51 protein-coding genes (1 of these 51 running past the window's edge) are annotated in these 57,671 nt (G+C 41.0%); 10 read left to right on the forward strand and 41 right to left on the reverse strand.

Annotated elements, in window-relative coordinates; all coding sequences use genetic code 11:
* Window positions 1-167: 167 nt before the first annotated feature.
* The gene (locus DXB39_RS08015) at window positions 168-572 is read right to left on the reverse strand and encodes a hypothetical protein (protein ID WP_022243589.1); all 405 of its coding nucleotides are present in this window, start codon (window positions 570-572) and stop codon (window positions 168-170) included.
* 15 nt (window positions 573-587) lie between these two features.
* Window positions 588-1,574 (reverse strand): helix-turn-helix transcriptional regulator, encoded by a 987-nt coding sequence (locus DXB39_RS08020; RefSeq protein WP_117841662.1) that lies wholly within the window; start codon window positions 1,572-1,574, stop codon window positions 588-590.
* 249 nt (window positions 1,575-1,823) lie between these two features.
* Between DXB39_RS08020 and DXB39_RS08025 the strand changes: the two genes are divergently transcribed.
* The 5 genes from DXB39_RS08025 to DXB39_RS08045 all read left to right on the forward strand — a co-directional run bounded on the left by DXB39_RS08025 (window position 1,824) and on the right by DXB39_RS08045 (window position 6,374).
* Window positions 1,824-3,272, forward strand: coding sequence for an NAD(P)/FAD-dependent oxidoreductase (locus DXB39_RS08025; RefSeq protein ID WP_117841661.1), 1,449 nt, complete (start codon window positions 1,824-1,826; stop codon window positions 3,270-3,272).
* Window positions 3,269-4,582, forward strand: a complete 1,314-nt coding sequence (locus DXB39_RS08030) for an NAD(P)/FAD-dependent oxidoreductase (RefSeq protein ID WP_117841660.1) — start codon at window positions 3,269-3,271, stop codon at window positions 4,580-4,582. The genes DXB39_RS08025 and DXB39_RS08030 overlap by 4 nt, the downstream gene beginning before the upstream one ends.
* Before the next feature lie 4 nt (window positions 4,583-4,586).
* Window positions 4,587-4,955, forward strand: coding sequence for a DUF1667 domain-containing protein (locus DXB39_RS08035; RefSeq protein ID WP_117696644.1), 369 nt, complete (start codon window positions 4,587-4,589; stop codon window positions 4,953-4,955).
* Window positions 4,956-5,168: 213 nt separating this feature from the next.
* On the forward strand, window positions 5,169-5,735 hold the full coding sequence (locus DXB39_RS08040; RefSeq protein WP_117841659.1) for a glycerol-3-phosphate responsive antiterminator: 567 nt from the start codon (window positions 5,169-5,171) through the stop codon (window positions 5,733-5,735).
* A gap of 57 nt (window positions 5,736-5,792) precedes the next feature.
* The gene (locus tag DXB39_RS08045) at window positions 5,793-6,374 is read left to right on the forward strand and encodes a sugar O-acetyltransferase (RefSeq protein WP_117841658.1); all 582 of its coding nucleotides are present in this window, start codon (window positions 5,793-5,795) and stop codon (window positions 6,372-6,374) included.
* A 50-nt stretch (window positions 6,375-6,424) separates the two neighbouring features.
* Here the strand turns inward: DXB39_RS08045 and DXB39_RS08050 are convergent, their stop codons facing one another.
* Entirely contained in the window at window positions 6,425-8,188 is a 1,764-nt protein-coding gene (locus DXB39_RS08050; RefSeq protein WP_117841657.1) for a glycoside hydrolase family 13 protein, read from the reverse strand.
* 126 nt (window positions 8,189-8,314) lie between these two features.
* Here DXB39_RS08050 and DXB39_RS08055 point away from each other — a divergent pair, with 126 nt between their 5' ends.
* The 4 genes from DXB39_RS08055 to DXB39_RS08070 all read left to right on the forward strand — a co-directional run bounded on the left by DXB39_RS08055 (window position 8,315) and on the right by DXB39_RS08070 (window position 12,136).
* Entirely contained in the window at window positions 8,315-8,881 is a 567-nt protein-coding gene (locus tag DXB39_RS08055; RefSeq protein ID WP_117841656.1) for a glycerol-3-phosphate responsive antiterminator, read from the forward strand.
* A gap of 195 nt (window positions 8,882-9,076) precedes the next feature.
* On the forward strand, window positions 9,077-9,553 hold the full coding sequence (locus DXB39_RS08060) for a MarR family winged helix-turn-helix transcriptional regulator (protein ID WP_158565980.1): 477 nt from the start codon (window positions 9,077-9,079) through the stop codon (window positions 9,551-9,553).
* Complete coding sequence (locus DXB39_RS08065) at window positions 9,546-10,757, forward strand: iron-containing alcohol dehydrogenase (protein ID WP_117841654.1); 1,212 nt, start codon at window positions 9,546-9,548, stop codon at window positions 10,755-10,757. Before DXB39_RS08060 ends, DXB39_RS08065 begins: the two co-directional genes overlap by 8 nt.
* A complete protein-coding gene (locus DXB39_RS08070) occupies window positions 10,757-12,136 on the forward strand; it encodes an aldehyde dehydrogenase (protein WP_117841653.1) in 1,380 nt (459 codons plus the stop codon). The genes DXB39_RS08065 and DXB39_RS08070 overlap by 1 nt, the downstream gene beginning before the upstream one ends.
* 163 nt (window positions 12,137-12,299) lie before the next feature.
* Here the strand turns inward: DXB39_RS08070 and DXB39_RS08075 are convergent, their stop codons facing one another.
* The 12 genes from DXB39_RS08075 to DXB39_RS08130 all read right to left on the reverse strand — a co-directional run bounded on the left by DXB39_RS08075 (window position 12,300) and on the right by DXB39_RS08130 (window position 23,062).
* Window positions 12,300-13,097 (reverse strand): hypothetical protein, encoded by a 798-nt coding sequence (locus DXB39_RS08075; RefSeq protein ID WP_117841652.1) that lies wholly within the window; start codon window positions 13,095-13,097, stop codon window positions 12,300-12,302.
* Between the two features lie 595 nt (window positions 13,098-13,692).
* The gene (rpsI, locus tag DXB39_RS08080; protein ID WP_022242745.1) at window positions 13,693-14,085 is read right to left on the reverse strand and encodes a 30S ribosomal protein S9; all 393 of its coding nucleotides are present in this window, start codon (window positions 14,083-14,085) and stop codon (window positions 13,693-13,695) included.
* 16 nt (window positions 14,086-14,101) lie between these two features.
* On the reverse strand, window positions 14,102-14,530 hold the full coding sequence (gene rplM / locus DXB39_RS08085) for a 50S ribosomal protein L13 (RefSeq protein WP_022242744.1): 429 nt from the start codon (window positions 14,528-14,530) through the stop codon (window positions 14,102-14,104).
* A gap of 234 nt (window positions 14,531-14,764) precedes the next feature.
* A complete protein-coding gene (gene truA / locus DXB39_RS08090) occupies window positions 14,765-15,502 on the reverse strand; it encodes a tRNA pseudouridine(38-40) synthase TruA (protein ID WP_117841674.1) in 738 nt (245 codons plus the stop codon).
* 71 nt (window positions 15,503-15,573) lie between these two features.
* The gene (locus DXB39_RS08095) at window positions 15,574-16,428 is read right to left on the reverse strand and encodes an energy-coupling factor transporter transmembrane component T family protein (RefSeq protein ID WP_117841651.1); all 855 of its coding nucleotides are present in this window, start codon (window positions 16,426-16,428) and stop codon (window positions 15,574-15,576) included.
* Window positions 16,422-17,291, reverse strand: coding sequence for an energy-coupling factor transporter ATPase (locus DXB39_RS08100; protein ID WP_022242741.1), 870 nt, complete (start codon window positions 17,289-17,291; stop codon window positions 16,422-16,424). Before DXB39_RS08100 ends, DXB39_RS08095 begins: the two co-directional genes overlap by 7 nt.
* Window positions 17,279-18,136, reverse strand: a complete 858-nt coding sequence (locus DXB39_RS08105) for an energy-coupling factor transporter ATPase (protein ID WP_117841650.1) — start codon at window positions 18,134-18,136, stop codon at window positions 17,279-17,281. Before DXB39_RS08105 ends, DXB39_RS08100 begins: the two co-directional genes overlap by 13 nt.
* An 11-nt stretch (window positions 18,137-18,147) precedes the next feature.
* The gene (locus DXB39_RS08110; protein WP_022242739.1) at window positions 18,148-18,645 is read right to left on the reverse strand and encodes a tRNA (cytidine(34)-2'-O)-methyltransferase; all 498 of its coding nucleotides are present in this window, start codon (window positions 18,643-18,645) and stop codon (window positions 18,148-18,150) included.
* Window positions 18,632-19,813, reverse strand: a complete 1,182-nt coding sequence (locus DXB39_RS08115) for an aminotransferase class I/II-fold pyridoxal phosphate-dependent enzyme (protein WP_117841649.1) — start codon at window positions 19,811-19,813, stop codon at window positions 18,632-18,634. Before DXB39_RS08115 ends, DXB39_RS08110 begins: the two co-directional genes overlap by 14 nt.
* Window positions 19,810-20,292 carry an Lrp/AsnC family transcriptional regulator gene (locus tag DXB39_RS08120; protein ID WP_117841648.1) on the reverse strand — a complete coding sequence of 161 codons (483 nt, stop codon included), beginning with the start codon at window positions 20,290-20,292 and terminating at the stop codon, window positions 19,810-19,812. The genes DXB39_RS08115 and DXB39_RS08120 overlap by 4 nt, the downstream gene beginning before the upstream one ends.
* Before the next feature lie 31 nt (window positions 20,293-20,323).
* Entirely contained in the window at window positions 20,324-21,310 is a 987-nt protein-coding gene (locus DXB39_RS08125; protein WP_117841647.1) for an AIR synthase family protein, read from the reverse strand.
* Between the two features lie 117 nt (window positions 21,311-21,427).
* A complete protein-coding gene (locus DXB39_RS08130) occupies window positions 21,428-23,062 on the reverse strand; it encodes a VanW family protein (RefSeq protein WP_117696605.1) in 1,635 nt (544 codons plus the stop codon).
* A gap of 352 nt (window positions 23,063-23,414) precedes the next feature.
* Here DXB39_RS08130 and DXB39_RS08135 point away from each other — a divergent pair, with 352 nt between their 5' ends.
* Window positions 23,415-24,008 (forward strand): hypothetical protein, encoded by a 594-nt coding sequence (locus tag DXB39_RS08135; RefSeq protein ID WP_117841646.1) that lies wholly within the window; start codon window positions 23,415-23,417, stop codon window positions 24,006-24,008.
* Here DXB39_RS08135 and DXB39_RS08140 read toward each other — a convergent pair.
* From DXB39_RS08140 to DXB39_RS08265, 26 genes are all read right to left on the reverse strand, one after another.
* Complete coding sequence (locus tag DXB39_RS08140) at window positions 24,005-24,724, reverse strand: 3'-5' exonuclease (RefSeq protein WP_117841645.1); 720 nt, start codon at window positions 24,722-24,724, stop codon at window positions 24,005-24,007. The two genes, DXB39_RS08135 and DXB39_RS08140, sit on opposite strands and share 4 nt — an antisense overlap.
* On the reverse strand, window positions 24,721-25,353 hold the full coding sequence (gene nth, locus DXB39_RS08145; protein ID WP_117841644.1) for an endonuclease III: 633 nt from the start codon (window positions 25,351-25,353) through the stop codon (window positions 24,721-24,723). The genes DXB39_RS08140 and nth overlap by 4 nt, the downstream gene beginning before the upstream one ends.
* Window positions 25,350-27,044 (reverse strand): B12-binding domain-containing radical SAM protein, encoded by a 1,695-nt coding sequence (locus DXB39_RS08150; RefSeq protein WP_117841643.1) that lies wholly within the window; start codon window positions 27,042-27,044, stop codon window positions 25,350-25,352. Before DXB39_RS08150 ends, nth begins: the two co-directional genes overlap by 4 nt.
* A gap of 20 nt (window positions 27,045-27,064) precedes the next feature.
* Window positions 27,065-28,552: an ASKHA domain-containing protein gene (locus DXB39_RS08155; RefSeq protein ID WP_117841642.1), complete on the reverse strand. Its 1,488-nt coding sequence runs from the start codon at window positions 28,550-28,552 to the stop codon at window positions 27,065-27,067.
* 132 nt (window positions 28,553-28,684) lie between these two features.
* On the reverse strand, window positions 28,685-29,260 hold the full coding sequence (locus DXB39_RS08160; RefSeq protein WP_022242983.1) for a manganese efflux pump: 576 nt from the start codon (window positions 29,258-29,260) through the stop codon (window positions 28,685-28,687).
* Window positions 29,261-29,293: 33 nt separating this feature from the next.
* On the reverse strand, window positions 29,294-31,504 hold the full coding sequence (locus DXB39_RS08165) for a hypothetical protein (protein ID WP_117841641.1): 2,211 nt from the start codon (window positions 31,502-31,504) through the stop codon (window positions 29,294-29,296).
* Window positions 31,505-31,525: 21 nt separating this feature from the next.
* Window positions 31,526-33,610, reverse strand: coding sequence for an efflux RND transporter permease subunit (locus DXB39_RS08170; protein ID WP_117841673.1), 2,085 nt, complete (start codon window positions 33,608-33,610; stop codon window positions 31,526-31,528).
* Window positions 33,611-33,765: 155 nt separating this feature from the next.
* Window positions 33,766-34,332 carry a TetR/AcrR family transcriptional regulator C-terminal domain-containing protein gene (locus DXB39_RS08175; protein WP_022242980.1) on the reverse strand — a complete coding sequence of 189 codons (567 nt, stop codon included), beginning with the start codon at window positions 34,330-34,332 and terminating at the stop codon, window positions 33,766-33,768.
* Window positions 34,333-34,364: 32 nt separating this feature from the next.
* A complete protein-coding gene (locus DXB39_RS08180; protein WP_117841640.1) occupies window positions 34,365-35,417 on the reverse strand; it encodes an HD-GYP domain-containing protein in 1,053 nt (350 codons plus the stop codon).
* A 74-nt stretch (window positions 35,418-35,491) separates the two neighbouring features.
* Entirely contained in the window at window positions 35,492-35,722 is a 231-nt protein-coding gene (locus DXB39_RS08185; RefSeq protein ID WP_022242978.1) for a hypothetical protein, read from the reverse strand.
* A 31-nt stretch (window positions 35,723-35,753) separates the two neighbouring features.
* On the reverse strand, window positions 35,754-36,350 hold the full coding sequence (locus tag DXB39_RS08190) for an HdeD family acid-resistance protein (protein ID WP_117841639.1): 597 nt from the start codon (window positions 36,348-36,350) through the stop codon (window positions 35,754-35,756).
* Window positions 36,351-36,397: 47 nt separating this feature from the next.
* Window positions 36,398-36,877 (reverse strand): Cys-tRNA(Pro) deacylase, encoded by a 480-nt coding sequence (ybaK, locus tag DXB39_RS08195; protein ID WP_117841638.1) that lies wholly within the window; start codon window positions 36,875-36,877, stop codon window positions 36,398-36,400.
* An 86-nt stretch (window positions 36,878-36,963) separates the two neighbouring features.
* A complete protein-coding gene (locus DXB39_RS08200) occupies window positions 36,964-38,124 on the reverse strand; it encodes an ATP-binding protein (RefSeq protein WP_117841637.1) in 1,161 nt (386 codons plus the stop codon).
* A 39-nt stretch (window positions 38,125-38,163) separates the two neighbouring features.
* Window positions 38,164-39,489 carry an MATE family efflux transporter gene (locus DXB39_RS08205; protein WP_117841636.1) on the reverse strand — a complete coding sequence of 442 codons (1,326 nt, stop codon included), beginning with the start codon at window positions 39,487-39,489 and terminating at the stop codon, window positions 38,164-38,166.
* A 439-nt stretch (window positions 39,490-39,928) separates the two neighbouring features.
* Window positions 39,929-41,125, reverse strand: coding sequence for a cation:proton antiporter (locus DXB39_RS08210; RefSeq protein ID WP_117841635.1), 1,197 nt, complete (start codon window positions 41,123-41,125; stop codon window positions 39,929-39,931).
* Between the two features lie 419 nt (window positions 41,126-41,544).
* Window positions 41,545-42,321 carry a glutamate racemase gene (gene murI, locus DXB39_RS08215; RefSeq protein ID WP_117841634.1) on the reverse strand — a complete coding sequence of 259 codons (777 nt, stop codon included), beginning with the start codon at window positions 42,319-42,321 and terminating at the stop codon, window positions 41,545-41,547.
* An 87-nt stretch (window positions 42,322-42,408) separates the two neighbouring features.
* Window positions 42,409-42,633, reverse strand: a complete 225-nt coding sequence (locus DXB39_RS08220) for a hypothetical protein (RefSeq protein ID WP_022242971.1) — start codon at window positions 42,631-42,633, stop codon at window positions 42,409-42,411.
* A 136-nt stretch (window positions 42,634-42,769) separates the two neighbouring features.
* Window positions 42,770-43,591 carry a rhamnulose-1-phosphate aldolase gene (rhaD, locus tag DXB39_RS08225; protein ID WP_117841633.1) on the reverse strand — a complete coding sequence of 274 codons (822 nt, stop codon included), beginning with the start codon at window positions 43,589-43,591 and terminating at the stop codon, window positions 42,770-42,772.
* A 68-nt stretch (window positions 43,592-43,659) separates the two neighbouring features.
* Window positions 43,660-44,910: an L-rhamnose isomerase gene (locus DXB39_RS08230; protein ID WP_117841632.1), complete on the reverse strand. Its 1,251-nt coding sequence runs from the start codon at window positions 44,908-44,910 to the stop codon at window positions 43,660-43,662.
* 18 nt (window positions 44,911-44,928) lie between these two features.
* Window positions 44,929-46,332: a rhamnulokinase gene (rhaB, locus tag DXB39_RS08235; protein ID WP_117841631.1), complete on the reverse strand. Its 1,404-nt coding sequence runs from the start codon at window positions 46,330-46,332 to the stop codon at window positions 44,929-44,931.
* 102 nt (window positions 46,333-46,434) lie between these two features.
* Complete coding sequence (locus DXB39_RS08240) at window positions 46,435-47,418, reverse strand: AraC family transcriptional regulator (RefSeq protein ID WP_117841630.1); 984 nt, start codon at window positions 47,416-47,418, stop codon at window positions 46,435-46,437.
* Window positions 47,360-49,063 (reverse strand): class C sortase, encoded by a 1,704-nt coding sequence (locus DXB39_RS08245; protein ID WP_117841629.1) that lies wholly within the window; start codon window positions 49,061-49,063, stop codon window positions 47,360-47,362. The genes DXB39_RS08240 and DXB39_RS08245 overlap by 59 nt, the downstream gene beginning before the upstream one ends.
* 20 nt (window positions 49,064-49,083) lie before the next feature.
* Window positions 49,084-50,742: an isopeptide-forming domain-containing fimbrial protein gene (locus DXB39_RS08250; protein ID WP_117841628.1), complete on the reverse strand. Its 1,659-nt coding sequence runs from the start codon at window positions 50,740-50,742 to the stop codon at window positions 49,084-49,086.
* A gap of 149 nt (window positions 50,743-50,891) precedes the next feature.
* Window positions 50,892-53,711 carry a prealbumin-like fold domain-containing protein gene (locus tag DXB39_RS08255; RefSeq protein ID WP_117841627.1) on the reverse strand — a complete coding sequence of 940 codons (2,820 nt, stop codon included), beginning with the start codon at window positions 53,709-53,711 and terminating at the stop codon, window positions 50,892-50,894.
* A 35-nt stretch (window positions 53,712-53,746) separates the two neighbouring features.
* Window positions 53,747-55,486, reverse strand: coding sequence for a methyl-accepting chemotaxis protein (locus DXB39_RS08260; protein WP_022242963.1), 1,740 nt, complete (start codon window positions 55,484-55,486; stop codon window positions 53,747-53,749).
* A gap of 13 nt (window positions 55,487-55,499) precedes the next feature.
* Window positions 55,500-57,671: the 3' portion of an alpha-L-rhamnosidase gene (locus tag DXB39_RS08265; protein WP_117841626.1), read on the reverse strand. It continues 369 nt past the right edge of the window; only the last 2,172 of its 2,541 coding nucleotides appear in the window; the start codon falls outside the window, past its right edge — the gene reads right to left on this strand; its stop codon occupies window positions 55,500-55,502.

Below are 57,671 nucleotides of genomic sequence, written 5' to 3' on the forward strand. Positions count from 1 at the left end.
AGATGGATAAATCTTTTACAGAATGGGATTAGCCATCAACACGTTTTGTCCTATAACCCCAGAAATAGACTTTATTTTAAAAACAGCCTGTGATTTTCATGATACATCATGAAAATCACAGGCTGTTTCTGTTTTACAAATATAACCCAAAATCAAAGCAGTACTGCTTACTTTCTTTCTCCGTCTAAGAAACGCATCTCGCCCTCTTCCCCTTCTTCCGGTTTTGAAAAACCAATCATTCTGGCCTTTTCTCCATTTAAAAGACGCAGGCACTGTGGACAAAGTGTTCCAAAGGAAACCGGCTGTCCGCACCGGGAACAATAATTCGACATAATACCTGCTTTATCCTTTTCTTTATATTCAATTCTTCCCTCTTTAATCCACTGCTTTACCATCCGTACCGGAATATCAAAATACTCTGCCACCTGATATTCATTTACATCATTGTTTCGTACAAATTCCCTCACTTTATCAAAAAGAAGCAGTTCCTCACAGGCATAACAGTATTCCCTGTCTGACAAAGGCGGCAATGCCTTTCTGCACATCTTACAATACTTAACTTCTGTCTCCATTTTTCCCATCACCTGCTAACTGTATTTATTCTGTATCCTCTGAAGATATGTCACATATTTTTCTCTCATCTCTGCCGGCTCGATAATCTCAACCTTTTCTCCAAGGCCACAAAGCCAGCCGTAAAACTGTCCGCTGACTGCCACATGAAGTCTTGCTCTAAAATGCATATCATCTGCTTTTCTGACATTTACTTCCTGCCCAAACCGGTCGATCACCACGCCAATCATATCATTTTCACAAAGCAGTGTCACCGTTTCTTCCTCACCGGCAAACATACCAAAAGTTTTCTTTGAATAAGATGCAATATCAAAGGTTTCAAACTGCTTAAGACCTTCCCGCTTCTTTCTGGTCAGTGAAATCTTAAGCATCTTATCCACGCGGAAATGCTTGATAATCTTATCTTCCTCATCATATGCTATAAGATAATAATTCTCATCATCCCAGGAAAGCACCAGCGGACTCACCTCGTAAAATGCTCCGTCCCGTCGAAGCTCCATTTCTTTTTCGATATTCCACGAAAAATACTGGAAACGGATTTTTACATCTCCGGAAATTCCGTTGTAAATCATATCAATGTTATAATAAATATTCTCATTAATGGTCTTATTCCGGTTGGTTACCACTACCTGACGCTGAAGCTGTTTTGCCTCATAGACGCTGACCAGCTTCTCCAACTTATGTATCAGCTCTCTTGATTTCTTCTGTGTAATGAACTTCGATGACTGCACCGCATCCACCAAAAGTTTCAATTCTGCCAGTTCAAAATCACGGCTTCCGATATAATATCCGCCTCGGTACTCCTGTTCCCTTAAAATATCCACACCAAAGTCCTGCAGCATCTCCAAATCCCGATAAATACTTTTGCGTTCTGCCGAAATACCTTTCTGATTCAGATATGCTATAATATCCCTCATCCTGACAGCATGCTTCTCATCCGTCTGTTCATACAGCAGTTCTAATATATATAATATTTTCAGTTTCTGATGCTCTGTTTTTCCCATAGTTCTAGTATAGCATAGGGCAAAACTTTGTGATACCTGTTTTTCAAATTTTCTGACATTTTCTCGTCACTCGCCTAAATTATGTTTTTCATTTTACTGTAAAAAAGGAATTGCCACCCATTCCAATTCATGTTATAATATGCATAAATAAAGATTGAATTACCAAGAGACGAGAGCAAGGTAAAGAAGAGCGAGAGCATCGCTTTTATTTATCTTGCTTTTTTTGTTGCCAGCAGAAAGGAGTTTTATATGTACGATATTGCAGTTATTGGTGCCGGAGTCACCGGCTGTGCCATTGCCAGAGAGTTATCCCGCTATCAGGCAGGCATCTGTGTCATTGAACGGGAAGAGGATGTCTGCTGCGGAACCTCCAAAGCCAACAGTGCCATTATCCACGCCGGATTTGACGCAAAACCGGGCACACTGAAAGCAAAGCTTAATGTAGAAGGAAATGCCATGATGGATACTCTCTCTAAGGATCTGGACATTCCTTTTGTACGAAACGGTTCTCTGGTGGTCTGCACCGATGAACAGGATGCCAGCGAATTGGAACGTCTTTTGGAACAGGGGAAAGAAAACGGAGTCAAAGACTTACGCATTCTTGGCCGCGAAGCCTTACACACCATGGAACCAAATTTAGACGACCATGTCACAAGTGCTCTCTACGCACCCACAGGTGGTATCGTCTGTCCGTTTCATATGACAATTGCCTTCGCAGAAAATGCCGTTGCAAATGGCGTTGAATTCTTTTTAAATACTGCTGTAACTTCTATCACCAGCCTAGAAGATGGATACCTGATTTCCACTGATAAGCAGGATATCACCGCAAAAACTGTTATCAACGCTGCCGGTGTATATGCAGATGTTTTTCACAATATGGTAAGCAGCAAAAAACTTCACATTACCGCCCGGAAAGGCGAATACCAGCTTCTTGATAAATCTGCCGGAGCTCATGTATCCCATACGATTTTCCAGCTACCGGGTAAAATGGGAAAAGGTGTCCTGGTTACTCCTACGGTTCACGGCAATCTTCTCGTTGGTCCGACCGCAGAGGATACCGATAACAAAGAAGGTATCAATACCACCAGAGAAGGACTTGCTTCTCTTTCCGAAAAAGCCTCCCACAGCGTTAAGAATCTTCCGATGCGTCAGGTCATTACTTCTTTTGCAGGACTTCGTGCCCATGAAGATAATGGTGACTTTATCATTGGCGAAGCAGCTGATGCTCCCGGCTTTTTTGATGCCGCTGGTATCGAATCTCCAGGACTTTCCTCTGCACCAGCCATTGGTGTCATGATGGCCAGACTGGTGCAGGATAAGATGCATTTAACCGAAAAAGAAAATTTCATTGCCACCCGCAAAGGAATTTTAAGACCAGAAAAGCTTTCTTTAGAAGAAAGAAATGAACTTATTAAAAAGCAGCCTGCCTATGGAAACATTATCTGCCGCTGTGAAATGATTTCAGAAGGAGAAATTCTCGATGCTATTCACCGCCCGCTGGGTGCCCGCTCTTTAGATGCCATCAAGCGTCGTACCAGAGCAGGCATGGGACGCTGTCAGGCAGGCTTTTGTTCCCCGCGTACCATGGAAATTCTTTCCAGAGAAGTTCCTATGGAAATGACGGACATCAGCAAATGTGGTGGCTCATCGCAGTTTGTCTATGGATATAACAAAGAGATTCAGGAGGAAATGCCATGAAATCATATGATTTAGTAATCGTTGGTGGCGGTCCTGCAGGACTTGCAGCCGCTGTATCCGCAAAAGAAAATGGAATAAATGATATTCTGATTATTGAACGTGACAAAGAGCTTGGCGGCATTTTAAACCAGTGTATCCACAACGGGTTCGGACTTCATACCTTTAAGGAAGAGCTGACCGGGCCGGAATATGCTTTCCGCTTTATTGAAAAAGTACTCGCTCTTGGCATCTCTTACAAATTAAACACTATGGTAATGGATATCTCCCATAAGAAAAAAATAACTGCCATGAACCGGAAAGATGGCATGTTTGAGATTCAGGCAAAAGCAATTATCCTTGCCATGGGCTGCAGGGAGCGAAGCCGTGGTGCCCTTAATATTCCGGGCTATCGTCCGGCAGGTATCTACTCCGCCGGAACGGCACAGCGTCTTGTCAATATGGAAGGCTATATGCCGGGCAGAGAAGTCGTTATCTTAGGCTCCGGTGATATCGGTCTGATTATGGCACGCCGCATGACCTTAGAGGGTGCCAAAGTAAAAGTTGTAGCAGAACTGATGCCTTATTCCGGTGGTCTCAAGCGTAATATTGTTCAATGTCTGAATGACTTTGATATTCCGTTGAAATTAAGCCATACCGTTATTGATATTGAAGGAAAAGAACGTGTCACCGGTGTTACCATTGCAGAAGTCGGCTCCGATGGAAGGCCAATTGCCGGTACAGAAGAATATTATTCCTGCGATACGCTCCTCTTATCCTGTGGTCTGATTCCAGAAAATGAATTAAGCCGCAGTGCCGGTGTCACTTTAAATCCGGTCACCTCCGGTCCTGTTGTAAATGACAGCTTAGAAACCAGTATTTCCGGTGTTTTTGCCTGTGGAAATGTCCTGCATGTCCATGACCTGGTGGATTATGTTTCTGAAGAAGCCGGTATCGCCGGAGCGAATGCTGCACATTATATTTTATCCGGCAACACTGCTGATGCATGTAATACCAGCAGCCAGCATTCCGATGCATCCGTTTCCGAATGCAGCCAGCCATCTGTCGAAATTATTCCAACCGGTGGTGTCCGCTATACCGTTCCAAAATACATCCGGCCGGAGGCTATGGCAGACAAAGTTACTGTCCGGTTCCGCGTGGGACAAATTTATAAAAACTGCGGAATTGCCACTTACTTCGGCAAAGAACGTATCAGCTTCCGGAAACGTCCGGTTATGGCTCCGGGCGAGATGGAATCCGTTGTCCTTACCAGAGAACAACTTACCAACTGCCCCGGTTTAGAGCAGATTACCATTTGTATAGAGGAGGCGTAAGAGGATGGAAAAACGTGAATTAACCTGTATCGGCTGCCCTTTAGGCTGCTCCATTACCGTAACCATGGAAAATGCAGAAATTCTTGATGTTACCGGCAACACCTGCAAACGCGGCGATGCTTATGCCCGTAAGGAAGTTACCCATCCAACCAGAATTGTAACTTCTACCGTCCGGGTATCCGGTGGCACGATTCCGATGGTGTCCTGCAAAACCAAAGAGGATATCCCAAAAGAAAAGATTTTTGCAATTATCAATGCTCTCTGTGGCATCACTGTTCCTGCACCGGTCTCTATCGGAGATATTCTGGTTCAGGACGTTGCAGGCACCGGCGTGGATATTGTTGCCACAAAAAATGTTCCTGCAAAATTATAATCTCATTGTTATCAAATGATTCACATCATTCTGATAAATATTTATTCCAGGGGAATAACTGTTTTGGTGCGCCAGTATCTGATTGAGGGGTCAGATGCTGGCGTATCTGTTTGTTTTTCTTTATGATTTTATAGTTTTCCTTTATCATTTCCGGAAATGACGGTATAATATTTATAAATACGAAAATACGATGCGTAGAAAGGCGGTTTTACTATGCTTTCAAATTGTAAAGATGCTATAGATAATTCTCCGATTATTGCAGCCATCAAGGATATGGCAGGATTGAAAAAATGTCTCACCTGCGATAGTCAGGTTATTTTTATCCTGTTTGGAGACATCTGCAATATTGCAGATATTGTAGATAAGGTCAAAGCTGCAGGGAAAACGGCTATGGTACATATCGATTTAATCAATGGCCTGTCCGGAAAAGAGATTGCTGTGGATTTCATCCGCAAATACACCCACGCCGATGGAATTATCACTACAAAACCAGTCCTTATCAAACGAGCCAGGGAATTAGAGCTTTCCACGATTCTGCGATTCTTCGTCATTGATTCCATGGCTTATGACAGCATTGAAAAGCAGCTTCGTTCTGTAAAACCGGATTATATTGAAATCCTGCCGGCACTGATGCCTAAGGTTGTATCCCGCATATGCCGGCTTTCAAAAGTTCCGGTTATTACCGGCGGACTCATTTCCGATAAAGAAGATGTAGTTTCCATGCTGAATGCCGGAGCAGTCTGCATCTCATCTACGAATCCGGATGTGTGGTTTTTGTAATATGATTTTCAATTAATTTTATACAATTTCTATTTATAACGAATCAGGAGGTTTCCTATGACAGAATCAGAAAAAATGAAGCTGGGACTTTGGTATGATGCCAATTATGACCAGGAATTATCAGAAGAACGTGAGAAAGCCGAAGATTTATATTTCACTTTCAACCATACTGCACCAAAGGAAAAGGAGCTGCGGGAAGATATTCTTAAAAAACTGCTTCCAAAAATGGGGGAACGTGTTACCATTCTCTCCCCATTTTATACCGATTATGGTTATAACTGTAACATTGGCTCTGATTGCTTTATCAATCACAATGCCTATCTGATGGACTGTGCTCCAATCACTCTTGGCAGCCACTGTTTTATCGGTCCAAACTGCGGCATGTATACAGCCGTTCATGCTACCATTGCCGAAGAGCGCAATCTTGGGCTGGAAAAGGCGCTTCCGATTACTATTGGCGATAACGTCTGGTTGGGCGGTGATGTCACCATTCTTCCAGGTGTCACCATTGGTGGAAATACCATTATCGGTGCCGGAAGCGTCGTCACAAAGGACATTCCTTCCAATGTCGTTGCCGCCGGTAATCCATGCCGTGTTCTCCGTCCGATTACAGAGGCCGACCGCATTGCAAAGAAATAATGCATTTCATTATAATTACTTCTTTCTTCAAAATATTCTTCCTTTTTAAGCTACCTTCTTATTCTTCTTATCAACACACCATTTGACAAAAGTGTGGAATCAATGTAGTGGCGAGCAAGCAGGATTTCTCCCTGCTGTTCCACTTCAACATCTTCTTCACAGCAGTTGATGATTACCTCCACATAACAATCCGGAAAATCCACTTTCCGGAACTGGATAACACGCTTGTACTTGGCATAATCATTTGGGAAATGGAAATTGCGGCTTTTTAAAAGTGGTTCCTGCCTGCGCAGGTGAATCAATGTTGCAATAATTTTGCTGCGCTCAGCATATTTTCCAGCCTCAATATCCTTCCAAGGCATACAACGTCTGCAATCCGGATCATAGCTTCCCTCCATTGCAATTTCTGTTCCATAGTAAATGCAAGGACTGCCCGGCATTGCAAATAATACTGCAATCTGTGCAAAATACTCATCCAGATTTTTCACATCCGAGCGGAGCCGCTTTGTATCATGAGAATCCAGAAGATTGAAAAGCACATCATTGGTCTGCTGCATATAGCTTGTATAGCAGCGGTTAATCGTATACTCAAAATCCTCATTGGTCAGGCTTTTATCTATCCAGAAATCCTTAATACTTTGTCCCAGTGGATAATTCATAACGGCATCAAATTCATCCCCGCGAAGCCACGGAAGTGCATTGTGCCAGATTTCTCCTAAAATATAAATGTCCGGGTTAATTTCCTTTACTCTGGCATGCAGCTCCTTACAGAATCGATGAGATACCTCATTTGCCACATCCAGACGGATTCCGTCAATACCATAATGCTCCACCCAGTTTGCACAGATGTCTACAAAATATTTTCTGACCTCCGGATTATTGGTATTGATTTTCGGCATTCCATCATAAAAGGCAAAGGTATAAATCTGTTTTTTCTTTGCTGCCTTTCCTTTCCGGTCAAACGGCCATTCATTAATCATAAACCAGTCATAATATTCTGACTCCGGACCCTTTTCCAGAACATCCTGCCATGGTGCAAAATAATATCCGCAATGATTAAACACGCCATCTAACATTACACGGATGCCACGTTTATGTGCTTCTTCCACCAGATGAATCAATGTCTCTTCATCTCCGAACCGTGGGTCTATCTTTGTATAATCCGTCGTATCATACTTATGGTTGGATGGTGACTCATTGATTGGTGTCAGGTATAATCCATTGATTCCAAGATTCTGCAGGTAATCCAGCTTACTTGTGATTCCAGCCAGATCTCCGCCAAAACATTCCTCATTTTTTACTCTGCCATGCTCACGCCACGGCACTACATCCTCCGGGTCAATAGAATGGTCTCCATTACAGAAACGGTCCGGGAAAATCTGATACCATACGGTATCATTTACCCAGGCAGGTGTCCGTGGCACATCGCACGGATTCATCCACGGAAATACAAAACACTGGCGGCTTCTGCCTTCCAGATGCATCTGCTCATCACTGACAAATCCATCCTCAAAATAGAACCAGCTTTCATTTTCTGTCTGTAACTTAAAATAATATTTCAGACGTTTATACTCCGGTCGGACGGTTGTTGTCCACCAAATCTGATTTTTCAGACGCTTCTTATAAATGATTGCCTCTTCCGTTCCATCCCAATGCTCTCCGCCACCTAAGATACCAGCAGCAAATGGGTCTCCTGATATGATGGATACCGATTGCACATCATATCCCGTCTTAATATTAATAATTAACTCATCTTCATTCAACGGATAACAATAATTGTCACTCGCCTGATGATAAACTGCATTAAAATCCATTTGTTTCCTCTTTCTCTTTGCGATGTATTTGTCTTTAAATTATAACATATTTCTTTTCATTTCTCTTTATCATTTTTTTCAAATACAGGTATAATAGTTACAAAGATTCAGAAAGGCGGTTATATTATGCTTTCCAACTGTAGAGACGCTATGGATAATTCACCGATTATTGCGGCGATTAAAGATATGACAGGATTAGAAAAATGTCTGACCTGTGACAGCCAGGTTATTTTTATTCTGTTTGGAGATATCTGCAATATTTCAGATATTGTAGACAAAGTGAAATCTGCCGGAAAAACCGCTATGGTACACATTGATTTAATTAATGGTCTTTCCGGGAAAGAGATTGCCGTGGATTTCATTCAGAAATTTACCCGGGCTGACGGTATTATCACTACCAAACCAGCCCTTATTAAACGAGCCAGGGAATTAGAACTTTCCACGATTCTGCGTTTCTTTGTCATCGATTCCATGGCTTACAGCAGCATCGAAAAGCAGCTTCGCTCTGTTAAACCGGATTACATCGAAATCCTGCCGGCACTGATGCCTAAGGTTGTATCCCGCATATGCCGGATTTCCAAAGTCCCTGTTATTACCGGCGGACTCATTTCCGATAAAGAAGACGTTGTCTCCATGCTGAATGCCGGAGCTGTCTGCATCTCTTCCACCAATCCGGATGTGTGGTTTCTGTAAACTACGACTGAAACCGGAGATTTATTCTTTCTATATTAAATTAGTTCGCTTCCAATACTTTTTTATTCTATATATGTGCAAAGATGTTGACTATTCAACTTTTAACTGTTATGCTTTTATATGTTGAGTATGCAACATTTTTTTATGTAAATAACGGAAAATAATACACTTTTCCGTAGCTTTATGGAGGCAGCTATGATTGAACGATTTGAAACCTTTACCACCAATATTGCATCGCTTTACAAAAACATTGTAAAAATAAAGAAATATGAGATGAACAAAATTGGTCTTAAAGGCACTCATGTTACATGCATGAATTTTCTAAACAATTCTCCGGAAGGTCTTACTGCCGCTGAAATCTGTGTTCTCGCCAAAGAAAACAAGGCTGGTATTTCCAGGGCACTTGCCGACCTCCTAGAACAGGGGCTGGTAGAATATGTCAACGCAGAAGATACGTCCGACAAGCGGAAATACCGCGCCAAGGTCATCCTGACACCCAAAGGGATTGCTTATGCCCAAAAAGTAAATGCCGCAATCAACAATGCGGTATCTTTTGGCGGCTCAGATCTTTCCGATGAAACCCGGGCTGTTTTTTATTCTGCATTAAAAACAATTTCCGCAAACTTAGAACAATATTGTAATGAATTAGAAAGGAATGATGATCATGAATAAATGTAAAGCTGCATATTGCAGAATTTTTCAGAAATGTTTTAAAATTGCAATCCCTTTTTTGCCTTACAGACATCCGGAAGTTTTTTACAGCACTTCCAAACTGACCGGGCTTTTTGAAGAAAAAGGCATTGATACTATATTAATCATTACAGATGCCGGTATCCGCAAATTTGGTCTTTTAGACCGGATGCTTATGCATTTTGACCACCATAACATCCATTATTTTATCTATGATAAGACGGTCGCTAATCCAACTACAACAAATGTAGAAGAAGCAAGAGAGCTTTATCTTGAAAAACACTGTGATGCTATCATTGGTTTTGGTGGTGGCTCCAGTATCGACTGTGCCAAGGCCGTCGGTGCAAGAATCGCAAAACCTAAGCAGTCTTTATCCAAAATGAAAGGTATCTTAAAAGTGCATAAAAAACTGCCTTTATTGGTTGCGATTCCGACAACTGCAGGAACCGGAAGCGAAACCACTCTCGCTGCTGTTATCACAGATGCCCAGACAAGACACAAATATGCCATCAATGATTTTCCTTTAATTCCTGCATATGCTGTATTAGACCCGAAAGTAACCATAAGTCTTCCGCCATCTCTTACCGCCACCACCGGTATGGATGCCTTAACCCACGCCGTAGAAGCTTATATTGGCGGTTCTACTACAAGGCATACCAGAAAATATGCTAAAAAAGCAACTAAATTAATTTTTGACAATATCTACAAAGCATATGACGACGGTCAGAATATAGAAGCAAGAAAAGAAATGTTGAAAGCCTCTTTCTTTGCCGGATGTGCTTTTACCAAATCCTATGTCGGCTATGTCCATGCCGTAGCCCACTCCCTTGGCGGCAAATACAATATTCCACACGGACTTGCCAATGCGACAATACTTCCGATGGTATTAGAAGATTATGGTTCTACCATTTACAAAAAGCTTTACCAACTTGCTGTTTATGCAGGTATTGCTGACGAATCCGATGATTATGAAGTAGCTGCTGATAAATTTATCTCTGCCATCAAAGACATGAAAAAATATTTCCAGATTGGTGATACTTTTTCCGAGATTCAAAAAGAAGATATTCCGGAGCTTTCCAGATATGCCGATAAAGAAGCAAACCCGCTTTATCCGGTTCCAGTTCTGATGAATGCAAAAGAGCTCGAAAAATACTATTATATGCTTATGCCAGAGGAGGAAAAATAATGACTGAAGCTGAAATAACAGAACTTGTTTCTACGCAGCGCAATTATTTTAAAACCGGTAAAACATTATCTGTTGCTTACCGGATTGCCGCTTTAAAAAAGCTGAAAAATACTATTTTAAACCATGAAAATGAAATTTTGGCAGCGCTTAAGGCTGACCTTGGAAAATCAGCCCACGAAAGCTATATGTGCGAAGCCGGACTGGCTTTAAGCGAACTTACCTATATGATAAAGCACACCAGAAAATTTGCCAGAGAAAAAAACGTTCATACGCCCCTTGCACAATTTCATTCCAGAAGCTACAAAAAACCGTCTCCATATGGTGTTGTACTGATTATGAGCCCCTGGAATTATCCTTTCCTGTTAACCATTGACCCATTAATCGATGCAATTGCCGCAGGAAATACTGTCATTTTAAAGCCAAGCGCCTACTCGCCTAACACAAGTGCCATCATCACATCTCTGATAAAAGAATGTTTTGAAGAGAAATATGTAGCAGTTGTAACCGGTGGCCGGGCAGAAAATACGGCTCTTTTGCAGTCGCACTTTGACTATATATTCTTTACTGGAAGTCAGGCGGTCGGCAAAACTGTCTTAGAGCATGCAGCTTCCCACCTTACTCCGGTAACACTTGAGCTTGGTGGAAAAAGTCCCTGCATCGTTGCAGCAGATGCCAACCTGAAATTAGCTGCCAGACGAATCGTATTTGGGAAATATCTCAACTGCGGCCAGACCTGTGTGGCACCGGATTATGTATATTGCGATGAGCAGATCAAAGATTCTTTGCTCTTAGAAATAAAAAAAGAAATCATCCGGCAATATGGGGAATCTCCTCTTGATAATTCCGATTATGGCAAAATCATCAACGAAAAGCATTTTCATCGCATCAATGGGCTAATTGATTCTTCAAAAGTAATTTATGGCGGTAATTCCAACGAAGAAACGCTGCAGATTGAGCCAACCGTCATGGATCATGTGACTTTTGAAGATGCCGTCATGTCAGAAGAAATCTTCGGTCCGGTTATGCCTGTATTAACTTTTTCACATATGAGTGAAGCTACCGGCAAAATTAATTCCATGGCTCATCCTCTTGCACTCTATATCTTTACTTCAAGCAAAAAGACTGCAGACGAAGTCATTTCCCATACTGGTTTCGGTGGTGGCTGTATCAACGATACCATCATTCATCTTGCCACAACAGAAATGGGCTTTGGCGGCTTCGGTGAAAGTGGCATGGGTTCTTATCATGGTAAAACCGGATTTGATACCTTTTCCCATTACAAAAGCATCGTTGATAAAAAAACCTGGATTGATCTGCCTATGAGATACCAGCCATATACTTCTCTTCATGACAGGCTTATCCGGTTCTTTCTGAAATAACCGGAAGATATTTCGGGTATTTTCCAGAGAAATTGTCTAATGGCTGAATGCACGCTCTATTACCTGAATGCTCGGGCTATCGGCTAAGCTCTAAGCTATTTGTCTACATGCACGCTCTATTGGCTGGCAGGGAGCTTTAAAAGCGCCCTGCTTGTTTATATATCTATTGTAAATATCTGTCTATCATCTCTTCTATAATTTTAAAATCCAGCACATTCTGCTGAGTTTCAAATGTAAGTATCAAATTTTCACCCGGATATATTCCGTTCTTTTCATAAGATTCAATCTTTCTTATTGCTGCTCTTGCATATTCAGGGTTATCCATCATGCCCTCATGTTCCCAATAAATTTCCTTTCGCTTTTTTCTGGAAAAGAATGTAAAATCCGGATAAACAATCCCATATCCTTTTAAATATAATGGTTTTTCATATCTATATAAGATTTCTTTTCTATAAAAGAAGTCTGCCAGCATTTTTTCTGTTTTTGATCTCACACGTTCCTCTTTTTCCGTAATAATAACCGGCACTCCCTCCTGAAATTCTTTTCCCTTGTATTCTCTCCTATACCATTCCATTTCCAATTGCTCCTCTGTTGGTTCCACCGGAATCACGAATGCTTTTCGGGCAGGATGCTCCTTCTTATATACTTCTTCAATTTCATTATCATGATATGTCCCAACCAGCGATTTCATTTGTTGCATCCGTTTTTCTGCTATTCTCAATACTTTTTCATCATATGATTTTTGAGCTAATTTTCTCACTAAATCCATCTCGGATTTTTGAAGAAATTTTTGGCATTTCATATCATTCTCTTTTTTCACATGATAAAACTGAGTATAATTATGAGACTTTGATACCCTGAGCGTTCCCTCTGGCATATCTGCCAATTCTTTTCTCAGCTTTCCAGCAATCTTCTCCAATCTCAAGTATTCCTCTATCAATAATTTTCTTAACCCCTTCATGCATTTCCTCCACTTCTTATTAATTGCAATAAATAACTCTACTTTTCCATTCTATTACAGTTGTTTTTTCTCCCCTCTCATTTTTAGCTGTAACTAAATCACCCCTTCTACAGCTTTTTCTCCGACTCTCCCAAATTCAGCTGTAACTTTTCACCCTTTTCTACAGCTTTTTTCCCGAAATGTTCATTTTGTGCTGTAACTATGCCTTCTCCTCTACAGCTTTTTCTCGAATCTCTCATTTTCGGCTGTAACTATATCTTCCCGTCTACAGCTTTTTCCCTAAATCTCTCATCCTGTGCTGTAACTATGCCTTCTTTTCTACAGCACTTTTCTCGAATCTCTCATTTTGTGCTGCAATAGTCGCCAGTAGCAGCTTGTAAATGTAATCATATTCTGATTATGATAATGCTTATCATTAAATTGTAACGGTAATCTGAAATTATATAATCTTAATTTCTGTTAAAATAATGCTATTTATAAGACTATTTCTATATATTGGAAAATGTGTACCCGACCTGGTACTTAGATAAAAATCCCGGAAGCCCAAAGCTTCCGGGAATATTGTTTGAATGTTTTGAATATAATTCGGAAACGACTAACGTTTGCTGAACTGTGGAGCACGACGTGCAGCTTTGAGACCGTATTTCTTTCTTTCTTTCATACGTGGGTCTCTTGTTAAGAATCCGTTAGATTTCAGAACTGGTCTGTAATCTGCATCAACGGTAAGTAATGCTCTTGCAATACCATGACGGATTGCTCCAGCCTGTCCTGTGTATCCGCCACCTTTTACGTTTACTAATACGTCGAACTTGTCGGCTGTCTCAGTAACTGTTAATGGCTGACGAACGATAACTTTCAAAGTCTCTAATCCGAAATATTCATCGATATCTCTTTTATTTACTGTAATCTTACCTGTTCCTGGTACTAAATATACTCTGGCAACAGAGGATTTTCTTCTTCCTGTTCCGTAATACTTTGTATTAGCCAATGTTTTTTACCTCCTATTAAAATGTTAAAGCTTCTGGTTTCTGAGCTTCATGCTTGTGGTCTGGTCCTGCGTATACAAATAATTTAGTATACATTTCTCTTCCTAAAGGTCCCTTTGGAAGCATTCCCTTAACAGCGAACTCAATAACTCTTTCTGGATGCTTTGCTAACATTTCCTTTAATGTAGTCTCTTTCATACCGCCTACATAATCGGAATGATGGTAATAAATCTTCTGGTCTAATTTCTTACCAGTTACTTTAATCTTCTCTGCATTTACAACGATTACATAATCACCTGTATCGATGTGTGGTGTAAATGTTGGTTTATTCTTTCCTCTTAATACTTTAGCAACTTCTGATGCTAAACGTCCTAATGTCTTTCCATCAGCGTCTACTACATACCATTTTCTCTCAATGGTTGCTGGACTAGCCATAAAAGTTTTCATTGGTTTACCTCCTTGAAATTATAAGGAACATATACATTCTGCGTAATGTCCGGACGCAGTCCGCTTTGCGTTCCACACTATTGTTTCTATAGTTGAAATGTCGCTCCGGGGCTTTGGATTGACATTCTTGTACTATGTCAGACTTAGATATTATAGTACACGACCCCTCGTGTGTCAAGTAAATTCTATACAAATATTTACCACAACATTCGCCATATACCATTTATCTAATTATCATAAATATTCGATTCCAATCATCGTTAATCCCTGCGCCGGTGCCGTTGGTCCTGCAGTACTTCTTTCCTTTGCCGCAAGAATTGTTTTTATCTCTTCCGGCTCTATCATTCCCATGCCTGCCTGAAGCAGGGTTCCGGCAATAATCCGGACCATATTATAAAGAAATCCATTTCCGGTAACACGGATTGTAATGATATCCTCCTGCCTGCTTACCGTCAGCTCATAAATGGTACGAACCGTTGTTTCAACCACTGCCGCTGTAGCACAGAAGCTTTTAAAATCATGTTCTCCCCTTAAATATTCTGCCGCCTGCTGCATCTTCTCTAAATCCAGCTTGCGGTAACAGAAATATGTGTTATTCCGATACATCGGAAGCGGAAACTCCCGGTTTAAAATCCGGTATTCATAGGTTTTCCGGCTGTCACAGTGTCTCGGATGAAAATCAGCTGGTACTTCCTCTGATTTCTGCACTACAATGTCTTCTGGAAGCCGCTGGTTCAGGGCATAAGAAATCTTTTCTGCCGGAATGCGGCTTTTTGTATCAAATACTGCTACATTTCCCATGGAATGTACGCCCGCATCCGTCCGGGATGCTCCGGTCACAATAATCTTTTCCCCTAAGAGACTGCTTAAGGTGCGGTTTAGCACGCCTTCTATTGTCTCTCCGTTGGGCTGCACCTGCCAGCCGTGATAATTCGTACCGTCATAGGCTACAATTAGCTTCACCCGTTTCAATCGGTTTGGGGCAGATGGAGTTTTCTGCTCTTCTACCTCTTCTATGTTCACAACCGGATTTATCTCTGTACTCATAATGGAAATACTCCTGGAAGTATACCGGCTGCCATACCGGACAATACGTTAATCCAGAGGATACGAAGTCCGATGACTGCTGCAAGATAGACCAGTAAAGTCAGATAAGCCATGCGGTCACGTTTCTGGTAATGAAGCGGTTTCATCTTGGTTCTGCCTTCCCCACCACGATAACAGCGGGCTTCCATTGCCATTGCCAGATCATTGGCACGGCGGAATGCAGATACAAATAGCGGCACCAGAAGTGGAACCATGTTTTTGGCTTTCTGAATCAGATTTCCATGTTCAAAATCTGCTCCTCTTGCCATCTGTGCTTTCATGATTTTATCCGTTTCTTCAATCAGAATCGGGATAAATCGAAGTGCAATTGACATCATCATTGCAATTTCATGCACCGGTACTTTTATATATTTTAATGGAGATAACGCTTTTTCCAGACCATCTGTCAACTCGTTTGGTGTTGTGGTAAGTGTCATCAGCGAGGTTCCGATAATTAAGAAAATCAGACGAACCATCATGACAACAGCATTTTTCAATCCCTCATAAGTAATGGTAAAAATCCAGAAGGAAACCAGCTTTGTTCCCGGTGTCAAAAACAAATTAAATACCGCTGCAAATAACATAATCAGTACAATGGTTTTCAATCCTTTAACCATATAGGAAAATGGCACCTTTGACAGCTTAATTAATACTACCAGAAAGATTGCTGCCAGTATAAATGCCGGAAGTCCCTTAAATACAAACAGGGAAATAATATAAATCAGTGTTCCAAATAATTTCACCCTCGGATCCAGCTTATGAATAACGGAATCTGCCGGATAATATTGTCCTAATGTAATATCTCTTAACATACTGTTCCATCCTGTCTCTTTGTTATTACACGCAGGATTTCATCCCGTGCCTCGTCTACTGTAGTTGCATCTGTGCTTACCGGGAAACCTTCTTCCTTCAATTCATGCATCAGATAAGTTACCTGTGGTGCCGCAAGTCCGATTGCTTCCAGTTCTTTATAGTGGCGGAATACTTTCTTTGGAACATCATCAAACATCACCTGTCCCTGATTCATTACAATAATTCTTCCCACATATTTAGCCACATCTTCCATGCTGTGAGAAACAAGAATGATGGTAATTCCACGTTCTTTATGCATTGCTGCAAGCAAATCTAAGATTTCATCACGACCCTTCGGATCAAGTCCTGCTGTCGGTTCATCTAAAATCAGTACTTCCGGGCGCATGGCAAGCACTCCTGCGATTGCCACCCGGCGTTTCTGTCCACCGGATAAATCAAATGGTGACTGATAATATAATTCTTCCGGAAGTCCTACACTCCGCAGTGCTTCAAATGCCCGAAGTCCTGCCTCTTCCTTGGTCAGTCCCTGGTTCTTTGGTCCAAAGGATACATCATCAAAAATAGTAGTTTCAAAAAGCTGATGCTCCGGATACTGAAAGACAAGTCCCACTTTACTACGCAGGGCTTTCATATCAAAGTCCTCTTCGTAAATATCCTGTCCATTATAATAAATGCCGCCGCTGGTAGCTTTTACCAGTCCGTTCAAGTGTTGAATCAGGGTGGATTTACCGGAACCGGTATGTCCGATGATACCGATAAATTCTCCATCTTCTATTTTCAGATTAACATCCTTTAAGGCATGTATCTCATAGGCAGTGCCTGAGCTGTAAACATAATTTAATTCATTTATTAGGATTGACATAGCTTTTTCAACGCCTCCGTCAGTTCTTCTCTGGTCAGGATTCCATCCGGTATATCCAGTCCCGCTTTCTTAAGTTCATATGCCAAAAGCGTAATCTGCGGTACATCCAGACGATATTCCTTCAACCGTTCCACCTGGGAAAAGATGCTGCGCGGTGTTCCCTGCATCACAACTTTTCCTGCATCCATAACATAAACATGGTCAGCATCAACTACTTCTTCCATATAATGTGTAATCAGAATGATGGTAACACCTTTTTTCCGGTTCAGTTCATGGACAGCCTCTAATACTTCTTTTCTTCCAACCGGGTCTAACATAGCTGTCGGCTCGTCCAGAACAATACACTCCGGCTGCATTGCCATAACTCCGGCAATTGCCACACGCTGCTTCTGTCCGCCGGATAATTTATTTGGGGAATGCTCTCTGTATTTTAACATGCCAACCGCTTTTAAACTTTCTTCCACGCGCTGCCAGATTTCATCTGTCGGCACACCTATATTTTCCGGGCCAAATCCGACATCCTCTTCAACCACGCTTGCAATAATCTGGTTGTCCGGATTCTGGAATACCATTCCGGCACGCTGTCTGATATCCCAGATGTTCTTCTCTTCTGTGGTATCAAATCCATCTACCCAGAGACTTCCTTCGGTCGGCTCCAGAATTGCATTGATATGTTTGGCAAGTGTTGATTTTCCGGAGCCATTATGTCCCAGCACTGCAATAAAATCGCCTTTTTTCACATCCAGGCTTACTTTATCAAGTGCAGTCTGGATAGACTCCACATTGCCTTCTTCATCACGTCTTATATATTCATGTACCAAATCTTTTGCTTTGATGATGCCCATAATTTACCTTTCTACCAATGTAATCTGTGCAGTTCACCCGCCAGCCGCATATGGTCAAAATTGTTCTGGCGCAGTGCTTCATATAATACGATTGCTGCTGAATTGGATAAGTTTAAGGAACGGGTATCTCCGATCATAGGAATCCGGATACACTCATCCGGATGCTGTATCAGAATTTCTTCCGGAATACCCGCACTTTCCTTTCCAAACATAATATAACAGTCCGGCTCATAATTTACTTCCGTATAAACATGGCGCCCCTTGGTGGTTGCCATATAAATCTTTGCACCCGGATTCTTCTCTAAGAAGTCCTCATAATTGACATATCTTGTCACATCCAGCTGGTCCCAGTAATCCATTCCTGCCCGCTTGATTGCTTTCTCCGTCAGATGGAAGCCCAGCGGCTCAATCAGATGCAGTCTGGTTCCGGTTGCTACACAGGTTCTTCCGATATTTCCGGTATTATAGGGAATCTCCGGCTCATAAAGTACAATATTAAGCTTCGCCATTGTTCCCGCCTCGCAATCCTGTTATGTAACGCTCCATACGGTCTAATGCCTCTTTCAGATTATCCAGGGAATAAGCATAGGAAATACGGATAAATCCTTCTCCGCAATCACCAAATGCAGTTCCCGGAACAACCGCTACCTTCTCTGTCTTTAAGAGATTGGTGGCAAATTCTTCAGAAGTCATTCCAAATTCTTTGATACATGGAAAACAGTAAAAGGCTCCATATGGTTCAAAACACTCCAAACCCATTTCTTCAAAACGGTGCATCAGATATCTTCTTCTGCCATTATATTCTTCCCGCATTCTCTGGACATCTTCATCTCCTGCCCGGAGTGCATCCACTGCTGCATACTGTGAAGTAGTCGGTGCACACATAATTGCATACTGATGAATCTTTAACATCTGGTCTAAGATGATTCTCGGTCCGCAGGCATAACCCAGACGCCATCCGGTCATCGCATGGGATTTGGAAAATCCATTGATAACAATGGTACGCTCCTTCATGCCCGGAAGGGATGCGATAGAAATATGCTTCTCGGTATAAGTCAGTGCAGAATAAATCTCGTCACTGATGACAAAGAGATCATGCTTCTTTACTACCTCTGCCACTGCTTCTAAATCTTTCTTCTCCATGATTGCTCCGGTAGGATTATTCGGGAAAGGCATGACAAGAAGCTTGGTCTTTGGTGTAATTGCCTCTTCTAATTCTTCTGCAGTCAGACGGAAATCGTTTTCTGCCTTAAGATTAATCGGCACCGGCACACCATTGGCAAGCACGGCACATGGCAGATATGATACATAACTTGGCATCGGGATTAATACTTCATCGCCCGGGTCAAGCATGGCACGCATGGCAATATCAATTGCCTCGCTTCCGCCCACGGTTACTACGATTTCATGCTGATAATCATACTGCAAGTCATAATTACGGAATAAGTATTTTGCAATTTCTATTTTTAATTCTTTTAATCCGGCATTGGAAGTATAGAAGGTACGTCCCTTCTCTAAGGAATAAATTCCCTCATCCCGGATATGCCATGGAGTATCAAAATCCGGCTCGCCTACTCCAAGTGAAATGGCATCTTCCATCTCATTTACGATATCAAAAAATTTCCGGATTCCAGATGGCTGTATCGTTACGATTGTTTTTGATAATGGATTTCTCATGGTATCATCTGTATCCTTTCATCTTTTGATTTTGCTGCCATAATGGTTCCGTGGTCTTTGTATTTCTTTAAGATAAAGTTGGTCTGTGTGCTTAATACGGAGTCTAATGCAGAAAGCTTCTCAGATACGAACTGGGATACTTCACGCAGGCTCTTTCCCTCGATGGTCACCAAAAGGTCAAAGCTTCCTGAAATCAGATATACAGAATTTACTTCCGGATAATTATAAATACGCTCTGCTACTTTATCAAATCCCATACCACGCTGCGGAGTAACCCGTACTTCAATTAATGCGGATACTTTTTCTACGCCGGCTTTATCCCAGTTAATCAAGGTATGATAGCCACAGATGATATTTTCTTTCTCCATTGCTTCTAATTCATTCATAACGGCTGCTTCTTCTACGCCTAATATAACAGCCAGCTCTTTTAAATCGATTCTGCTGTTCTTCTCTATAAAGGTTAAAATCTTCTCTCTCATGCTTCAATTCCTCCAATTGATTTCTGATTTACTACTGAATTACTTTATATAATTCATCCGTCTTCGGTGGTTCTAAAAATCTGTGTTCGTCCTCATTCATAAGCACGCGGTCATTTCCCGCAGTTGCTTTTCCGATTACCGTTGCCTCAATACCATTTTCCTTTAATCTTCTGAGCAGCTCATTTCCATCAGCTGCTGCCATCAGCATACAGCCGCTGGATATCAGTTCATAGGGATTGATATGGAAAAACTCACAGACTTCTACTGTCTCCTGCCGAAGCGGAATCTTCTTTAAGTCGATTTCCAGTCCGACGCCGGATGCTTCTGCCATCTCCCAGAGTGCTCCGAATATACCGCCCTCTGTTACATCATGCATTGCTCCCACGCCAGACTTCACGGCGGTGGCGGCCTCCGGCATTACAGATAAATACCGGTCAAGAGCCTGTGCCTGTTCTACAAAATGCCTGGAAAAATGAGTACAGAGTTCTTCTTCCTTTTCATGGGCAATAATAGCTGTTCCCTCTAAGCCAATCCACTTAGTGGCAATGATGTCCATGCCCGGTTTTGCTCCTCCGGTAGAAATGAGTCCGTTCTTCTTTACCTTCCCTACACCGCATACAGTAACCAGTGGCTGATTTACCACCCTGGTAATCTCGGTATGTCCGCCCATAATCTGAACGGACACCGCCGCGGCAGCCTCTTCCAGCTCCTGCATCAGTTGTTTCAAAAGGCTTTCTTCCGTGTGCTCCGGCAGCAATATGGTTAACATAACTCCAATTGGTTCTGCTCCGGCACTTGCCAGGTCATTAGTAGTAATGAGAATTGCCAGCTTTCCGATTTCATGGATTGTTCCTGTAATCGGATCCGTAGACATTACAAACATCTCATCCGGGGCAAGGGTAAGGGCAGCACAGTCTTCTCCCACGCCTGCACCTAACACAACTTCCTTTCTCTTCGTATGCAATTGTCTGATTACGGAGCGTTTTAATACGCTTTCCGGCACTTTTCCTATCTTCATAGATTCTTCTTCCCATTTTTACAGCATAAGGCTGTCTCATAGCCGAGGCAGCCTTTCTTGCTTCTTATTTACGCGGGTGGCGATAAAAATCGCATGCCTGCATCATCTTTCACCGTTTTACTGGGTGGTTGCAGCTCCATCTCCGGTTCCTGTATCCGGTGTCGTCGGTGTCGTCGGTGTTGTTGGTGTTGTTGGTGTAGTCGGTGTTGTTGGTGTTGTTGGTGCGGCAGGTGCATCAGCCGGTGGCTCTACTCCACCGGAAGCCGCCTGTTGCTGCTGCTGCGCTGCAGCTTCTGCCGCTCTTGCTGCTACCGCATCTGAGCACCAGGTTGCTGCTGCAGAACGGATAACTGCTTCATCCTGCGTTGCAATCGCTGCATTCATTGCTCCAATTGCCTCTTCATTATCAGAGCCCATACCAACAGAAATAATTCTAGGTGTTGCTTTATATTTACTGGTATTAAATACCTCTCTGCTTTCTTCTACGCCATCTACAGTAACAATCTTCCAGAGTTTTGCCGATTTACCGATGTGTGCTTTCTGAACGGTTACAGTTCCAATCGGGTCTTCGGTAGTCTGCACCTGAATAGTCGGCTCTTCTTCACTGACCGTTTCACTGACAAAGCTTACCTGACGGTCAGCCGGTCTTGTCTCCTGACCAAATACGTTGAAATATACAATACCGCCACTGCAGTATCCTTCAATATAAATCGGAGCCTCCTGATTATTCTTAAATTTCAAATCCTTTAAATTGCTGGCAATCGCTGCATCCATAGATGGCTGTACATATGTTACCAGCATGGAATGTGCATAACGCTCGGTAATATCCAGTTCTGCACGGATAACCGCATTATAAAGCGTTGTGGAAACCTGACATACCCCACCACCATAAGATTCTACGGTTGTACCATTCTCATATGCGCCTGCCAGTTCATATCCACCGGAAGCGTCCAGTGGTGCAATAGCTTCATACACAGAAAATTCCTCTCCCGGGTAAAGTACGGTTCCATCGATTTTACTTACTGCATTTTTTACATTTGCCACACGACCGGCAGAAGAATCACTGAAGTCGGTAGAGAAAGAGCCCAGTAAATCCTTTACCTTTGAAAGTTCTTCTGCAGTTCCTTCCGGCTCTACCACATTTGCTACCAGACTGATGGCTGCGTCTCCGCCCTTCCATTCTTCAGTAAAATATTTCTGTAAACTTTCTACAGAAGCATCCTCATCTACTTCGATACCTTCCTGGCCGTCGATGATTTTAAATTCACCATCCTCACGTGTAAGACCATTGTTGACCGCTTCCTGATTCAGCTCTTTGGCATGATTTTCCAGAAAACTTTTTGTGGTGTCTGTATCTACGGTATATATAATATCAAATACTTTATTTTCCTTTTCCAGATCTTTCTTCGCTTTGTAACGCTCCAGAAGATTTCCCGTACGGGTATAATTCATTGCTTCTTTTACGATATCCTTATTGCTCCAGCTCAATCCCAGATCAGAAGGGCTTGCCTTTACACTGTTTTCTGCAGCGGACAGTTCAAAGGTCGCATCCTCATAAGCAGATACTGCTGCTTCTACAGCTGCCTCTGCATCTGATTCACTCATTCCGCCTACAGACACATCCCCGATATATACGTTCTGTGGAATCACTTCTGCATTTTCATCCGCTTTCACAATTGCGGTTGCTGATACACCCGCTGTTACTGCGAGTACCAGTCCCAGAATCGGAAGCACTAATTTTATTTTTTTCATATTCTTCCTCTCAATCTCTTAAACCCTCAAGACATTTTAAAGCTTTTTATTCACCAGATTACACTGTGATAGTTTTGCTAACACTCATTTTATCATATAACTTTGCATTTTCAAGCGTCATAACTACTAATATATTTGACAGAAATACGCGATTTCTGTATATTATGACATGATGAATGCATAAAAAATTCTATGAAAAAATAGTGATGCAAAGGGATAATACCATTGCTGCAACGAGAATAATTGCGATAAATCCTGCGAAATATTTTTTCCCTTTTGAATTTTTAAAATTAATCATTTCATTCACCTCATATTTATTTTTATACTACTATACTTTCGAAAGGAGCAAACTATGTTTCCTATCATACTCATATGCTTTATCATTTTTGTTGTTTTTCTAAACTCCAGAAAGCGTCAGATTACCAAACAGGAACAGGAAATTACCGAGCAGTTCTGGGCCCGTGAAAATAAAGCCAACGCCACCCGCCGCCGCAGTCTTGACAACCTTCCTTATATTACTATTCCGGAAGAACTGCTGACTCCCCCGGCACAGGCATCTGAAGATGTCCTCACCCTTTATGAAACACTTCGTCAGCTGTCTGCTAAAAAAATCGTTAATCTGAATGGCAAAACCAATACCGATTTAAAATTAGCTTACGGTGCTGCCAGCCTTGCAGCTCTGACCGAGTTTGATGAAAATTATAATACTTTAATCTGTACCATTGCAAAACTTGGCAAACTGCTCTGCGACCAGTCTGAAGCAAAAGCCGCCATCGATATTCTGCTCTTTGGCATCCGCTGCGGAAGCGATATTACAGATAATTATACGTTGTTAGTTCCTCTTTTAAAAGAAACAAACGACTGCAGTTCACTGACCGAAGTATATCAGAAGCTTGCCACACTGCCGGAAGGCTCCAGAAAACGTATCAAAGAAAAACTTTCCTAATCTTTCGTGCATCTTCCATACTGTGAAATCAACTTATCCATAAGACGCGATGCTTCGCTTCTGGTCAGTTGTTCCCAGACAATGTCAAGTTCTATTTTATGATAATCCGCCAGTTCCTTCAAGTGAATTTTTTGAATTTTCGTTGCAGGAGTCTGGCGTTTTGTTTTATAAATCAAATCTTTCGGTTCAAATACTTCCGGATTTGTTTCTCCATATGTCTTTTGTAAATACTGATAAAGTTCATGGGTTGCCAGTGCATCATAGATTGCCCGGTGCTCCCGCTCCCGCTCAATATCAAGGTAATCGCAGAGACATTCCAAAGACTTTTTTTCCGGACGCAGCATACATTTGCGTGCTGCTTTCAACGTATCTACTGCTTTTTTTTCAAACGGCACTTTCTCATTGACTGCCTGCTGCTTTAAGAAGCTGTAGTCAAATATGATATTGTGTCCCACCAGAATATCATCTCCGATAAATTCTGCTGTCTTATGAAATGCTGCTGCCGGACTTAAGCCTTCCTTTACCATCTCATCGGTAATTCCGGTAAGTTCTGTTATCTCCTGCGTAATTTTCCTGCCGGGATTCACAAAAATGTCCATGGTATCCGTCACTTCGCCATTTCTTATTTTTGCCGCTCCCACCTCAAGGATGGCATCATTTTTCGGATGAAGCCCCGTCATTTCAAGGTCAATTACTGTATAATCCTGTGGTATCATTTCCGCTTATCCTCTGCTTTACACAAATCCTGCAAGAAACATTCGCTGCACTTTGGTCCTCTTGCAAAACAGATATTTCTTCCGAATGTTATAATCTGGATGTTATATAAAATCCAGTGATCCTTCGGTAATACTTTCATCAAATCATATTCTACTTTTACCGGATCATCCTCTTTTGTAAATCCAAGGCGTTTGGAAATACGTTTTACATGGGTATCTACTACGATACTTGGGTCATGGTAAATATTTCCCCGGATGACATTTGCAGTCTTTCGTCCAACTCCTGCAAGGGAAGTAAGTTCTTCCAATGTAGACGGAACTTCTCCATGATATTCCCGAACCAGCGTCCTCGCACAGGATATGATATTCTTCGCCTTATTGTGATAAAATCCGGTGGAACGGATGTCCTCCTCTAATTCCGCCAGATCTGCATTGGCAAATTTCTCTAAGGTGTCATATTTTTTAAACAATGTTTCTGTCACAATATTTACCCTGGCATCGGTACACTGCGCACTTAAGATTACTGCTATCAGAAGCTGCCAAGGTGTCTCGTGATTCAGATAACAGATGTATTCGGTACCATAGGTTTCATCTAATCTTTTTAATATTTCTGCCGTCCTTTTTGTCACTTTGTCTCTCCCTCCCACTGAATTATCGTAACTTCCGCCTGATTCGTCAGAGGATTTCTGTTTTCATAATCAAATTTCAGATAGTATGGTTCGCATTTTCTGCCAAATGCATCTTCTTCGAAGCTATAGTCAAAGCACTCGATATGTGCAAGGCTTCCCTTCGGGCAATATGCTCTTGTCACATCTTTCCACTGCGCATAATCCTTTGCCCATTTCGGACGGCTTTTTGCATTTTCCCTGCTGTAAATATCATAAGTTGCCGCCTGATAGAACACTTCCATGTCAGCCACCCCAAGGCTTTCTACATATTCTAAGAGAATCTCGCTTCGCCGCATTCTGGTATGGCTCATGGCAAGGTAGCCATGTTCCTCATAGAAATGTCCCAGATTTTCAAACATATGATAAGCACTTTCGTGTATCGTCTCTAGCAGCCGGATGCTCACCGGAAACTGTGTGCTGTTATAATATACCTCAAGCATTTCTTCCGCCAGCTTAATGTTACAGATATCTTCATAGGAAAGCCACTTCGTCCGAAGCACCTCATAAGGTGGTTTTGCCCGGTATACTGCCTCATACTCTTTTGCATGTTCATACATATAAGAGCCTTTTAAAACCTTTAAGAAACCAAGCTGCAGCTGCTCCGGTTTCCATTCATAAATATCATCAAAGGAATGGGTAAATGTTTCATAATCTTCAAAAGGCAGTCCTGCGATTAAATCCAGATGCTGATGAATGTTTCCTGCCTTCTGGACTTTTTTCATCATCTGGTGCACATCTTTTAAATCCATATGGCGGTGGATTTCCCGGATTGTTTCATCATGGGTGGACTGTACCCCGATTTCCAACTGTATCAGGCCCGGACGCATCTTTGCAATTAAGTCTGCTTCCTCATCCGTCAGCAAATCCGCTGCAATTTCAAAATGAAAATTCGTGATTCCATTATCATGTCCTAAAATATACTGCCAGATTGCCATGGCATGCTTTTTGTCACAATTAAAAGTACGGTCAACAAATTTAACCTGTTTTACCTTCTGGTCTAAGAAAAACTGTAACTCTCTTTTTACGATTTTCACATCCCGGAACCGAAGTATCTTCTCTACCGAGGACAGGCAATAGCTGCAACGGAACGGACAGCCCCTGCTGGATTCATAATAGATAATCCGGTGGGAAAAATCCTCCGACAAATCATAGCAGAAGGGAATCGTATTCATATCAAGAATTTCCTGTAACTCATGAATCTGCACATTTCCAGCTCCATCAAAAAGGGCTATGCCCTTCATCTCCTCCAAACTGCCTTCTCCCTTCACATAATACCTGCAAAGCTCCGAGAAAGTTTTCTCCCCTTCGCCGATTATGACACCGGTAATAAACGGATGCTCTTTTAAGAACGCCTCCACTTCATAGGAAACCTCCGGGCCTCCTACCCAGATTGGAACCTTGGGACAAAGTTTATGAAATTCCTCTGCCACTTCTAAAATAATGGAAATGTTCCAGATATAGCAGGAAAAGCAGATTACATCTGGCTTTTTCAGATAAATCTCCCTTAAAATATATTCTGTCCGGTTATTAATGGTATATTCTGCCAGTACTATATTTTCTTTTAATTCTCTGGCATATGCCCGCAGGCTGTAAACCGCAAGATTCGAATGAATATACTTTGCATTTACTGCCGTGAGTAATATTTTCTTCATGATTTCTTCCTCTTTTATTTCTATTCTGGGAAATTCATATTGGCAACATATCGTTCCTCAAAGTCCGCCTGTTCTGCAAGATTGATTGATTCACATTTTTTTATCATTTCTTCCGTGCGGCTCCTGTTTTCTTCCGAACTTCCATAGGCGATACAGCCCTGCAGAGATGTATTTCCGACTGCTTTTGTACACTTCTCTAATTCCGCCGGAAGCAGTCCAATGCCTGCTGCTATATGCACATCCAGATATACCCCAAAGCCTCCTGCCAAATATACTTTTTTTATCTCTCCCATGGAAATGCCGGCATGCTCTAACAGTAATTCGATTCCGCTGTGAATTGCCGCTTTAGCAAGCTGCACCTCTCTGATATCCTGCTGGGTAAAAGTAATCTGTTTTCCATCCTTCATCCGTGCCAGAGGAAAGCCTTCTTCCCTGTATTTTTCCTTCATCTGACCGGATGCATCTATGATATGATTTTCATAAAGTCCAGCTACCAGCTCTAACACGCCGGTTCCACAGATTCCCGTTGCCGGTGTGTTTCCAATCGTTCCAATAATTGTCCGCTCTCCAATGACACGCACCTTGCTGATTGCTCCAGTCACACTGGCAACACCGCATGAAATATTTCCACCTTCTAATGCCGGTCCTGCCGGTGCAGAGGTGGCAATCATCTTATCCTCTAATGCCAGCACCATTTCTCCATTGGTTCCCAAATCCAAAAGCAGGGAAGGTCTTTCTTCTTCATCCATCCCGCACGCCAGCATGCCAGCTGCAATATCTGCGCCCACAAATGCTGAAATTCCAGGCAGTAACGTCACCGGTATGTTCGAAAGGCTGTCCTTTCGTTCTGCAAGACTGACCGGAGTAAATGGTGCCTTACCAAGTCCCTCACAGGAATCTCCCATATAAAGATGTTCCATGGTGGTATTTCCTGCAATATAAATATGCTCAATTACAATGTCTTTCTGTTTCTTCTGTATCTCTTCTGACAGGTTTAAAATATCCTGCCGGATTAATGTCTTTAATTTTTCACCCGTTCCCGCTACAGATGCCTTAATTCTGCTTAATACATCCTGTCCAAATATACGCTGGCTGTTGCCGCAGCCTGCTGTGGCAAGCACTGCACCTGTTTCCTTCTCTACCAGCGCTGCAGCTATGGTGGTAGTCCCGATATCTACTGCAAGGAAAGTTTTTCTCGTTTGTCCTTTTGCCTCCCGTGCTCTGCCTTCTGTTATATTTATTTTTTCTACTCCTGCAATCTGGGTTAATTCTTCTCTTCCCTCTCCCCAGCCAAAGGCGGAAATTATAATATCTTCTTCCGGTTTCGGATAGAGTTTACAGGAATTCACCCATGCACCGTCTATCTCTACTTTGCATTTCCCACAGGTGCCGTTTCCACCACATGCCATAGGAACCTTATAATCTTTCCGAAGCAGTGCCTGTGCGATGCTTTCTCCCGGCTGCATAATAATGTCCTGATGTAGTTGTCCAATTCGAAGTTTCAGCATTGTGGTCACTGCCTCCTTTCCTTGTGGCTATTATACCCCCCGCCCTTGCTACTTAACAAGGGGAAAATACAAATACCGCCGGCAGCTGCGCTCCCAAACGCAGTTGCCGGCGGTATTTTCACGCCCTTATATTTATAATATAAACCTTATTATTACATCTACTCCGCCAATCAGAAGAAGAATTCCTCCAATCAGATATACCTTTGTCTTCTGTTCATAGCCGAAATGATATCCAACATAAGCACCACCGACTACACAGACAACAGTAAGTATGATTCCAACCAGTATTAATGACAGAAGGCTTGTTCCCAGAAAGCCAAATGCTGCACCGGTCAGGAATGTATAAAATGATGTTACAGCACAAATCCGTACGAATTTATGTACGCCAAGGTTCTCTTCCCGGCGTTCATCAATCCGGTCATTCTTCCAGGCTTTAATCAAAAGCCGGATTCCCAGACACAGGAATACTGCCACTGAAATCACTTCACCTAATATAACCTGTGATTCTTTAATATCATATTTACACAGGAGGTCGGCTCCAAGATTTCCAAGATATAAAACAATTACCTGCCATACGGATACCAGTAATGTCACCAGCACAAGCTGTTTGGTACGAATCTTAGCTAACATTGCTCCCTGACATTCTACTGAAGCAAATACATCCATGGAAAGTCCGCATACAATTATTAATGTTTCTATCCAGTTCATCTTCCGTCCTCCTTTCTCTTAAAATTATTATACTTAAACCTCTGCCTTAATGGAAGCAGTTTCCCAAATAAATTTTACATTTCCTTTGACACCATCTGCTGTTCTGGTAAATGTGTTATATTCATTTCCAGCATCCAGCACTGCATCTACTTTATCCAAGAGCTCTTTCAAATCTCCGTTGTAAGCATCCGCAAGTTTCTCAATTGCCTGCTCATCAAACTGTGCCATTCCATCTGCCAGTGTCTCAGAGCCATCCTCTAACTGGTCTACACCATTTATCAGAAGCTCTGTTGCACTCTTCAAAGAAGTCATTCCTGCATTCAGTTTGTCATTATTTGCAACTAAGGTATTTGCTCCGTCTGCCAGCTGTTTTGCACCATTGGTCAAATCTGTAATTCCCTGTGAAAGTGCGCCATTTACAGAGCTGTCTAATGTATTAACACCTGCTACAATTCCATCGTCACCATTCAGGCCTGCATCTAAGGATGCTGCTCCAGTCTTTAAGGTTGCAAGCTGTGTATCATCAAACTGTGCAAGTCCTGCCTGTACCTGAGCCAGTGCCTGTGCACCACCTGTAGTTCCAAGCTTGGTTGCAACTGCTGAAATATTCTGTAACTGGGCTGCATAAGCTGTGCTTAAGCTATTGAAATCAACCGCACTGCCTGCCTGGGTAGTTACTGCTAAAAGTGTTGCATTGGTTGTATCATCCAGCATATAAATATTAGCATCTGCATTAACCGCCTGTAATCCGCCACCGGTTGCTGCTACTACCTGTGAATAGGCACCGTTTAATGTACTTCCCGGGGTCTGTAACTGCTGTAATACTGCAAGATAATTTACTGCTGCACTGGTATAATCAGTCAATGCGGAAGTAAATGCTGCCTGTGCATCTGCTGAAGATGCATAAGCATCCATTCCTGCAAGACTGCCATTTACAGTAGATTTCAAGGTTCCGATTCCATCTACCAGCTGGGCAACTCCACCATTAATCTGTGTTGCACCGGCTCCTGCCTGCTGCACACCAGTCTTTAATGCAGATACACCACTTGTCAGTGCCGGAGCACTTTCTGCAAGCTTTGCAATGCCGGAGTTTAAGGTATTTGCACCATCTGCTACTGCAGATGCACCAGAAGTATAATCTTTCACACCAGACTGTGCTGTTCCAACACCAGCTTTAAATTCTCCAAGACTGCTCTGTAATGTTTTCAGTCCGTCGGATAACTCGCTGCTACCATCTACCAACTGGTCAGATGCATCAGTCATCTCATCTATTGTATCGGATAATACAGATAAGTCAATATCTCCATTTACATTCATTTCAGAAAGAAGGTTGCTGGATGCCATGGATACTGTCATGTCCAGTGAGAAATCTTCTACATCTGCAGTTACTTCTACATAATCCGGGAACTGGACATCATCACCAAGGTCAGCATCATCAATACCAAGGCTTTCTTTTAAACCTGGCATTGTGATTCCTACCACAATATTGTTTTTTCCATCAGAAATTACTTTTCCATTGGTAACTTCTACATTCGTGAAGTTATCATTTAATACCATTCCGGTTACAACAGAGAACGGAACATAGACATCTGTGGATTTGCCATCGATAGTCTTTGTTGTCTTCTCATTATTGGTAAATTCAAAACGCATGGTAACTTTTCCGCTCTTTCCGGCTAAATCCTTTGGAGCAATTTCTTTTCCATCCAGATAGTAAGTAATTTTCTGGGTAATCGGAGCTTCTTTATCCGTAGTACCCTGATAGAAGATATCATTTCCCTGTGCATCCCAGGTTACTTTATCTCCATCCTGTTTGAAGGTCTCATCGCCTTTTACATTCTTGATATCCTTTAAATCAGATGCGTCCTCCAAAGTATCTGCATTCTCTTTATTCTTTAACCAGTCGCTTACGATGGTTTTATTTACGGTACCATCTGCATCTGCAATCATATATACTGTTTCATCTTTTCCGGTTTCTTCTGTTTCCTTATCGGAATTCAGAAGATTTCCCAGCTGGTCTTTTAATTCCGATTTGGTTTCTTCTGCGTCTGCATTTTCTGCATCTGTATCCTCCGTAGAAGCTTCTTTCTCAGTAGTCTCCTCTGATACGCTTTCGGTAGATGGCTTTGCTGCATTTACCTGCCATACGCCATAACTGGTTCCAAGCATTGCCACCATCAGCACACCTGCGATTACACGAATCGCATATTTATTTTTGAATTTATTCTTTAATTCTGAAAATTTCATTGTTATGTCCTCCTTCTTAATCTATACCGTTTTGTTCTTGTTGCGGAAACCAGCACTGGTTACGCAGATTACTTTATCAAATATCATAAACAATGAAGGTAGTACAAAGATTACAACCAACATACTAATCAGTGCACCTCTTGCCATCAATGTACATAAGGAACTAATCATATCGATATCAGAATAAAGTCCTACACCAAAGGTTGCTGCGAAGAAACTTAATGCGGATACGATAATGGACTGGATTGAGCTCTGCAAGGCACTTGTAATTGCTTCCTTCTTCCCGGTTCCCTTATATCTTGCTTTTTTATATTTATTGGTCATCAGGATTGCATAGTCAACCGTTGCACCCAGCTGAATGGTTCCGATTACGATGGATGCGATAAACGGAAGCTGTGTACCGGTGTATGCCGGAATACCCATGTTGATAAAGATTGCAAAGTAAATTGCAGCTACCAGGATAATCGGCAGTGATATAGATTTAAATACAACTGCGATGATTACGAAAATTGCTCCGATAGATACTGCACTTACGACTTTGAAGTCATGGTCTGTCGTGGTAATCAGATCCTGCGTACATGGTGCTTCACCAATTAACATGCCATTTTCATCATAGTTCTTAATAATGCCGCTGATGGCATCACACTGTGCATTTACTTCATCTGATGCTACTTTATACTCGGAAGTAATCAGCAGCAGTTCATAATTTTCATTTTCCAGCTCGCCACGGATAGAATCCGGGATGACATCTCTTGGAATTGCCGGTCCAACGATTGCATCCAGACCAAGTGTTGCCTTTACACCATCCACATCATCGATTTCATCAATCATCTTCGATATGGTCTTTGGCTCTAAGCTGCTGTCTACTAAAACAATGTGGGTAGCACCCATATCAAAATTTTCTTCCAGCTTGTTATTTGCTGCAATACTTTCCAGTGAATCCGGCAATGTACCAGCCAGATCATAATATACGTTCGTATTGTTATAACCCCAGATTGCAGGCCCTAAGATTACCAGGAATAAAATAATGAATATGTAATAATGGCTGGTAATCCAGTTTGCAATATTTCCAAGGTCCGGCAGAATAACACGGTGTTTGGTTTTCTCAATTGCCTTATCAAATACCAGAATCAGGGATGGAAGGATGGTTACGCAGGCAATTACACCAAAGATAACACCCTTAGCCATTACCACACCAAGGTCAAGTCCCAGGGTAAAGCTCATGAAGCATAATGCAATAAATCCGGCTACTGTAGTAATGGAACTTCCGACTACAGAAGTAATGGTATTTGAAATTGCATGTGCCATGGCACGATTCTTATCTCCCGGGAATCGTTCCTGATTCTCCTGATAACTGTGCCACAGAAAAATGGAGTAGTCCATGGTAACACCAAGCTGTAAGACTGCCGCCAATGCCTGCGTTACATAGGAAATTTCTCCTTTTATTACGTTACTTCCCAGATTATATACGATTGCCATTCCGATACTTAATAAGAAGAACAACGGAATGATTGCGGAATCCATTGTCAGGGAAAGTACCAGAACAGATAACAATACTGCAATCAATACATAAAACGGAACCTCTTTGTTGGTCAGATCCTTAATGTCTGTTACAACTGCTGACATACCACTTAAGTAACACTGTTTTGTTGTGATTCCACGAATCTCTTCAATGGCATCCATTGTCTCATCTGCTGACATGGAAGTATCAAACAAAACCGCCATCAGCGTGCTGTCCGATTCATCATTGTTGAATATGTCATAAATTTCATCCGGCAATACGTCCATTGGTACGGATAAGTCTGCCAGTGAATCATACCATATAACAGATTTAACATGGTCTACATCTGCAATCTGTTCCCGAAGGGTGGAGATATCTTTATCTTCCATACCTTCAATGACACATAGGGAAAATGCTCCTGTACCGAACTCATCTACCAGAATATCCTGTCCTTTCATGGACTCTAATTCACCTGGCAGATAGGAAAGGATATCATAGTTAACCCTTGTGTTAAAGTAACCAAATGCTGCTGGAATCAGTAAAGCAAAACTGATAATGAGTATCAGGACTCTGTGCTTTACGACGCCCTTTCCAAATTTAATCATCTCTTTACCATCTCTTTCTTTTTCATGTTTTTCTAGGTAAGAGTATAAAAAAAAAGACTGCATCCGAACATATGCAATCTTTTTTGGCTGTATCAATCCAATATACAAATTGTAGAATCTGTAACAGTTGCTATACATATCTGCCAATTTGTATATTAATTATCGCCTATAATATCTGCGATAGAATTGCGAATCATATAATTATAAATATCCGACATCTCTTTTGCAGGCATAGACATTCCACTTTTTATCCAGGTAATTACCAGAAAACATAAGGACTGGGCATGATACCGGGCAATCCGCTCTTTTGTAAGCCATGGCGACGGAATCTTCTTATCCAGATTCTTCTCTTCCAATACTTCTATCAATGTTCCCGTAATACATTCCTTTACAATATCTTCAAAAGAATTCTGTCCCTCTAAGCGGCTTGCTTTGGTATAGAAATCTTTTTCTTTTTCAATACCAGCAAATATAATAATTAACGCCTGATCAATCATTCCATTCTGAATCAACGGCTTTACCGGCTCTAATAATTCAGTCCGGATAATCCACTCTAACAGTTCATACTTATCCTGAAAATGATTATAAAAGGTCGGACGGATAACTCCCGCTTTATCAGTTATCTCCTTGATTGTAATCTTTTCTATAGGTTGCTTGATTGTCAGCTCTTTTAGGCTCTCCGCAAGCAGTGTATCGATTGCGTTCCTTCCCTGATTCGTCATAACTTCCTCTCATCTTCCTATCAAACAGCCGTCTAAACGACCAGTCGCACTATGGTGATACTTCTTGCTTCCTTATCATTCTTAAGGTCTATGATTTCTCCTGTATCACAGACTTTTACAATGGGACGAAGCACAAATCCCTGATAATTATGCTTTACTACTGCCATTCTGCCATCAGAAAGTTCCACTTCACAGCCTGCCGGATAGACAGCCACCCAGCGTAAAAATACTTCCACCAGCTTCGGATCAAACTCCGAACCGTTCATTGCCATTATATATTCAATGACATCTGCCGGCGGCATCGGATCACGGTATGGCCGTTTTGAAATCATGGCATCATACACATCTGCCAGCTTGATAATTCTTCCATAAATACTGATTTCATCACCGGATTTGCGCATCGGATAACCTTCGCCATTATAGCATTCATGATGTTCTAATACACCAAGATATACTTCCGGTGCAAAATCAAAATTATCCCTCAGGAACTCATATCCTAACTTCGGATGCTGTAATACGATTCTTCTTTCTTCCTCGGTCAGTGCACGACGTGCATTTAATATATCTATCTCTAAGAATTTTTTTCCAATATCATGAAGTAACGCAGCGGTAGTAAGAATGCGGAGCTCATACTCATCCATTCCATAATGTGCTCCGATTACTGCGGATAAAATTCCCACATTTACAGAATGAAAATAAGTATAATCATCATAATTCTTAAGGCTCATCATGTTATACATTACTTCTTCATTTTCCAGAAGACTGTCCACCACCTGCATGACAGCTTCCCGGATCTGCCATTCCTGTTCACTGACATCTTCCTCTTCCATGCGGTCAACAAACAGATGATGTACTATTTCCAGGCTCTTTGAGTGAATAGACGGCTTAATTACTTCGGCAATCTCTATTTCTTCGGAAAACTTATCATCAATATAAAGACCCGGATAACCCATCTTATCCAGATTCTCTATCTGTTCCTGATTCAAAATCTGATGTCTGCCTAAAAGCATGACTCCCTGACCGTCTAATATGTCCTGAGCCAGTGCCATTCCGGCTTCCACCCTTTTTATTGGTAGATAACGCATCTAAATTGCTCCTCTTTGTCTTTTGTTACCCCACACGCCTATTCTATAACATTTTATCTGCGATTACAACTTTTTTACTCATCAAATTCTACCGTCACAAAAAAGCCCTTCGGTGTTTCCTTTACATCCACTACCGTCCCTTCGGTAGACTTCAGGCGTTCCCGGAAGGTATAATTTGCTGACATTGCAAATGCATTTCCAAGTGTATAGTAATAGGAAGTCGGCAGCTTACTCTCTGTCACCGGTAACACATCTCCTACTTCCAGTAACCCGGTTCTCTCCATTTTAAACTCCATCTGCCGCATTGATAATACGCCTCCTGATTATGCTTCTAAATTATTCATTTTCTTCTGAATCTTCTTCTACTGCTTCTACATCAATGGCTTCTGCCGCCTGTTTTGCCGCTTTGACAGCACCTGCCACACGATATACTACAAACAAATCACTCAGTCCGTCATAAATCAGTGCAATTCCTACGATTACCATAGCAATCTGTACCATCTCGATAGCTTTCCAGATTAATAATATTCCGAATGCAAAATTAAGAATTGTAATCAAAAGCAGGATTCCCCATGCTGTGTCACCATTCTGCTTTGCTTCGATGGTCATCCGTAAGTCTTCCAGACCATGCATCAGCAATACGACTCCGATTACTACCGGGAATATCTTTGCAAAGTTCAATGGCTGTACCAGAATCCATACCCCCAAAATAACCAGTGCAATTCCGGTTGCCAGTCCCAGCCTGCTTTCGAGTTTATTTCTCATATAAGAAATAATATGTCCGATTCCCATCACGCATAAAATAGCTGCTAAAATATAGCAAAGTACCTTTGTTACCTGTGCAGGCCATATCATAAGAATAACTCCCAGTGCCACACAAAGAATGGCGGATAATATAACATCTGCTTTGATTCTCTTTAATGTTTCCCTCATAATAAATACGCTCCTTCCACTTACTTTTTTTATTTCATTTCTTTCATTTATTTTGCAGTAATATCTGCATAGGCTGCTCCGGTTACTGCCACTAAGTCTGCCGGAGATAATGCCATGGATGTGCCGATTCTTCCGCCACTGATATAGATTTTATCAAACTGTTCCATGCTTTTATCCAAAATGGTCGGGAACTGTTTCTTCATTCCAAGGGGGCTGCAGCCGCCTCTTACATAACCGGTAATCTTTGTAATATCTTTTACATGAATCATTTCTACGGATTTCTCGCCGGCCGCTCTTGCTGCCGCCTTTAAATCCACCTCTTCTGCAATCTGTACCACAAAGACATAATATGCCTTGCTTTTTCCCTGCATGACCAGTGTCTTATACGTCTGCTCCACCGGTGCTCCGGTAAGCTCTGCCGTATGCAGTCCGTCAATAAATTCATCACATTCATAATTTAAGATTTCATATGCCACTTTATGCCGGTCTAAAATCCGCATGGCATTAGTCTTTACTTCTTTCCCCATGGTTTTATGCTCCTTTTGGGTTCTTTACTTTTTTGAAAGTCTCTGTTTTAACAACTACAGCTTCCGTATCGGAAACTTTTTGCATGTTACTCATCCGCTCCATTCACATAGGTTTCTAAAAAAGAATGTTTTACCCCATCTTTCTTATAAGCGATAATGGTACTTAAATTTACATTTTCCACACTGCGGAAGATATTATTTTCCACATATGGATTCACTTCTTTTAATCTGGCAATCAGCTGTTTGATTTCCATCCGTTTTGATACGGTACGTCCATCCGGGTCACAGGTAGTACAGGTATCGGTAAAATGGCAGGCACACTGGATAAAATGCAAATCATTATAATCTCTCCAGTGCTTGATATCATCCTCCCGGATTAAATACATCGGACGAATCAATTCCATTCCTTCAAAATTCGTGCTGTGAAGCTTCGGCATCATGGTCTGTACCTGTGCACCATAGAGCATTCCCATTAAAATGGTCTCAATGACATCATCATAATGATGTCCCAGTGCAATCTTATTACAGCCTAATTCCTTTGCCTTACTATATAAATAACCGCGGCGCATTCTCGCACACAGATAGCACGGAGAATTTTCAATCTCATATACCGCATCAAAAATCTGTGTTTCAAATACCGTAATCGGAATCTGCATCAGCTCTGCATTCCGTTCAATCACTTTACGGTTCATCTCACTGTATCCCGGATCCATCACTAAGAATACCAGTTCAAATCGGAATTTATTATGCCGCTGCAATTCCTGAAAGAGCTTTGCCATCAGCATGGAGTCTTTACCACCGGAAATACATACTGCCACTTTGTCTCCCGGCTGCAACAGTTCGTATTCATTGATTGCTTTTGCGAATTTACTAAAGATTGCTTTATGAAATTTCTTGCGGATGCTCTTCTCAATTTCCTGACAGCGTTCCTCTTTCTCTGATGTTTTCTTCTGGAAACTGTCCAGCAGATATGCGCCATAGCCGCCCTCTAAGCTGACTGCATCAAAACCTTCTTCCCTTAGTCTTTCCGCTACTCCGATACTGTTGATTCCTTTGGCACAAAATAGTATCAGACGCTTGTCTGCCGATAGCTCCTCTTTTCTCAAAAGAATCTCCTGCTCCGGCAGATTGACTGCTCCCCTGATACTTCCATAGCGGAAGGCATCCTCATTTCTGATATCGATTAACTGGTATTCCCCAGTCTTATATTCTTTTAATTGTGCCAGATTAATCTCAGTATCTGCCATGCTTCCGCTCCTTACTTTCAATTTTTCTCTTATTTTATACTAGGCGTTTTCTTTTATCAATACCTTCTGTTTCCATTTTCCGCTCCGCCACCGTAAAATCATTCCCACTGCCCGGACACATTCATCCATTGCCATACCGATATATGCTCCACAAACCAGCAATCCTAGATGAATTCCGAAGAAATAAGTTCCCCCCACCGCACACAGGTACATGAATATCGCAGCAATCACTGTAGTAAATACTGCATCGCCGCTGGTCTTTAAAGCATTTCCGTATACCAGATTAGTCACCCGTCCAATTTCAAGGACAATATCGATTGCCAGCAGCTTTCCAACCAGAGATACCATCTGCGGGTCATCCGTAAACATCCGTATCAGCCAGTGGGACGATAATGCAAAGATGCTCTCCAGTATCGTCGCAACAATTACGCCTACAACTGCTGCTTTTCTGGTTCCTTTATCACAGGCTTCATAATCCTGTGCACCTATCCGCCAGCCGACCATAATTGCATTTGCCTGGGCTAACGCTGCACCTACGCAGTAAGAAAAATTTGTAATCTGCATAGCATAGGAACGGGCTGTTACGTTCATTCCATTGGCGTCCATCTGATTTAAGAAACGGATAATCAAAGTCATTGCCACATTATATAGTGCTGTTTCCAAGGCAGAAGGCAGTCCGACCTTGACAATCTGTCCGAATACTACACGGTTCTTAAGCCTCTCCTTCTTCTCCTTCGCATGGATATAATAATGTCCGAAGCAGATTACCAGCCCAAGATTCAATACCCTTGAAATTACTGTTGCTGCAGCAACTCCTGCTACTCCATAGTGGAACCCAAAAAGGAATACTGCATTTAAGATAAGATTTAAAATGTTGGCAGATACCGTTGCCACAAGAGGCTGTCTGGTATATCCAAACGCTCTTAAGTAGCTGGAGAAAATCGGAATCAGTGCGTTTAAAATACATCCGCCTCCCACAATCCTAAGATATGTTTTTGCATACTCCATCAGAGAATCTGCCACACCAACCGCTGATAATATCATTCCTGACTGGAAGAACAAAAATACCGCAAGAATTGCTCCTACAATAGCGTTAAATAACATGCCAAGCTGTCTTGCCTGATATGCAATCCCCTCTTTTCCGGCACCGATATACTGCGTCATAACCGCAATCATTCCGGCTGAAATAACAGAAAACATAATGATAAAAATACCTATATAGGTATTGGCTGTTCCAACAGCACCGACTGCTGCATCTCCCACAGATGAAAGCATCAGTGTATCCACCATGCCGGAAAGCATATAACATAATGTTTCCAGGCAGATTGGTACAAACAATTGTCCAAGAGTTTTCTTTTGTTCCACGTTTTGTCCTCTTTCTTTTCTTTCGATAGTTCTTTACATTTTATAATTTATCTTTTTGAATGGCGTCTGTGTAGTCTGCCAAGACGGGATGCGGTATCAGGGTGTAAGTAGTATCTGGAATTTGTTTTTTCGTTGTCTCTGTTCCGGCAACCGGTGCAAAGTCACATCCCTGTTCCTATGCACCTCGCTGGTACATCCCTGTACCAGCGTTGCCAGATAAAGAACAAATTCCAGATACTACTAACAGCCCCGATAAGCATCCCTGCTTTGGCAGACTACACAAACGTTTATCTAAATAGCAAATACTAAATAGCAAGCTGCAAATAATAATAAAATCAATAGCTATGCGCAATTACAAGAAAATCCTGCGGACGCAAATGTAACAAACTTACATTTATTTTTGGTCTGCAGGATTTTATTTTACTGCGCTATCTGACTTTTATGCTGCCGGCTGTTCAGACTGTTTATCATGCATTACCAGCTTCAGCAGAATCGGGGTAATCAATGTTGTCACGATTACTACCAGTACGATTGGTGCGAAGAATCTATCGTCTAACATGCCGCACTGATATCCCTTCTGGGCAACAATTAACGCAACCTCACCACGGGAAATCATTCCGACACCAATCTGTAATGCTTCTTTATTTGTATAGCGGCAGAACTTTGCGCCCAGTCCGCATCCAACCACCTTGGTCAGTAAAGCAATAACTAAAAGGATAATGGTAAATCCTACCATAGAACCTGTCATTCCGTCTAAGGATGTCTTAATACCGATACTTGCGAAGAATACCGGTGAGAAGAATAAGTAAGACGGGAAGTTGATTCTGTCTTTTACATATTCACCATTCTTCATGCTGCAAAGCATCAGTCCTGCAAAATATGCCCCTGTAATATCTGCAATGCCGAAGAATTTTTCCGATACATAGGATAACAGGAAGCAGAATGCCAGTGCAAATACAGTAACACGTCTTTTCTGACCTTCGCTTTCAATTAATGGTTTGCATTTTGATACCAGGAAGAATAAAATTCCGATTACAATAAAGTAAAGGACTATCTTAACCATAACAGTAACCGGATTTACGCTGGTATCCTTTAAGCTTGTTACAATGGTAAGTACAATAATTCCAAGAATATCGTCAATAACGGCTGCGCCAAGAATGGTTGTTCCGACTCTTCCCTTTAAACGTCCCAGTTCACGCAATGTTTCTACTGTAATACTCACAGATGTTGCTGTCAGCACAACTCCGATAAAGACAGATTTCAATACCTCCTGATAATCTGCAAAATCTGTATGGAAATACAATGCATACCCTAAAAATCCACCAATCAGAGGAACAATAACTCCGATTAAAGCAACGATAAAGGATGCCAATGCATTTGCCTTGATTTCTTTCAGATCAGTCTCCAGTCCTGCGGAGAACATCAGAAAAATAACTCCGATTTCAGCTGTAATTTCAAGGTATACTCCGTTGGTTCCATCCAGTGTGATAAGTTTTAATACAGATGGTCCTAAAATAATACCGGCTGCCAGTGCTCCTACTACTGCCGGCATATGCACTTTTCGTGAGAAAAGTCCTAATACTTTTGTTGAAATTAAAATAATTGCTAAAAAAAGCAGAAATTCATAAGATTCCATAATATGACCTCTTTCCTTTCTTCTCTTGTTTTTTCTTTTTACATTCTCCTAAACCCGGAACTATGTTAACTCTTTTTGTTGGTAATAGCAATATATTTTTTCTTTTTTTGTTACTTAATATTTATATATTTTCCAGATTTTTTTGTTACTTTTTCACAATTAGAAATCAGTCCTTCTTTTTGGCATGAAAAAACAGCCCTTCCGGACTGTTTTTTCGAGGAGTTTAGTTATGAAAATGTTTCATCTATTAAAAGGAAATTATTGCCACTTTTTTCTCAAACGAAAGGAAATCTGTTTTTTTATTTTTGCGTTCCTTCATTTGATAGATTCATTATAGCCATGAAATGTGTCTAAAGTGTGTCAGTTTTCGAAAAGGATTCTAAAAAAATCTAAAAAAATATTCCCATTTAATTTATATTTTATTTAGAATTAAGTAATGTTTCGCACAATCGCAGCTTTTCCAGTGTTGCCGCGCTGTTTTCAAATATTACCCTGCCTTCTCTGTCTCCAGTATACAATAATTCCTTTTCCATAAGCCGCCGTCTGGTCTCCCGTGCCACGCCAGCTCCTCCATCAAAAAATTCCACTGTATTCCCCATCACTTCTGCTATTGCATCCTTTACAAAAGGATAATGGGTACATCCCAAAACGATTGCATCCACTGTTCCCTCACAATATGGTTTCAACAGTCTGTATAAAAACGCCTTCAAGTCTGCACTGTTTAATTCTCCACGCTCAACAAATTCCACAATTCCGGGACATGCCAGCGGATAAATCTCCGCTTCCTTTTCATAACGCGCCATAAGCCGTTGAAATTTTTCTTCCCGGATTGTCATTGGCGTTGCCATAACAAGTACCCGCGGATGCTCCATAAACTGTACTGCAGGCTTTAATGCAGGTTCAATTCCAACCACCGGTACATCAGGATATTCTTTTCTCAAAATCGAGACATCTGCACTGGTTGCTGTATTACAGGCAATCACTACTGCTTTTGCTCCTTCCGACAGAAGATGTCTTACATGGCATTCCGTAAGTTCCCGCACCTCTTCTAAGCTTTTTCCACCATAAGGTGCATTTTTAGAATCTCCAAAAAATATATAATTTTCATCTGGCATCAGGCGTACCAGTTCACGTAATACACTTATTCCACCTACACCTGAATCAAATACTGCAATTGGTCTTTCGGTCTGTTTCATGATAGCCCCCTGTTTTCGCATACAAATAGGTTCTCTTCTTTCGTAAAAAACTGCTGAAAACAGTTTTTCCGTTTTCAGCAGCAATTCTTAATTTTCCCTCGGGCATCTACGCACTCTCTTAATATTGCAGTCCTGCACATCACACGGAGCACAGTCTACCAGTCCTTTTAAGAAGCAGAACGCCTGACGGCTCTCCTTCTTAGCCGTGTCTTCTTCCCGCGGACACCTGGACACATGCTTTACATTGCAGTCCTGAATCTGTCCCGAACTGCAGTCCACAAGCCCTTTCAGGTAACAGAATTTATTTTCCATTCTTTCCCCTATCTACTCCTTATCACCCCAACATTATAATTTCTAATGTCATCTTTATTCTATCATCTTGGGATGGAATGTGCAAGCCATAACAGACCTGTGTTTTGAATACTTTTCCAGCAAAAACGATTACTTTCTATTTTTCATATAAAAATTTTTCCGGCAGTGTTACTTTAAAATCTTTTGCCAGATGCCGGAATTCATCTGGCTGGATTGTCTGACGTTTCTGACTCTGCATAGATAACATCTTCACCAGTATCTCTGCTGATTTTTCAGCCGTATGCATAAGTCCAAATGTCAGATCAAAATCTTCTCCTGCCGCAAATGTACCATGATGCGCCCAGATTGCCAGATCATATTTTTCCATCAATTTGCTGGTAGCAACAGCTATTTCTCTGCCACCCGGCACCATCCACGGAACAACACCAATTCCATCTGGGAATACAACCGGACATTCTGTTGCCATTTCCCAAAGTTCTCTTGTAAATACTTTATCTTCCAGCGGCAGAACAAAGGTCAGGGCAATAATATTGGTGGTATGTGCATGATATACAACCCGGTAATTTGGATTTTTCTTCTTTTTTACTTCCAGATTCATCAAATGACTCGGTAATTCAGAAGTTGGTCTTCCACCATTTACCAGTCCCCAGACAATACGGTAATTTTCTCCTTTTTCATCCAGTTCTATCATGCAGATGGAATCTTCCGGTTTCAAAATCACATTGCGAAAATACTTGCCGCTTCCAGTTACCAGAAAATATTCTCCTGCAAGATATGGCACAGATGTTCCGATTGGCTGCCATTCTTTACTATTAAAATTTTCTTTTACCATTTCTACTTCTTCCGGTTTTACACGATACGATAAATTACCGCCATTTCTTTCATGCCATCCCTGTTCCCAGCCATCATTTGCCATACGGATGAATCCCTGTACAAATTCTGCATCTAAAAACTTCATTCTCTCTTTTCCTCTTATTATATCTTTCTGATATTTTTCTTTCTCAACTATTATTGTTTGTATGTTCTCTAGTTACGGTTTACCAATACTTCTTTTTCATATTTTTCGATTGCATCATAGAAATGTGCATCATCTGTAACACCTTCCCGTCTGCAATATTCTTCCCAGACTTCTCCAATTGGAAGCATCTTTACTGCCTCCTGCATTACCATTAATCTGCCCAGCTGATTGGTATCCTGTAATTCCTTCAACTGTTCATTCGGAGTACATAAAGCCATAAGCAGAGCCTTCTGCCAGCTTCGGAATCCTGTTGCAAGTGCAGAAACACGATTAATGCTTGCATCAAAATAATCCAATGCCATATACACCCTGTCCAGTGCCTGATTTCTTACAATCTCTTTTGCCATTTCCTTTGTTTCATCATCCAGCAAAAGAACATGGTCGGAATCCCAGCGCACTCCTCTTGTAATATGTAATGCAAATTCTGGATAAAAGCACAACATTGCAGGTATTTTATCTGAAACATATTCCTGTGGATGATAATGTCCATTATCCATAAGCGGCATACAGCCCTCATGCATTGCAGCAAAGCTTAACGTAAATTCTGCAGAACCTACCGTATAAGATTCTACTCCGATGCCAAAGACTTTCGATTCCACGCATGGTTTTACGAGATTTTTGTCATATGGTTCTGATAATATCTGCTCTATGGAATCCTTATATCTCATGCGTGGTCCCATTCGGTCTGCCGGCACATCCTTAAAACCATCTCCGGTCCATATATTCATAACGCAAGGCATTCCCGTTTCTCTTGCGAAATACTCCGAAATGCGGATACATGCCTTTCCATGTTCAATCCAGAATTTTCTGATTTCCTCATCGGGACTGGAAAGTGTCAATCCATTCTTTACTTTTTCATGTGAGAAAAATGTAGGATTAAAGTCAATTCCCATATGATGTTTTTTTGCAAAAGCAACCCATTTTGCAAAATGCTTCGGCTCTAAAGCATCTCTGTCTGCAAATTCGCCTTCTTCAAAAATAGCATAAGACGCATGAATATTTAATTTTGCTGTACCCGGCATAAGTTTCATTGCTTCTTCCATATCTGCCATAAGCTGTTCTGGTGTCTTCGCTCTTCCCGGATAATTTCCTGTTGTCTGGATTCCACCGGTCAATGCACCATCATTATCAAATCCCATTACATCATCGAGCTGCCAGCAATGGAGGGAAACCGGAACCTTTTTTAACTGCTCCATTGCCTTTTCCGTATCTACTCCCCATGCGGCATATTTTTCTTTTGCCATTTCGTAACTTGTCATACTTTCTAATCTCCTTCTCTATGCTTTATATAATTTAATTTCAAAGGAATGATAAATACACTCCCTCGCTTCTTTCAAATCAGCGAATTCTCCTGCTGTAATCATCTGTACGGAAATATTTCCCAATGCCGTTGCCTCTGTCGGTCCAGCCAGAACTGTTTTTCCGGTATATTTTGCTGTCAGTTTGTTCAGAAAATCTGCATTTGCACCACCTCCAACAATATGGAGTTCCTGATATTTCTGTCCGGTAATTATTTCTATCTCTTTTGCTGCCATGGCATAACAGTTTGCCAGACTGTTATAAATAACAGCCGCTATTTCTCCGATTGTCTTTGGAACCTGCTGCAGCGTCTCCCAGCAAGCACTTCTTACTTCCTCTACCATACTTTCCGGTGCTAAAAATCTTTCATCATTTACATCTACCAGCGAGGTTATTTTTTCTTTCTCTGCCAGTTCACAGATTTCCGCAAAACTCATATCCGGAACAAGTTCTTTTCGAACCGACTGTATCATCCACAATCCCATGATATTTTTTAAGAAACGATAACGATATCCATAACCGCCTTCGTTGGTAAAATTGTGAAGCATACTTTCTTTGCTGCAAACTGCCTGCAGCCGTTCTGTTCCCATCAAAGACCATGTACCAGAACTGATATATAAGGTCTCTTCTTTCCGGGACGGCACTGCTACAACTGCTGATGCTGTATCATGTGTCGGTGGCAGAATCACCTTGCAGTTAAATCCCACCTGTTTTTGAATCTCCTGTTCAAGTGCTCCGACTTCACAGCCTGCCATTTTTATCTCTTGAAAGATATTCCGCTTTATTCCAAGCTTTTCAATCAGTTCATCATCCCAGTCTTTTGTTGCCGGATTTACCAGCTGTGTTGTAGTTGCATTCGTATACTCCTGCACTTTCCTGCCTGTTAACAGGAAATTAAAATAATCCGGAACCATCAAAAAAGTTTCTGCACGTTCTAACTGGCCTGGTTCTGTCTTTTTTAATGCCATCAGCTGGTAAATTGTATTAAAAATCTGTTTTTGGATTCCTGTTCTCAAATATAACTGTTCTTCCGTTATTAATCTGTATACCTCTTCATCCATTCCATAGGTCCGCTTATCCCGGTAAGCAACTGTTTCACCAATTCTTCTGTCATTTTCATCTAAAAGCACATAATCCACTGCCCAGGTATCAATTCCCATGCTATATGGAATTTTTCCAAGTTCCGCACACTTTTTCATTCCTGAAAGAATTTCCTGAAACAGTCTTCTGACATTCCACACTTTATAACCTTTCCGATCAATCATTTCATTAGAAAAGCGGTAGATTTCTTCTAAAACTATTTTTCCATCCTCTAAGTGTGCCAGCATGTGTCTGCCACTGGATGCACCAATGTCCACTGCAAGATAATATTTTGTATTCATTTTCACACTCCTTCTTCCTGTTCGTTAATCTAAATCTAACAAAAATAAGGACAGTTTGTTAGCCTCTCATTAGACCAAAAAACTGTCCTTATTTTCCTTGTTTTAAATTCTTATATGCACGTCTTTCTTATGTAAATCACGATATTTTTTTGGTGTCATTCCATAGCGTTTCTGAAACTGCCGATAGAAATAGCTCTGGTTTTCATAACCAACTTCCAGTGCAATGTCCTCCACCGTAAGTTCAGTCTCTACTAACAGATATACTGCCTTTTGAAACCGTTTTCTCTGCAATAGTTCCTGAAATGTATATCCTGTTTTCTGCTTCATCAATTTACTCAATACTGTCATCGACTGATGGGTATCTTCCGCAATCTTAGTCAGATTTGCATTCTGGCAATCACTGTTAATATATTCCATCACCGCCTGTACAACAGTTTCCTTATAATCAAGGGATGAGTTATGGCTCAAATTTTCCAGATGATTCAACAGATATAAAAATACAAGCCCCATGGTATACTGATTGGCAATATCTTCATTACAATGTGTATGCAGCATGGATTCTATCATATTTTCCATCAGATTCTCCACCTGTAAATCTTCTTTTAAACGAAATAGCAGATAATGGGAAACTGGATTCTTCTGCCGCATTGCACCAATTACAAAATCAGCCAGTACATTTTTCTCATGCAGCATCGTAAGTGGAACTTCAAAAAATTCCGGTAATGCAATAAAATTAATTCCAATATCTTCATACTCAGCCCTTTTTATTGCATGTGACACATGCTGATTCAGCATCAGCACATCTCCTTTACGCAATACCAGTTCTTTTCCTTCTATATAATGTGTAATACTGCCCTGTACCACATACATCATTTCCACATAATTGTGCCTATGCTCCGGGAAATCCACAAACCGGCTGTGTGGACGTACCGTAATCAGCTTTCCTCGCTGCAGTAATCTTTTTCTGTCAATCTCTGTCAGGTTATCTTTCGCATACAGACTTTGTTCCACCGTACTTTGTCCTGATTTATACTTCTTTTCTTCCTCCGATATTATCATCAATTCGTCCAGAAGTTCTTTTCTCATCCCGTTTTCTCCTCAATGAAACTTTTCCTAAAAACAACAATACCGCCAATATGCTTCCAGAAGCTGCCAGTAATACGAAAGTCTGCTGCCATTCCGTCTCATCGCCTGTCTTAATCTCCTCTGTTTCCAGTGGAGTCACAGGTTTCTCCCTTTCTTCCTGCGGTTCCTGAGGTCTTGAAACTGCCTTCCTTGCCAGCTTTAAATCCACTACCGCATCCTTCATCCAGACATACTTTCCATCACCTGTTTTTTCGATATTCTCCATAAAACCAGGCAGTGTAATCAGATACGGTTCTGCCTGATAGACTTCATCGGATAAATAAAGCGGTTTCATGCAAACTAAATATACTCCGGCTTCCATTCCATCCTTGCTTCCTGTATTATCTGTCAGTTCAATCTCTGCATCCGGTTCTGTCTTTGCACTCTCATCCCATTCGGTAACCCCAAGAGATGCCGCCACATCTTCTGCTTTTTTCTTATATTCACGGGCGGATGATTCCACGGATAACTCCTGTATATTTAACCCGGAATATTTTTCTAAATCACGGTATTCCCCTGTCTCTGTAATATCTGCAATGCGATATAGCCTAAGCTCCAGCTTCTGCTCTTTTAAAGCTGCACGGTATGCATTGGGAATTTCAAAAGTAATAGAACATGGTTCCGATACCGGAATATCCTCCTCTGCCCGTACACTCTCTGGCTGCAGACCAGCAAAACATATCATTATGAATAGTATTTTACAAACTATTTTATTCCTGTGCTTTCTCCCTTTTGTTCCATGGCTGCTTTTTTTCTTTATCATCCAGATGATACTTCTGCATATTACAATGGAGCCTATAGCAGCTATTATTCCAATAAAAGTCCATGCCAGATAATTCGTATGAATGCTTTTCTTTGCCTGTCTTTCCTGCTCCTTCTCCTGTTCCTCTACATAAGGTACTCTATGTCCACGCACCAATAAACGCTGCGTATTTACACCATATGGCGTACAGGTAACCAACGTTACATAATCCTTCCCTTCTTCTACATTTAAAATCTCTGTATCTTCCGGCATCACAGTTTCTATCTGATCCACTTCGTATGCCTGAATCTCATCTAATATATATAAGTAGAACTGGTCTCCTTCTTCCAGTAAATCGAGGTCTGTAAACAGGGACATTCCTGGAATTCCCCTATGTGCTGCTATAGATGCATGTGTTGACGTTCCACCGATGGGCAGCGATGAACCCTGGATATGCCCTGCTCCTTTTTGTAATACCTCTTCTCTGGAAGTATGATATACAGGTATAATTTCGCCAATCTTCGGAATAGACAGATAACCCATCATACCATCCCCATTCTGATTCAGGCAGGACATATATTCACTATCCTGCTGTGTTACTTCCTCCTGTTCTGCCTGAATGAAACTATCAGGAATTACAATTGGCTGCAACCGCTCGTTATATGCCGCTGCTTTCTCCCACTCCTCTTCTAAACTGGTATCCTCCGCTTTTTCTGCATTTTCATGCTGATATTCTTCAAACTTTAATTTGCTATTATACTCGTTCCACATATTAGAAAACATTGGATAAAGCAGCAGGGCAAAGCCTGTCAAAAAGCCAACTGCCATGAGAAACATTAATGTTTTACGTACAGATTCTTTCATTCTACTTTGCCCTCTCTTAATTATTTTACCTGTTTTCTTTTTCTCAATGAAACAAACATTGTTCCAAATCCTGCCATTAAGACAACTGCTGCAACAGTCAGTGCAATCATTCCTGCTCCACCTGTCTCCGGTAAGGTAATAAGTGGTGTATTATTAATTCCAAACGTATCTGCATTTGCAGCATTGTCTGTTGTATTTATTGTTCCATTATCCAGCTTTTCATGTGTAAAAGTAATAGAATTTCCAGTTGCGCCATTTACTCTTACCGTATAATTCTTTAATTCTCCTGTCAGTTCATTATAAGTCGGTGTGATTACAATCGTATAAGTAGTCTTATCCAATGCATATCCCAATGGTGCCTTGGACTCTTTTAAAGTATATGTACCTGCATCCAGACCGGTTGCTGTCAGCTGACCATTGTTTTTTGATACAATATAATCATATGTTCCACTTGTCTCGGTAGTATATTCACCATCACTGGTAAAATATAACTGCTTTCCATTTGCATCAAATAACTTGAACTGTGCACCGTCCAGTGCTACTTTATTATCAAGTTCTGTCGTTGTCTTTACACCATATTTGGTAATCTCTGTAGTTTTCTCAGAACCAGTTCCATTTACCAGAGTATCAAATCCAAATGTATAATGATGTGTGATATCCTGCATCGGATCACTCATATCAGTACCGGATGCTACCGTAGAATACTTTAAAGTTGCTTTATTCTCATCTGAATCAAAGTTTACTTTTGCTTTCTCATTTACTTTTGCCTGATAAGTAATTGCAATCGTATTTCCTGCATACTGATAAACATCCTCACCATATAAATCTAATGTAAAACCACTTGTGGAGGTTGTAATATTGGTTGAAGTACATTTCTTGTTTGTTACAAATAAATCATTGATGGATGTTCCTTCTAATTTAATAGAACTTACATCCAGAGTCAGTCCATCTGTGAGTGAATCCTTAATATTATAATGTAACTTATCAGATAACCAGGATCCCTGATAATCCGGAATTGTCATCGTAATCTTAAATTCTACTGTGTCTCCAATATTCGCATCCCCATATTTATATGCATTTCCATTTTCAATTACTTCCTTCTTCATGGTTGGATCGCTGGATTTCTTCGCTGCTACATGAATCACTCCGTTTTCATCTGCAATAGATGCTATTCCAGTACCGCTGTACTGATAATTTACCGCAACCACATTACCACTATAAGAATATTCTTTGACCTGTTTATTTGCAGCGATTACATATAAACCAGGTTTTACATTTGATACACTATAGGAACCATCTACAGCATTATACTGCATGTGTAATACAGTCTTATCTACAACAGCATCTCCTTCTCCATCATGTAAATCCCAGTCATCAGCTCCCATTGTTGAATTCAGATTCATATAAAAATAAACCAGATCATCTGTATCCACTTTACCATCTTTTACTCTCGACTCAACATTTCCCTCCGGATTGTATTTCCAGTAATGATTTCTATTTGCATCTACAGCATCAATTGCAACTGCATATGCATAAACATTACAGCCTTCCTCGATTCCGGTTACCTGAATCGTAGTGGCAAGATCTGCTGCCCTAACCGTTTTCGCCGGCAGAATTATACTAAGTACCAGCATTACTGCCATCATCATTGCCTTCCATCTTCTTACTCTCTGTTTCATATTCTCTCTCCTTTACTTGTTCAGACAATTATCAAAGCGGTGCTCCAGGCCGCCTTGCAATCGTCCAGTTTATATCAACACTGTCAATCATTCTTACATTTTTAGGGAATTTAAAAAAAACTAAGTTATACTACTGATTGGGGAAGAACCTATACTTTTTGCTGGCGTTGGGAAATCACCAGCATTAGTACGGCAAAAAAACTCATGAAAAGTGTACCGATAACCGCAAGCGGATAGAGCCCTCCACTTTTTGTTTCTGGCATACGATATACTGCTTTATCTATAATTGAAAGTGTTAATACCTTATTTACCGCATCATATGATGCCTCTCCATAACCTGCCCCACCCTGCGTTACTTCTATTTGTGAAGCATCCTCATTTATACTTAAGATAATATCTTCCATTATTTCATATCCCACAGGTGCATGTGTTTCCCGCAGAATATAGGTTGTATTACATGCAAGCTGCAGTGTTTCTCCATTTGTATCTGTAAATTCTAATTCTCCGATTTCATGTCCATCTGTTCCATCCGAACTTGTAAGCGATATAATTTCCGTTTCGCCGGATGATTCCACCTGATATAACGTAAATTCTGCACCAGACAGAGCCAATGCATCAATTACTTTTGTTCCATATTTTCTTGCCTGTAAAGTCCATGTCGGTGGTTTTTCCTCGTCATAAACAGAAAATACTATGGCATCTTCCTGCCTTGTCACACGCCAGTCCCCATATTCTGTTGTGCCACCTGCATCTGCCCCGGAAAGTGTATTTCCATCTTCCAATAAAACGTCATTGATAAATACCTGATTTTCTTCTTTTATCCTGATATCTATCTCATCTGACATCAGATAAAAGTTTTCCGGTGCTTCTGCTTCTTTTAATTTATAATGGGCTCCTTTTGAACAGGTAAATTCTGAGCCATTTAAATCCAGCAGTTTTACCGTACCATTTGTATCTGTTGTTCCGTTTGCCACCAGTGTAACCGGTTCTTCTGCTGTATATAATTCAAAATGCGCTCCTGAGAGTCTCTGCTGGTATTCTGTGTCACGGTACTTATCCACCTGAATGGTATAATCTATATTTTCTTCTAACAGTTCCGTAGAATTCTTCAAAGTAAACACAATTTCTTTATTCACCAGCATTCCTTTGTCGCCATATGTAGAATTCACTACCTGTTCAGACGTTCCAAGCACTTTGTTATTGGCAACCACTTCTACAACTGATACTGTCTTTCCGGTACTTTCATCCAGCTTATGTTTAATTTCAATAACAGCTAATTCACCTCTTGCCACATACCCATCCGGCGCAGTATCCTCTGTCAAAACATAAGTTCCATCATCTACCATTAACTTTCCCATTTTCTCAGCATCCAGATAAATATAAGTTTCACCGGCCGCCACGCCATCTTCTTCCATACCGGTTGTTCCACTTATTCCGATATCTTCATAACGCACTGTTCCGTCTTCCGCTATATTCTTTTTCTTAAGTGAAAATACAGCCCCATTTAATCTGTCATCCGTTCCAATATCCCGTTTTGATATTTTGATACTATAGTACACAGCATAATCTTCCTCTAATTTATCCCGTTCTGTATAAATCAGATAATTATAATTCTGCATCTGTCTTTTGTCTCCTGGTGAATCAGAAGCCTGAATCAGCATGGTCTGTCCCTTTACATCTTTATAGGTATACTTCCTGCTGTACAAATCTGCCTGATAAGACGGCCAGTTGGACGGATATTCCTTTCCAGCCATTTCATTCTTCGTCGGGTCAAATCCCGCCGAAATCATCAATCCTTTTGTAGAATTAATAAAATAACTGGAATAAGTATAAAATTCTTCCTGTGAGATTGGATTTTGCGAAGTTCCTTCGGTCTGTGTCGCATTTTCAATAACTGTATGTCCGGTACAGACTGCATTACTGTTGGGATATGCTGAATCAATATCTATATATCCATCTCCCACTACAACAAGCCTGTCTGTAACCTTAATAAAATGCTTCGTCGTGCTTGCCCAGTTATTCTGGTGCAGATATACAATTCCTTCTATATCTATAACACCCTCTATTCCAAAATATCCATAATTATATATGGCATTCTTAGTCTTATTTCCATTATAAGCTGCGCAATGTATCACAGCCTTGCTTTCACCGCCCTCTTCTGTCTTCGTTCCACCTTTCATATAGAAATAGCCTGGTCCATCTCCGGAATCATCTACATAAACAGCAGCTCCTTCTGATGCATTACAATTTTCAATTGTACCTCCATACATATAAAAAGACGGTTTCTTCCCGGAGAAAGTGCTTGCCACATATACTGCACCGCCATACTGTGATGCCTGGAAATTACGTATAACTCCACCATACATGTGGAATACCGGTGTTCCCATATTGTTTCTGGATAAGTTCACGCAGCCACCACTCTGTGGAAACTTTGTCATATTCTCCCCCTCCAATGTTCCACCATATAAATTTACTGTTCCGCCACTATAGATCCAGATTAACTGACAGGATGCGTAAATGACACCTCCACCGGCAGAATCCCGGATATTGAGTACTGCATTATCGCTGCATAACATAAAACTTGCGTTATTCTGCATCGTCATCTTATGGCCATTCAAATCAATATCCAAAACACCATTTAACTGACAAATGCCTGAAGCTGTCACATCCTCTGTCAAAGAAATTGTTCCTCCACCGTTATAACTGCCCAGTGAAATCGTGCCACTTCCATAAGTCTGTGAAAAAAAGGCTATCTTGTTTTCTTCTGTATTATCTACATCTTCTGTGTCCTCTGTTTCTTCTGTACTCTGCTCTAACTCACCTATCTCTGTTTCATAAATTTCTTCACCATTTTCCTGCTCTTTTGCATTCGCATTCTGTGCAAAAGACAGCAGAAGTAATAGTGTTACCGCTAATAATGCCTGTACTATATGAAATTTATGTTTCCTTTTTCTCCCACAAAAAAGCATTTTCCCTCTCCATTAAATATCTTCTTTAATAAACACTATATATTAATAAACCTTTCTGTCTCTCCTTTAAGTCCATTTGATACGGTCTGATTTACATATGACTGCTCTTTGATATCTTCTACTGCTTTTGCCAAATCCTCGACACTTCCTGCGAAGACCTGTAACCCTTCCGAGCTTTCATCGATAGACGTTGCTATGGTATCCATGTTTTCTTTCATTTCATCCATTGCCTGATACATATCCTGCACATTATGATTGATTGTTCCGCAAAAATCTCCCATATAGTCTGCATCCTGGCGGTAGCGGGAAGCCATCATTTCAAAACCGTTATAATCCTGCAATATGTTCTGATTTAAGAACTCCATCATTTTTTCCACCTGTTCAATCAGTGTGCTGACTGCTGTGGTCACAGACATATTAATTGTCTGTATCTCACCCATCGTCTCCCGGCTATTATCTGCCAGTTCCCTGATTTCAGATGCTACTACTGCAAATCCTTTTCCCGCTTCTCCTACTCTTGCAGCCTCTATTGCAGCATTCAAAGCCAAAAGATTAGTCTGTTCTGCAATTCCAAGAATCTGTTCTGTCAGATTTCCTATTTCATAGATTTTTTTGCTTCCTTTTAAGCTGTCCGCAATGCTATGTCCTAAACTGCCAATCATATCATTGGTTTCTTTTTTGCTTTCTGCTGTTTTTTTCTCGATATAATCTGCCCGTTCACGCATTTCATCTACGAATTGAACTCCATTTCCGGTTTCCTCTGATATATCTCTGACATTTTCTACTATTTTTCCAACCCGTTCACTAACCTGTCCGGAACGGTCATTAATTTCCATGATTCCTGCAGATAACTCTTCAATTACAGCTGACATATTCATGGTCTCTTCTCCGATATTTCCAGCCTGCCTGTTCATTTTATCTGCAACTTCGTCCATATCGGATGAACCATCTTTTAACTGCTTCATGATATTTTGTAATTTTTCTACAAAAAGATTTACTCCTGTAACCAGTTGTCCTATCTCATCCATCCTTTTTACCGGAATCCGGATGCTTAAATCTCCATTTCCATTCTGGATATCCTCTACCATCTGGTTTAACTGTAAACTTGCTTTTTTGAGTGGCTGAATAATCGCCTTATTCACCAGTATGTATGTAACTAAGCAGATAATCAGAAAACATATGCCGATTGTTACACTGATAAGATAAGTTTTTTGGGTCCGGGCTTTCATATTCTGTGAACTGCGTTTTACATTCTCATCTAACTTTTCCTGAAAATCATTGCATGCCGACTCCCGCGCCTGTATTTTTTCTAATGCACTGCCTCCAATGATGGATTTTGCTTTTGCAATATCTCCATCATCTCTTGCCTGTCTGCATTCTTTCAATTGCTCCATCAGTTCTTTATTTACACTGCTGTAAGTCATAAAACTGTCGGTTAAACTCTGCTCTGAAATATCTTTGGTCAGCTTTTCCATTTCCGTGAGATACTGGGCAATGGCTTCTTCCTCTGTTTCCATATTTCCACTGATATCCCCGGCAATCAGCATGTCTTCATCACTGAGTGCGGTTAAAATATTGGCATATTTCTGACAGGTTTCAATTTTCTTTTCCACTCTTCCATAATATTTCTCCATGGAAATATAGCCATCCGTAACAAGCTGCTCTGCCTGTTCAATTTTTGTTACCTCTCCGATAATTACCGTAATTCCAATTACCATTACCAGAAATAAACCAATTGCCATAAATAGAAATTCTTTTTTTATTGTTTTCTTCATATTTACACCTTCTCTAAGGACGCATGTTTAAAATTTTTTCATATTTTCCGCAGTCTAATATCTCTTCCGTTCCATCCGGCAAAATAAATCTCGCATTTGCATTAAATGGAACTTCTATGTTACAGACTACTTCCTGCTCACTCTTCCAGTTCCATGCACAGACATATTTACCAAATACACTTCTCCAGCTTCCCTCTGCTTTTTTAAATCTTTGATCTGGCATCGGATATATGGTCATCTTTACCGCCTCTCCTATAGACGGATTCAGACCACACATGTATCTGTATATCCATTCTGCAATGCTTCCATATGCATAATGGTTTAAGCTGTTCATACCGGTTCCGCTGATACTTCCATCCTCTTCCAATGAATTCCATCGTTCCCACACCGTTGTTGCACCAAGGTTCACCTCATGCAGCCATCCTGGATAGTCCTCGTTTAAAAGCAGGTCATAAGCAAGCTGATTTTGTCCATTCTCTGACAAAGCCATGCACAGAATTGGTGTTCCAACAAAACCTGTATTTAAATGTCCATTATTTTTCTTAAGTAACTCTGCCAGTTTTGCCGTTATAACTTCTCTTTCTCCCTCTGGATAAAGTTTTAAATAAAGCAAAAGTGCACAAGCGGTTTGTGTGTATTCCAAGCAAAACTTTTTATCTGGAAAGTAATAATTTAAAATTGCATTCCGAATCTCTTTTTCTCTCTCTGCATATACTTTACTTTCCTCTAATCCTAGACTTTCTGCCGCTTCTTTCACCATTTTGGTTGACCAATAATGGTAAACGGATGCGATAAAGCCACTGTCTGTCTTTCCAATCGGATTATTGATATTTCCATTGTCTAATGCCAGCCAGTCTCCCAGCTGCCTGTCATTCTGCCACAGATACGGAATCTCATTCTCTTTTGTTCTCTCATATTCGTAATCCACCCAGGCTTTCATAACAGGATACTGCTCCTCTAACATTGCCTTATCTCCATAAAACTGATAGAGTCTCCATGGAATCAGCGTTGCTGCATCTCCCCATACTGCCGCTCCGGAATCCAGATAGAAAGGATTCGTATGTTCTTCTTTTTTTACCTTTGGTCTTGGAACAAAGAACGGAATAGCTCCATTACATTTTTCCTGCTCAGCCTGCATATTTTTCATATAGTGATGAAAGAAACTTCCGCTATCCATATGGAAACACGCTGTGGATGCAAAAATTCCCGCATCACCTGTCCAGCCCATTCGTTCATCACGCTGCGGACAATCCGTTGGAATATCCAGAAAATTACATTTCTGGGAACGCAGTGTATTTTCTAATAAATGATTTACCTTATCATGATCTGTTGCCACCCAGCCGGTTCTCTCAATATCAGACATAATACGATAAGCAGTAAATTTATATTCTTTTTCCGGATTCAGACCTTTTATCTTCACATAACGAAATCCATAATAGGTAAAATGAGGACGTATGGTTTCTCCTTTTCCTTTCGATACATATGTAAATTCTGCTTTGGCAGTACGGAGATTATCCCTGTAAAATCTGCCCTTTTGCAGAACTTCTCCATACTGCATCATAACTTTCTGACCTGTTTCAAATGCACCAGTTATTTCTACCCAACCGGTGACTGTTTCCCCAAAATCCAGCAAAAGTGCTTCATCTTCCTGTTTTACTGATACCGGTTGAAATTCTTCTACTTTATGAATTCTTGGATTAAATCGTTCCACAAGTGGTCTTGTTTCTTCTATTTCCTCCACGGAAAGCATTTTGTGTTCTAATGTCTCATCAATATGTTCTCCATCATAGATTCCATTTTCACATATGCTGCTTTCTTCTGCCTTCCAGCTGCTGTCTGTTACAATACATTCTTCCTGTCCATTGGCATATCGTATATGTAATTCTCCAATGCACTTCTTCTGATTACCATATAGATTTCTGTAATCACCATCAAATCCAAATCTTCCTTTATACCAGCCTTCGCCTAACAGAACCGCAATTTTATTCTTTCCCTGAGATAACAGTTCTGTAACATCCAGTGTCTGATATTCTAAAAAGCTGTCATAGCAATGATAACCCGGCATAAGAAATTCTCTGCCCGCCTTCTTTTCATTGACATATGCTTCATATAATCCCAGACCACATACATGCCATCTGACAGACTCCGGTTTCTCTTTTAATTCAAACTCTTTATATAAAAGAGG

The organism is Roseburia sp. OM03-7AC, assembly GCF_003462625.1.
In the GTDB taxonomy this organism is placed as follows: Bacteria; Bacillota; Clostridia; order Lachnospirales; family Lachnospiraceae; genus Roseburia_C; species Roseburia_C amylophila.

Bases quoted from the DNA above. Each gene is read 5' to 3' on its own strand.
- DXB39_RS08015 (WP_022243589.1), bottom strand. From the start codon at position 572: ATGGAGACAGAAGTTAAGTATTGTAAGATGTGCAGAAAGGCATTGCCG.
- DXB39_RS08020 (WP_117841662.1), bottom strand. From the start codon at position 1,574: ATGGGAAAAACAGAGCATCAGAAACTGAAAATATTATATATATTAGAA.
- DXB39_RS08025 (WP_117841661.1), top strand. From the start codon at position 1,824: ATGTACGATATTGCAGTTATTGGTGCCGGAGTCACCGGCTGTGCCATT.
- DXB39_RS08030 (WP_117841660.1), top strand. From the start codon at position 3,269: ATGAAATCATATGATTTAGTAATCGTTGGTGGCGGTCCTGCAGGACTT.
- DXB39_RS08035 (WP_117696644.1), top strand. From the start codon at position 4,587: ATGGAAAAACGTGAATTAACCTGTATCGGCTGCCCTTTAGGCTGCTCC.
- DXB39_RS08040 (WP_117841659.1), top strand. From the start codon at position 5,169: ATGCTTTCAAATTGTAAAGATGCTATAGATAATTCTCCGATTATTGCA.
- DXB39_RS08045 (WP_117841658.1), top strand. From the start codon at position 5,793: ATGACAGAATCAGAAAAAATGAAGCTGGGACTTTGGTATGATGCCAAT.
- DXB39_RS08050 (WP_117841657.1), bottom strand. From the start codon at position 8,188: ATGGATTTTAATGCAGTTTATCATCAGGCGAGTGACAATTATTGTTAT.
- DXB39_RS08055 (WP_117841656.1), top strand. From the start codon at position 8,315: ATGCTTTCCAACTGTAGAGACGCTATGGATAATTCACCGATTATTGCG.
- DXB39_RS08060 (WP_158565980.1), top strand. From the start codon at position 9,077: ATGATTGAACGATTTGAAACCTTTACCACCAATATTGCATCGCTTTAC.
- DXB39_RS08065 (WP_117841654.1), top strand. From the start codon at position 9,546: ATGAATAAATGTAAAGCTGCATATTGCAGAATTTTTCAGAAATGTTTT.
- DXB39_RS08070 (WP_117841653.1), top strand. From the start codon at position 10,757: ATGACTGAAGCTGAAATAACAGAACTTGTTTCTACGCAGCGCAATTAT.
- DXB39_RS08075 (WP_117841652.1), bottom strand. From the start codon at position 13,097: ATGAAGGGGTTAAGAAAATTATTGATAGAGGAATACTTGAGATTGGAG.
- rplM (WP_022242744.1), bottom strand. From the start codon at position 14,530: ATGAAAACTTTTATGGCTAGTCCAGCAACCATTGAGAGAAAATGGTAT.
- DXB39_RS08095 (WP_117841651.1), bottom strand. From the start codon at position 16,428: ATGTTAAGAGATATTACATTAGGACAATATTATCCGGCAGATTCCGTT.
- DXB39_RS08100 (WP_022242741.1), bottom strand. From the start codon at position 17,291: ATGTCAATCCTAATAAATGAATTAAATTATGTTTACAGCTCAGGCACT.
- DXB39_RS08105 (WP_117841650.1), bottom strand. From the start codon at position 18,136: ATGGGCATCATCAAAGCAAAAGATTTGGTACATGAATATATAAGACGT.
- DXB39_RS08110 (WP_022242739.1), bottom strand. From the start codon at position 18,645: ATGGCGAAGCTTAATATTGTACTTTATGAGCCGGAGATTCCCTATAAT.
- DXB39_RS08115 (WP_117841649.1), bottom strand. From the start codon at position 19,813: ATGAGAAATCCATTATCAAAAACAATCGTAACGATACAGCCATCTGGA.
- DXB39_RS08120 (WP_117841648.1), bottom strand. From the start codon at position 20,292: ATGAGAGAGAAGATTTTAACCTTTATAGAGAAGAACAGCAGAATCGAT.
- DXB39_RS08125 (WP_117841647.1), bottom strand. From the start codon at position 21,310: ATGAAGATAGGAAAAGTGCCGGAAAGCGTATTAAAACGCTCCGTAATC.
- DXB39_RS08130 (WP_117696605.1), bottom strand. From the start codon at position 23,062: ATGAAAAAAATAAAATTAGTGCTTCCGATTCTGGGACTGGTACTCGCA.
- DXB39_RS08135 (WP_117841646.1), top strand. From the start codon at position 23,415: ATGTTTCCTATCATACTCATATGCTTTATCATTTTTGTTGTTTTTCTA.
- DXB39_RS08140 (WP_117841645.1), bottom strand. From the start codon at position 24,724: ATGATACCACAGGATTATACAGTAATTGACCTTGAAATGACGGGGCTT.
- DXB39_RS08150 (WP_117841643.1), bottom strand. From the start codon at position 27,044: ATGAAGAAAATATTACTCACGGCAGTAAATGCAAAGTATATTCATTCG.
- DXB39_RS08155 (WP_117841642.1), bottom strand. From the start codon at position 28,552: ATGCTGAAACTTCGAATTGGACAACTACATCAGGACATTATTATGCAG.
- DXB39_RS08160 (WP_022242983.1), bottom strand. From the start codon at position 29,260: ATGAACTGGATAGAAACATTAATAATTGTATGCGGACTTTCCATGGAT.
- DXB39_RS08165 (WP_117841641.1), bottom strand. From the start codon at position 31,504: ATGAAATTTTCAGAATTAAAGAATAAATTCAAAAATAAATATGCGATT.
- DXB39_RS08170 (WP_117841673.1), bottom strand. From the start codon at position 33,610: ATGATTAAATTTGGAAAGGGCGTCGTAAAGCACAGAGTCCTGATACTC.
- DXB39_RS08175 (WP_022242980.1), bottom strand. From the start codon at position 34,332: ATGACGAATCAGGGAAGGAACGCAATCGATACACTGCTTGCGGAGAGC.
- DXB39_RS08180 (WP_117841640.1), bottom strand. From the start codon at position 35,417: ATGCGTTATCTACCAATAAAAAGGGTGGAAGCCGGAATGGCACTGGCT.
- DXB39_RS08185 (WP_022242978.1), bottom strand. From the start codon at position 35,722: ATGCGGCAGATGGAGTTTAAAATGGAGAGAACCGGGTTACTGGAAGTA.
- DXB39_RS08190 (WP_117841639.1), bottom strand. From the start codon at position 36,350: ATGAGGGAAACATTAAAGAGAATCAAAGCAGATGTTATATTATCCGCC.
- ybaK (WP_117841638.1), bottom strand. From the start codon at position 36,877: ATGGGGAAAGAAGTAAAGACTAATGCCATGCGGATTTTAGACCGGCAT.
- DXB39_RS08200 (WP_117841637.1), bottom strand. From the start codon at position 38,124: ATGGCAGATACTGAGATTAATCTGGCACAATTAAAAGAATATAAGACT.
- DXB39_RS08210 (WP_117841635.1), bottom strand. From the start codon at position 41,125: ATGGAATCTTATGAATTTCTGCTTTTTTTAGCAATTATTTTAATTTCA.
- murI (WP_117841634.1), bottom strand. From the start codon at position 42,321: ATGAAACAGACCGAAAGACCAATTGCAGTATTTGATTCAGGTGTAGGT.
- DXB39_RS08220 (WP_022242971.1), bottom strand. From the start codon at position 42,633: ATGGAAAATAAATTCTGTTACCTGAAAGGGCTTGTGGACTGCAGTTCG.
- rhaD (WP_117841633.1), bottom strand. From the start codon at position 43,591: ATGAAGTTTTTAGATGCAGAATTTGTACAGGGATTCATCCGTATGGCA.
- DXB39_RS08230 (WP_117841632.1), bottom strand. From the start codon at position 44,910: ATGACAAGTTACGAAATGGCAAAAGAAAAATATGCCGCATGGGGAGTA.
- rhaB (WP_117841631.1), bottom strand. From the start codon at position 46,332: ATGAATACAAAATATTATCTTGCAGTGGACATTGGTGCATCCAGTGGC.
- DXB39_RS08240 (WP_117841630.1), bottom strand. From the start codon at position 47,418: ATGAGAAAAGAACTTCTGGACGAATTGATGATAATATCGGAGGAAGAA.
- DXB39_RS08245 (WP_117841629.1), bottom strand. From the start codon at position 49,063: ATGAAAGAATCTGTACGTAAAACATTAATGTTTCTCATGGCAGTTGGC.
- DXB39_RS08250 (WP_117841628.1), bottom strand. From the start codon at position 50,742: ATGAAACAGAGAGTAAGAAGATGGAAGGCAATGATGATGGCAGTAATG.
- DXB39_RS08255 (WP_117841627.1), bottom strand. From the start codon at position 53,711: ATGCTTTTTTGTGGGAGAAAAAGGAAACATAAATTTCATATAGTACAG.
- DXB39_RS08260 (WP_022242963.1), bottom strand. From the start codon at position 55,486: ATGAAGAAAACAATAAAAAAAGAATTTCTATTTATGGCAATTGGTTTA.